56 protein-coding genes and 1 tRNA gene (1 of these 57 running past the window's edge) are annotated in these 57,671 nt (G+C 52.4%); 36 read left to right on the forward strand and 21 right to left on the reverse strand.

Annotation, left to right across the window (positions count from 1 at the left end; all coding sequences use genetic code 11):
* On the forward strand, positions 1-589 hold a 589-nt coding region (locus AAGJ81_11035; GenBank protein ID MEM0966672.1), incomplete at its 5' end, for an HAD family hydrolase.
* Here the strand turns inward: AAGJ81_11035 and AAGJ81_11040 are convergent.
* Entirely contained in the window at positions 586-1,137 is a 552-nt protein-coding gene (locus AAGJ81_11040; GenBank protein MEM0966673.1) for a thioesterase family protein, read from the reverse strand. The two genes, AAGJ81_11035 and AAGJ81_11040, sit on opposite strands and share 4 nt — an antisense overlap.
* Positions 1,138-1,196: 59 nt before the next feature.
* On the opposite strand from AAGJ81_11040, the gene AAGJ81_11045 reads away from it, so the two are divergent.
* From AAGJ81_11045 to AAGJ81_11055, 3 genes are read left to right on the forward strand one after another with little or no spacing between them, the layout of a single operon-like run.
* On the forward strand, positions 1,197-1,796 hold the full coding sequence (locus AAGJ81_11045; protein ID MEM0966674.1) for a crossover junction endodeoxyribonuclease RuvC: 600 nt from the start codon (positions 1,197-1,199) through the stop codon (positions 1,794-1,796).
* Positions 1,793-3,298, forward strand: a complete 1,506-nt coding sequence (gene crtI / locus AAGJ81_11050) for a phytoene desaturase family protein (protein ID MEM0966675.1) — start codon at positions 1,793-1,795, stop codon at positions 3,296-3,298. The genes AAGJ81_11045 and crtI overlap by 4 nt, the downstream gene beginning before the upstream one ends.
* On the forward strand, positions 3,295-4,320 hold the full coding sequence (locus AAGJ81_11055; GenBank protein MEM0966676.1) for a hypothetical protein: 1,026 nt from the start codon (positions 3,295-3,297) through the stop codon (positions 4,318-4,320). The genes crtI and AAGJ81_11055 overlap by 4 nt, the downstream gene beginning before the upstream one ends.
* A gap of 22 nt (positions 4,321-4,342) precedes the next feature.
* On the opposite strand, the gene AAGJ81_11060 is transcribed toward AAGJ81_11055, so the two are convergent.
* Complete coding sequence (locus AAGJ81_11060) at positions 4,343-5,530, reverse strand: KamA family radical SAM protein (protein MEM0966677.1); 1,188 nt, start codon at positions 5,528-5,530, stop codon at positions 4,343-4,345.
* Positions 5,531-5,745: 215 nt separating this feature from the next.
* On the opposite strand from AAGJ81_11060, the gene carA reads away from it, so the two are divergent.
* Positions 5,746-6,909: a glutamine-hydrolyzing carbamoyl-phosphate synthase small subunit gene (gene carA, locus AAGJ81_11065; GenBank protein ID MEM0966678.1), complete on the forward strand. Its 1,164-nt coding sequence runs from the start codon at positions 5,746-5,748 to the stop codon at positions 6,907-6,909.
* On the opposite strand, the gene AAGJ81_11070 is transcribed toward carA, so the two are convergent.
* Positions 6,903-7,172: a hypothetical protein gene (locus AAGJ81_11070; protein MEM0966679.1), complete on the reverse strand. Its 270-nt coding sequence runs from the start codon at positions 7,170-7,172 to the stop codon at positions 6,903-6,905. The genes carA and AAGJ81_11070 overlap by 7 nt on opposite strands.
* Before the next feature lie 261 nt (positions 7,173-7,433).
* Between AAGJ81_11070 and AAGJ81_11075 the strand changes: the two genes are divergently transcribed.
* Positions 7,434-7,934, forward strand: coding sequence for a ferritin (locus AAGJ81_11075; GenBank protein ID MEM0966680.1), 501 nt, complete (start codon positions 7,434-7,436; stop codon positions 7,932-7,934).
* A gap of 110 nt (positions 7,935-8,044) precedes the next feature.
* Here the strand turns inward: AAGJ81_11075 and AAGJ81_11080 are convergent, their stop codons facing one another.
* From AAGJ81_11080 to AAGJ81_11150, 15 genes are all read right to left on the reverse strand, one after another.
* Positions 8,045-8,488 (reverse strand): flavodoxin domain-containing protein, encoded by a 444-nt coding sequence (locus AAGJ81_11080; GenBank protein MEM0966681.1) that lies wholly within the window; start codon positions 8,486-8,488, stop codon positions 8,045-8,047.
* Positions 8,485-9,495 carry an FTR1 family protein gene (locus tag AAGJ81_11085; GenBank protein MEM0966682.1) on the reverse strand — a complete coding sequence of 337 codons (1,011 nt, stop codon included), beginning with the start codon at positions 9,493-9,495 and terminating at the stop codon, positions 8,485-8,487. Before AAGJ81_11085 ends, AAGJ81_11080 begins: the two co-directional genes overlap by 4 nt.
* Positions 9,496-9,676: 181 nt before the next feature.
* Positions 9,677-10,036 (reverse strand): monovalent cation/H(+) antiporter subunit G, encoded by a 360-nt coding sequence (mnhG, locus tag AAGJ81_11090; protein ID MEM0966683.1) that lies wholly within the window; start codon positions 10,034-10,036, stop codon positions 9,677-9,679.
* Complete coding sequence (locus AAGJ81_11095; protein MEM0966684.1) at positions 10,033-10,323, reverse strand: cation:proton antiporter; 291 nt, start codon at positions 10,321-10,323, stop codon at positions 10,033-10,035. The genes mnhG and AAGJ81_11095 overlap by 4 nt, the downstream gene beginning before the upstream one ends.
* Positions 10,313-10,639 carry a Na+/H+ antiporter subunit E gene (locus tag AAGJ81_11100; GenBank protein ID MEM0966685.1) on the reverse strand — a complete coding sequence of 109 codons (327 nt, stop codon included), beginning with the start codon at positions 10,637-10,639 and terminating at the stop codon, positions 10,313-10,315. Before AAGJ81_11100 ends, AAGJ81_11095 begins: the two co-directional genes overlap by 11 nt.
* Positions 10,636-12,153, reverse strand: a complete 1,518-nt coding sequence (locus tag AAGJ81_11105) for a Na+/H+ antiporter subunit D (GenBank protein ID MEM0966686.1) — start codon at positions 12,151-12,153, stop codon at positions 10,636-10,638. The genes AAGJ81_11100 and AAGJ81_11105 overlap by 4 nt, the downstream gene beginning before the upstream one ends.
* Entirely contained in the window at positions 12,150-12,497 is a 348-nt protein-coding gene (locus AAGJ81_11110) for a Na+/H+ antiporter subunit C (GenBank protein MEM0966687.1), read from the reverse strand. The genes AAGJ81_11105 and AAGJ81_11110 overlap by 4 nt, the downstream gene beginning before the upstream one ends.
* Positions 12,493-12,939, reverse strand: a complete 447-nt coding sequence (locus tag AAGJ81_11115; protein ID MEM0966688.1) for an MnhB domain-containing protein — start codon at positions 12,937-12,939, stop codon at positions 12,493-12,495. Before AAGJ81_11115 ends, AAGJ81_11110 begins: the two co-directional genes overlap by 5 nt.
* Entirely contained in the window at positions 12,936-15,260 is a 2,325-nt protein-coding gene (gene mbhE / locus AAGJ81_11120) for a hydrogen gas-evolving membrane-bound hydrogenase subunit E (GenBank protein ID MEM0966689.1), read from the reverse strand. Before mbhE ends, AAGJ81_11115 begins: the two co-directional genes overlap by 4 nt.
* 262 nt (positions 15,261-15,522) lie before the next feature.
* Entirely contained in the window at positions 15,523-17,169 is a 1,647-nt protein-coding gene (gene groL, locus AAGJ81_11125; GenBank protein ID MEM0966690.1) for a chaperonin GroEL, read from the reverse strand.
* 35 nt (positions 17,170-17,204) lie between these two features.
* Positions 17,205-17,498: a co-chaperone GroES gene (gene groES, locus AAGJ81_11130; GenBank protein MEM0966691.1), complete on the reverse strand. Its 294-nt coding sequence runs from the start codon at positions 17,496-17,498 to the stop codon at positions 17,205-17,207.
* A 107-nt stretch (positions 17,499-17,605) separates the two neighbouring features.
* Positions 17,606-19,552 carry a molecular chaperone DnaK gene (gene dnaK, locus AAGJ81_11135; protein MEM0966692.1) on the reverse strand — a complete coding sequence of 649 codons (1,947 nt, stop codon included), beginning with the start codon at positions 19,550-19,552 and terminating at the stop codon, positions 17,606-17,608.
* Positions 19,553-19,821: 269 nt separating this feature from the next.
* Positions 19,822-21,156, reverse strand: coding sequence for a hypothetical protein (locus AAGJ81_11140; GenBank protein ID MEM0966693.1), 1,335 nt, complete (start codon positions 21,154-21,156; stop codon positions 19,822-19,824).
* A gap of 239 nt (positions 21,157-21,395) precedes the next feature.
* Positions 21,396-22,745, reverse strand: a complete 1,350-nt coding sequence (locus tag AAGJ81_11145; protein ID MEM0966694.1) for a hypothetical protein — start codon at positions 22,743-22,745, stop codon at positions 21,396-21,398.
* A gap of 86 nt (positions 22,746-22,831) precedes the next feature.
* On the reverse strand, positions 22,832-23,569 hold the full coding sequence (locus tag AAGJ81_11150; GenBank protein MEM0966695.1) for a Sir2 family NAD-dependent protein deacetylase: 738 nt from the start codon (positions 23,567-23,569) through the stop codon (positions 22,832-22,834).
* A 90-nt stretch (positions 23,570-23,659) separates the two neighbouring features.
* Here AAGJ81_11150 and AAGJ81_11155 point away from each other — a divergent pair, with 90 nt between their 5' ends.
* From AAGJ81_11155 to ccsA, 9 genes are all read left to right on the forward strand, one after another.
* Positions 23,660-24,406, forward strand: a complete 747-nt coding sequence (locus tag AAGJ81_11155) for a sulfite exporter TauE/SafE family protein (GenBank protein ID MEM0966696.1) — start codon at positions 23,660-23,662, stop codon at positions 24,404-24,406.
* A 62-nt stretch (positions 24,407-24,468) separates the two neighbouring features.
* On the forward strand, positions 24,469-24,921 hold the full coding sequence (locus tag AAGJ81_11160; protein MEM0966697.1) for an iron-sulfur cluster assembly scaffold protein: 453 nt from the start codon (positions 24,469-24,471) through the stop codon (positions 24,919-24,921).
* Positions 24,918-26,861 carry a cation-translocating P-type ATPase gene (locus tag AAGJ81_11165; protein MEM0966698.1) on the forward strand — a complete coding sequence of 648 codons (1,944 nt, stop codon included), beginning with the start codon at positions 24,918-24,920 and terminating at the stop codon, positions 26,859-26,861. Before AAGJ81_11160 ends, AAGJ81_11165 begins: the two co-directional genes overlap by 4 nt.
* On the forward strand, positions 26,858-28,009 hold the full coding sequence (locus AAGJ81_11170; protein ID MEM0966699.1) for a glycosyltransferase family 1 protein: 1,152 nt from the start codon (positions 26,858-26,860) through the stop codon (positions 28,007-28,009). The genes AAGJ81_11165 and AAGJ81_11170 overlap by 4 nt, the downstream gene beginning before the upstream one ends.
* Positions 28,010-28,019: 10 nt before the next feature.
* The gene (locus AAGJ81_11175; protein ID MEM0966700.1) at positions 28,020-28,388 is read left to right on the forward strand and encodes a hypothetical protein; all 369 of its coding nucleotides are present in this window, start codon (positions 28,020-28,022) and stop codon (positions 28,386-28,388) included.
* A 119-nt stretch (positions 28,389-28,507) separates the two neighbouring features.
* On the forward strand, positions 28,508-29,593 hold the full coding sequence (locus AAGJ81_11180; GenBank protein ID MEM0966701.1) for a 3-deoxy-7-phosphoheptulonate synthase: 1,086 nt from the start codon (positions 28,508-28,510) through the stop codon (positions 29,591-29,593).
* Positions 29,594-29,652: 59 nt separating this feature from the next.
* A complete protein-coding gene (locus AAGJ81_11185) occupies positions 29,653-30,318 on the forward strand; it encodes a hypothetical protein (protein MEM0966702.1) in 666 nt (221 codons plus the stop codon).
* Between the two features lie 4 nt (positions 30,319-30,322).
* A complete protein-coding gene (locus tag AAGJ81_11190) occupies positions 30,323-31,528 on the forward strand; it encodes a cytochrome c biogenesis protein ResB (protein MEM0966703.1) in 1,206 nt (401 codons plus the stop codon).
* Positions 31,525-33,480, forward strand: a complete 1,956-nt coding sequence (ccsA, locus tag AAGJ81_11195; GenBank protein ID MEM0966704.1) for a cytochrome c biogenesis protein CcsA — start codon at positions 31,525-31,527, stop codon at positions 33,478-33,480. Before AAGJ81_11190 ends, ccsA begins: the two co-directional genes overlap by 4 nt.
* Before the next feature lie 256 nt (positions 33,481-33,736).
* Here ccsA and AAGJ81_11200 read toward each other — a convergent pair whose 3' ends face one another.
* A complete protein-coding gene (locus AAGJ81_11200) occupies positions 33,737-35,305 on the reverse strand; it encodes an MFS transporter (GenBank protein ID MEM0966705.1) in 1,569 nt (522 codons plus the stop codon).
* Positions 35,306-35,465: 160 nt separating this feature from the next.
* Here AAGJ81_11200 and AAGJ81_11205 point away from each other — a divergent pair, with 160 nt between their 5' ends.
* Entirely contained in the window at positions 35,466-35,945 is a 480-nt protein-coding gene (locus AAGJ81_11205) for an MEKHLA domain-containing protein (GenBank protein MEM0966706.1), read from the forward strand.
* Positions 35,946-36,124: 179 nt separating this feature from the next.
* Positions 36,125-38,569: an alpha-amylase family glycosyl hydrolase gene (locus tag AAGJ81_11210; GenBank protein MEM0966707.1), complete on the forward strand. Its 2,445-nt coding sequence runs from the start codon at positions 36,125-36,127 to the stop codon at positions 38,567-38,569.
* A 208-nt stretch (positions 38,570-38,777) separates the two neighbouring features.
* Here AAGJ81_11210 and AAGJ81_11215 read toward each other — a convergent pair whose 3' ends face one another.
* Positions 38,778-40,262, reverse strand: coding sequence for a DEAD/DEAH box helicase (locus AAGJ81_11215; protein MEM0966708.1), 1,485 nt, complete (start codon positions 40,260-40,262; stop codon positions 38,778-38,780).
* Positions 40,263-40,397: 135 nt separating this feature from the next.
* Here AAGJ81_11215 and AAGJ81_11220 point away from each other — a divergent pair, with 135 nt between their 5' ends.
* The 14 genes from AAGJ81_11220 (at position 40,398) to AAGJ81_11285 (ending at position 53,477) form a co-directional block, all read left to right on the forward strand.
* Positions 40,398-42,140, forward strand: a complete 1,743-nt coding sequence (locus tag AAGJ81_11220; GenBank protein MEM0966709.1) for an ABC transporter ATP-binding protein — start codon at positions 40,398-40,400, stop codon at positions 42,138-42,140.
* Between the two features lie 217 nt (positions 42,141-42,357).
* A complete protein-coding gene (gene gap, locus AAGJ81_11225; GenBank protein MEM0966710.1) occupies positions 42,358-43,383 on the forward strand; it encodes a type I glyceraldehyde-3-phosphate dehydrogenase in 1,026 nt (341 codons plus the stop codon).
* 152 nt (positions 43,384-43,535) lie between these two features.
* Positions 43,536-44,735, forward strand: coding sequence for a phosphoglycerate kinase (locus tag AAGJ81_11230; protein ID MEM0966711.1), 1,200 nt, complete (start codon positions 43,536-43,538; stop codon positions 44,733-44,735).
* 23 nt (positions 44,736-44,758) lie between these two features.
* Positions 44,759-45,538 carry a triose-phosphate isomerase gene (tpiA, locus tag AAGJ81_11235; GenBank protein MEM0966712.1) on the forward strand — a complete coding sequence of 260 codons (780 nt, stop codon included), beginning with the start codon at positions 44,759-44,761 and terminating at the stop codon, positions 45,536-45,538.
* On the forward strand, positions 45,535-46,278 hold the full coding sequence (locus tag AAGJ81_11240) for an alpha/beta fold hydrolase (GenBank protein ID MEM0966713.1): 744 nt from the start codon (positions 45,535-45,537) through the stop codon (positions 46,276-46,278). Before tpiA ends, AAGJ81_11240 begins: the two co-directional genes overlap by 4 nt.
* A gap of 87 nt (positions 46,279-46,365) precedes the next feature.
* Entirely contained in the window at positions 46,366-46,998 is a 633-nt protein-coding gene (locus tag AAGJ81_11245; GenBank protein ID MEM0966714.1) for a YIP1 family protein, read from the forward strand.
* 140 nt (positions 46,999-47,138) lie between these two features.
* Entirely contained in the window at positions 47,139-47,741 is a 603-nt protein-coding gene (locus AAGJ81_11250; protein MEM0966715.1) for a LemA family protein, read from the forward strand.
* Positions 47,742-47,774: 33 nt separating this feature from the next.
* Entirely contained in the window at positions 47,775-49,712 is a 1,938-nt protein-coding gene (locus AAGJ81_11255) for a M48 family metallopeptidase (protein MEM0966716.1), read from the forward strand.
* A gap of 65 nt (positions 49,713-49,777) precedes the next feature.
* Entirely contained in the window at positions 49,778-50,386 is a 609-nt protein-coding gene (gene pnuC, locus AAGJ81_11260; GenBank protein ID MEM0966717.1) for a nicotinamide riboside transporter PnuC, read from the forward strand.
* Positions 50,383-50,910 (forward strand): ATP-binding protein, encoded by a 528-nt coding sequence (locus tag AAGJ81_11265; GenBank protein MEM0966718.1) that lies wholly within the window; start codon positions 50,383-50,385, stop codon positions 50,908-50,910. Before pnuC ends, AAGJ81_11265 begins: the two co-directional genes overlap by 4 nt.
* 104 nt (positions 50,911-51,014) lie before the next feature.
* The gene (locus AAGJ81_11270) at positions 51,015-51,833 is read left to right on the forward strand and encodes a hypothetical protein (protein ID MEM0966719.1); all 819 of its coding nucleotides are present in this window, start codon (positions 51,015-51,017) and stop codon (positions 51,831-51,833) included.
* Between the two features lie 86 nt (positions 51,834-51,919).
* Positions 51,920-52,006: transfer RNA gene (locus tag AAGJ81_11275), tRNA-Tyr, on the forward strand.
* Between the two features lie 68 nt (positions 52,007-52,074).
* Positions 52,075-52,842, forward strand: a complete 768-nt coding sequence (cobA, locus tag AAGJ81_11280) for a uroporphyrinogen-III C-methyltransferase (protein MEM0966720.1) — start codon at positions 52,075-52,077, stop codon at positions 52,840-52,842.
* A 29-nt stretch (positions 52,843-52,871) separates the two neighbouring features.
* Positions 52,872-53,477 (forward strand): hypothetical protein, encoded by a 606-nt coding sequence (locus tag AAGJ81_11285; GenBank protein MEM0966721.1) that lies wholly within the window; start codon positions 52,872-52,874, stop codon positions 53,475-53,477.
* Here the strand turns inward: AAGJ81_11285 and AAGJ81_11290 are convergent.
* Positions 53,464-53,853, reverse strand: coding sequence for a DUF423 domain-containing protein (locus AAGJ81_11290; GenBank protein ID MEM0966722.1), 390 nt, complete (start codon positions 53,851-53,853; stop codon positions 53,464-53,466). The genes AAGJ81_11285 and AAGJ81_11290 overlap by 14 nt on opposite strands.
* A 122-nt stretch (positions 53,854-53,975) precedes the next feature.
* Here AAGJ81_11290 and AAGJ81_11295 point away from each other — a divergent pair, with 122 nt between their 5' ends.
* The 5 genes from AAGJ81_11295 to AAGJ81_11315 form a co-directional block, all read left to right on the forward strand.
* Entirely contained in the window at positions 53,976-55,133 is a 1,158-nt protein-coding gene (locus AAGJ81_11295; protein MEM0966723.1) for a glycosyltransferase family 4 protein, read from the forward strand.
* A 121-nt stretch (positions 55,134-55,254) separates the two neighbouring features.
* Positions 55,255-55,941, forward strand: coding sequence for a TorF family putative porin (locus tag AAGJ81_11300; protein MEM0966724.1), 687 nt, complete (start codon positions 55,255-55,257; stop codon positions 55,939-55,941).
* Positions 55,942-56,124: 183 nt separating this feature from the next.
* A complete protein-coding gene (gene rplM, locus AAGJ81_11305) occupies positions 56,125-56,553 on the forward strand; it encodes a 50S ribosomal protein L13 (GenBank protein ID MEM0966725.1) in 429 nt (142 codons plus the stop codon).
* A 13-nt stretch (positions 56,554-56,566) separates the two neighbouring features.
* The gene (gene rpsI / locus AAGJ81_11310) at positions 56,567-56,962 is read left to right on the forward strand and encodes a 30S ribosomal protein S9 (GenBank protein MEM0966726.1); all 396 of its coding nucleotides are present in this window, start codon (positions 56,567-56,569) and stop codon (positions 56,960-56,962) included.
* Positions 56,963-57,002: 40 nt separating this feature from the next.
* Positions 57,003-57,671: the 5' portion of a LysM peptidoglycan-binding domain-containing protein gene (locus tag AAGJ81_11315; GenBank protein MEM0966727.1), read on the forward strand. It continues 87 nt past the right edge of the window; the window shows 669 of its 756 coding nt (coding positions 1-669); its start codon is at positions 57,003-57,005; its stop codon lies beyond the right edge, outside the window.

A 57,671-nucleotide genomic window follows, 5' to 3' on the forward strand; every position in this document is an offset into this window, starting at 1 on the left:
GACGACCAGTGAATTCGAAGAAATCGCACGAGAGTGGATTCAAACGGCGAGAAATCCTGAAACCGGGCTTTTGTTTACCGAAATGGTTTACCAGCCCATGCTCGAACTACTCGACTACCTGAGAGAAAACGATTTCGAGACGTGGATCGTATCCGGTGGCGGAATTGATTTCCTGAGACCGTGGTCGGCGGAAATTTACGGTATCCCTCCGCAGCAGGTAATCGGTAGTTCCGTGAGAACTTCTTTTGCAGAAGAAGACGGAGAACCGATTCTGTTAAGGGAGGCCGAAATTGATTTCGTGAATGACAAAGAAGGGAAACCGGTCGGCATTCAGCGACACATTGGAAAAAAACCGATCTTCGCTTCCGGTAATTCGGATGGGGACTTTCAGATGCTCCAGTATACAACATCCGGTGACAGCCCGAGCTTCGGAATTCTCCTTCACCACACAGACGCTGAGCGAGAATGGGCCTACGATCGGAACTCAGAGGTCGGAAAGCTCGACCGAGGCTTGGATGAAGCAGGCGAACGCGGATGGATGGTTATAGATATGGCAGAGGACTGGAATACTGTCTTCCCAAGAGATTAATCGACCCACTCGGCTAAAGTCTTTTGGAAATCCTCAGGAATGGCGAGCGCCTCCATCTCGTGAACTGCTTCGCCCGTTCTACGGACAACGTGAACCGTAGTCATTCTTCCACGGGCAATCTTTTTCCCTCTCAGACCGTCCTCAACACGGTAAAGTGCAAACGCAAATTCAATTGCCCGCACCTTCACCTCACTTACGAACAAAACAATTTCAACTTCTTCTCCGAAGCTAATCGGCGCTTTAAAGTCGCACGAAGCACGCACTCGAGGCCAACCGTGAACCTCTCCTTCTTCCCTGCGGATTAGGCTTTGACCATGTTCACGGAAAAAGGCGTCCTCGGCGATTTCCATGTACCTAAAGTAATTCGAGAAATGGACGATACCTGCCATATCCGTTTCCGAGAAGGCAACCCGATGGCGAACGACAAACTCTTTTTTCATAGAAACTCCAAACCAGTAAACGTAAACAGACCCCTCGACAGCGGCACTCTCAACAGAATCGTAAACACCCCGACACGAAAGGTTGAGACATTCTTTCAGAAGATCCACTCCGATCCGTAGTTTCTTCGGATTTGCAGAGTGATCTTCGGTTCGATTACCTCTCTATCGTGGCAAGAAAAACGAACCAGTCGCTTTGGGGCGAATTTGTAAGAAACGGGGGCGTAGCCAATAAAACCTCAAAAGACATTCGAGCACGAGTCGACCGCACGCCGGTAGAAGGGTTAATTCTCGGGGTTGATCCCAGTCTACGAGGAACAGGCATTGCCGTCATCGAAGCGACTCGAAAGAGAGCCACGCTTCTACACTCCGAAGTTTTTCGATTTCCTTCCTCGTGGAAAACTGAGGGTTGTATCGGGGAGATTTCGCGAAGAATTGACCGCACCGTTCAAGACTACCCAATCCGGGCTGCTGCAGTCGAAGAGGCTATTTACGTCCAAAACTTTCGAACTGCGCTCACGCTTGGCGCGGCCAGAGGTTCCGCTATCGCCGCTCTGGTTCTGCGGGGAGTCGCTATCCACGAATACCCTCCACTTCGCATTAAACAGGCTCTGGTAGGCTACGGGCGTGCAAGCAAAGAGCAGGTACGCAGCACGCTAGCGCAGATGGTTGCAGGAGCAACCGACGAACTGACTCTGGATGAGTCTGACGCAGCCGCTACTGCGATATGCCACTGGCTCACCTTCCGAAAACCGATTGCAGGCGAGTGAACCGGAACAGTAAGACCTCCCGGGACTGTATCGTCATTGGGGGCGGAATTGGAGGTCTCGCGGCCGCCATCCGCCTTGCTTCCGAAGGAAAGAAGGTGACCATTATAGAAAAAAACGCTCACCTTGGTGGTAAGTGCGACTACCTTGTTCGTGATGGCTTCCATTTTGACCTCGGACCGTCAGTACTCACTCTCCCCTTCCTTCTCGACGAGCTTTTTGCAGCCGCAGGTCGCCTCCGTGAAGACTATCTGGCAATCGAGCCGGTAGAACCAGGATGCAGCTACTTCTTCGCTGACGGAACGCGTTTCGATGCTCCTGGAACTATGGACGACTTCCAAAAGGCAATTGCGGAAGCCTTCCCTTCCGAGATCGACGGCTTTCGTAAATTTAGAGAACATCTCCAGCGTCTTTGGGAAGTAAGTGGCCCCGCCTATCTCTTTAACCCTCTCGGAATAAAGACCCTTCAATCGATTCCATTGAGAAAAGCGATCCGCGCTCTGCCCGACCTGATTCCTGCAAAGATGGAGAACCGGTTGCAAAAGTTCTTTAAGGATCCCCGTCTCATCCAACTCTTTTCCCGCTTTGCCACCTACAACGGTTCTGATCCGAAACGAACCCCTGCTACTTTTAACGTTGTTGCTCACGCGGAGCTCGCATTTGGCTCATGGCGCTGTGCGGGAGGCATGTACGCGCTCATCCGTGCACTGACGAAGCTGGCTAAAGAGTTAGGGGTTGAGGTAATGACGAATACCGAAGTTGATCGGATCGACTTTAGGCCCGATGGAAGCCTAGATGGAGTACTCACTAGGGAAGGATCTAAGATCAAGAGTCCCTTTGTCGTGTGTAATCAAGACGCAGCCACTGCTTGGTCAGGATCTCTTCTTTCTCAAAGTCGGTTCTCCCCAAGAAAGAGCCACAGAGCGGCAAAGATTGAATCTTCCAGCAGCGGCTTTGTGTTTCTGGCTGCACTCAACCGAAAACACGAAGAACTCGCCTGTCACAACGTATTCTTCTCCTCCGACTACGACCGTGAATTTCGCGACCTTTTCGGACCGGGACAGCCCCTGCAGAATCCAACCATCTACGTTTCCCGACCTTCCTGCAAAGACCCATCACTTGCTCCCGAGGGTAAGGAAGGCTGGTTTGTCTTGATAAACGCACCTAGCTTACAAGCCTTCGAACATTGGGATGAACGGGAGTATGCGAAAGCAGTGACGTCTCAGTTGGTAGAGAGGTGTGGACTTGCGGAAGAAGAGATTGAGTGGATCCATTTTCACGGTCCTCGATTTTACCACGAACAATACTCGGCGTGGAATGGATCACTCTACGGCCCGAGTTCAAACACCATGCGCCAGGGATTTTTGAGATTCCCCAACTCATCGCGAAGAATCGACGGCCTCGCTTTTTGTGGGGGTTCGGCTCACCCGGGCGGTGGCATACCATTGGTCCTCCTCAGCGGAAAGTTCGCTGCAACCGCTTGCTCCTCCTATCTAGAAGGATGACGAGAGCCTGGGTTTTCCTTTGCCTATTAGCTCATGCCAACGGGCTTCTCATTGCCCAGATCACACCACGAGTTACCAGCCGAGCACCTGAGCAGGGTAACGTAACCGATGAAACAGAATACGCTATACTTCGGGGCTCCTCCTACAACTTTCTCGATAGTGCGAAGAACTACGTCTACCTCTTTTTCAATGAAAACCTCCAGATAATTGATAGCGAGCTTTCCGACGGCGAAGAGATTCAAGACAACACCTTCGCGAACAGAATGCGTTTCAGCCCCTACGCGATCTATCAACCGAACTCTTCCAGTAAATTTAGTCTCGATCTCGATTACTCAGCATCCATTCGTTTACCGAGACTGGAAAAACGTTTGAGGCTCATAATTGACACAGGTGACATAGCGCCCCTTCCAGCCACCCAACCAGACGAAGAGGAAAACGAACCATTGGTCGGCCTTCAGCGGAATATTCGCAGGTACGGATCGGCCCGCCTCGGAGTAAAACTAGGTCTCCCGGTAGTTGGTTATGCAATCGCGTCATGGCAGCGCAACTACCGGGCCGACGCCTGGCATATCCGCCCCAGTGGTGACGTTTTCTACCAGACCGATGACGAAGGATTCGGAACGGGAACAAACCTCCTCTTCGGTCGATGGTGGGGTAGATTCACAGGAAAGAGTTCTTCGGGGATCAGGATTACTGAGGCAACAGAAGGATTTGAGTGGGCATCGGCGATCGATTTTATGCACGCAGCGCGCCTGATCGAGCCATCGGATGACCCACCTCTCATCTCTTCATCCGCGCTGAACCGCGGACTTGCCCTAACTTATAGGATCTCGGGTCATATCAGTGGTAGCAAGACGATCGACGAGCATCGGGTATCGCTCACTTATCGTTACCCTCTCCGCAAAAACTGGATGTTTCTTGTTATCAGCCCTGAGATCCGATGGGAGCGCGACAACGACTGGGGACCTGATGAACGAATTCGGGTCGGGATCGATATGCTATTCTGGGGAATTACCCGTTAGAGCAGAGCACACCACCCTCCTCTTACACCAATACCGTCGACTCTTCGACCGGCTCTTCTACGATAGTTTGAGTCAGACTCGGCTTTAGTGGATAACGGAAAATCCGCCCTTCGTAATTTCGCAAAACGATTTCTTCAGCGGTTACTTTCTCCACGTAATCAGGATTGATTGGAATCTTTCCGCCCCCGCCGGGCGCGTCGATGACAAACTGAGGGATCGCATACCCCGTAGTAGAGCCTCGAAGCGATCGAATAATTTCAACACCCTTTTCAACACTAGTCCGAAAATGAGCGCTGCCGGTGATCAGGTCACACTGATACAAGTAGTAGGGTCTCACCCTCATCATCAACAGGCGGTGGATCAAAGAACGGTAGGTGTCGGGATCATCATTCACTCCTCGCAAGAGAACTGATTGGTTGCCAATTGGAGTCCCTGAAAAGGATAGTCTTTCGCAAGCCTGAAACAATTCTTCCGTGCACTCTTTCGGGTGGTTCACATGAATACTTATCCAGACCGGACCATGCCTACGAAGGACCTCGCAGAACTTGTCGTTAATTCTTTGCGGCAGGAAAACGGGGATTCTGCTTCCAATCCGAATGAACTCGACATGAGGAATTGCCCGCAGCCGACCGAGGAGATAGTCGAGCTTTGTATCGTTCAGAAGCAATGGGTCTCCACCACTCAGAAGAACGTCGCGCACTTCTGAATGTTGCTCGATGTAGGACAGTCCTTCTTCAAAGCTCGGGTGGAAATTATAGTCCTGGGCGTTCGAAACCAAACGACTCCTGGTGCAGTAACGGCAGTAGGACGCACACTGGTCAGTTACAAGAAACAGGACTCGATCAGGGTAGCGATGGACCAGACCTTTGACCGGCATAGTAGACTCTTCGCCAACAGGATCCAGTAGTTCTTCCGGGGCTCTCTGTGTCTCTCCGGCCCGTGGAATCATCTGCAGCCGCACCGGGCACCGAGGATCTTTCGGATCGATCAGGTTAAAAAAGTAGGGAGTGATCGCGAGAGAAAGTTTGAATTCCGCAAACTTAGTTCCTGCCTTTTCTTCAGGAGTGAGGTCGATGTACCTCTCAAGCTGCTCGACGGTCGAAATGCGATTCTGCATCTGCCATCGCCAACTTTTCCATTTTTGTTCGGGAACATCGGACCAGTAGCCCTGGCCCTTGAACCAATCCTCACGACGGTCGTCGGGATACATACGATCTTTCTACGTTGTCCAAAATTACTTCAGAAACCGCCGAAAATAGCCACAGATATTCAGAATGTCAAAGAGAGGCACACTCTTGCGGTTTAAGTATTTGTCGACATTTCCAGGTCACCAAGAGGAAAGATCCTGAGTATCCCCTTTCTATTCGCCTCGTAACTAAAGATTTTCTTTGCGCCAACCCTCTGCAACCTCAAGAACAGGATGCCATGGAAAACAGGCCGGCGGTTTTTGCTCTCGAAGATGGAAGTTGTTTTTTCGGATCAGTCTTTGGTGCGGTGAGAACCGTTGTTGGCGAAGCCGTTTTCAATACCAGCATGACCGGGTATCAGGAAATACTGACGGACCCATCGTACTTTGGGCAGATCGTTACGATGACCACTCCCCAAATCGGCAATTACGGAGTCAATTTCTCCGACCCCGAATCTGCAAAACCACAGGTGAGTGGATTCGTCGTCAGAGAGATCAGCCCTGTCGCAAGTAATTGGCGCTCCCGGATGGCTCTTCCCGAATATCTGAAAGAGAACGGCATTCCTGGTATCAGCGGTGTCGATACTAGAGCGATTACAAAGAAAACCCGAACGGCTGGAGCAATGAAGAGTTGCCTTTCCACTGAAGGTATCTCTGGGGAAGAAGCCGTGAAACGGGCGCGTGAATGGACTGGGTTGGACGGAGTGGACTTCGTAAAGGAAGTCTCACGCAAAACCTCTGAATCGTTCAACGGAAGCACCGCAGACTGCCTTCCATTTACTGTCCCAGGAACCCAACTTAAGCAAAAACGGGATAGGCGAAAACGCTTCAAGATAGCCGCGATCGATTTTGGTGCGAAAGACTCTATTCTCAAACGGTTGAGCGAGCACAGCTTTGACGTCACCGTGTTCCCAGCCAACGTTTCGGCGGAAGAAATTAACAAATTTGATCCCGATGGTGTATTTTTATCCAACGGTCCGGGAGATCCGAGTGCTGTCACCTACGCCCATAAAACCGTATCGAATCTAATTGATCGCTACCCGACTTTCGGCATTTGCTTTGGACACCAAGTGATCACCCATGCGGTTGGTGGTAGCACTTTCAAATTGAAGTTTGGTCATCGAGGAGGCAATCAACCGGTGAAGGATCTTGAAACAGGCCAAGTGATGATCACCGCGCAAAACCATGGTTTCGCCTCTGACCCAGACTCGTTGACCAACAAAGCGACCGTCACGGAGATCAACCTAAACGATAAGACCGTCGCCGGAATCCGTCTGAAGAATAGACCGGTGTTTTCCGTTCAATACCACCCGGAGGCGGGTCCGGGTCCGAACGACGGGACTGCTAATTTCGAGAAGTTCTACGATATGATCGCAAACTTCCAGAAAGACCGGGTTCAGTAATCCTGAAGGGTGATGAGACCCCACAAGAGGGTGACCGAATCGCCGCTGTAGTTATCACGAGCAGTCACCTCATTTACACTCACTGCCGAAGTGGTCCTACCAGCCTCCTTGAAAGATCCTTTCTGAGAGTTTACGATGCCGAAAAAGTTGTAGTTATTGTTGGGCTTCAGCATGTTCTCACGCTGAGCAGTCGTTGGACCCGTATTGCATCCAGAAAGAGCAAGAAGGCAGAAAGCGGATAAGAGCAGGGCAAATTTCTTCATCAACACAAAAGTCGTTGAGATTCTTTGGCTTTGCAACGCAAATTTTAATCCAAAGAAAAGACCAACCCGAGCTCTTTGGTCTTGTCATTGAGACCGTGAATCAAATTCTTGATCCGTCCTCGAACGTTCCTACAGTCTACTTCTCAAGGCCAATCTTTCGCAGCTACACTTCACCGACTTCTGCAGCTACGCCAGAGCGCCCATTCTACTTTCTACTCAACCAATCTCCGACAATCTAAAGAACCGCGAACAATTATTACCATGTTGACCGACGAAACCGTAATCAAGCTGCTCAATGAGCAAATCATCAACGAGTTTGAATCCTCTCAAATCTACTTGGCAATGTCCGGATGGTTTGAAACAACTCCCTACAAAGGTTTTGCCGCGAAATACCGGGCGGCCGGGTTAGAAGAACATGGCCATGGGATGAAGTTTTTCGACTTCCTCTGCGACCGCGATGGTCCGATCTCAATTCAGGCAGTTCCGACCCCCCCGGGCGAATACGACTCCGTTCTGGCAGCCGCAAAGAACGCTTTGGCCCAGGAGCGAAAAGTCTCCGGACAAATCCGGCGGATCTACGAAGCAGCTGAAGAAGCAGAGGATTACGAGACCAAAGAGTTTCTCCACTTTTTCCTCGCTGAGCAAGTGCAGGAGGAGAAGGAAGCGAAGGACTTTATGGAATACGTGGAAAGCGCAGAAGGGGATCCAAGTGCTCTCCTTACCCTAGATGAGCAAGCTGGCTCTGAATCATCTTCGGCGTAAGCGAAGGCAGCCGTTTACTCCGGCGAGGCTTTAACGGCTGCAGTCTAGGACTCCCAGGTAGAAAACCAGCTGGTAGCAGATTCAGGAAATTCTCCTGCAACAGATCTCTGTCAGTGGGTGGGAAGATGGGCACTAATCGCCTCTGCCCACGCCGGTAGGCGCTCTGCTTGGTCTAGGTTGCACTCTTCTACCTCCATCAGCTGGTTCGCGCCAGCTTCGCTCAAAAGGTAGTCGCAGGAATTACCGAATCCACAGAAAATTGTGTAGTCGATGTCGCCCAAGGCGAAGACGGCATACTGAAGATGTGTAAGCGAATCCTTGGGCAAACCCTCAAGACTTTGGTGAAACTCTTCTGCGTCATCCGGAGGATCACCCTCTCCATAGGTGCTGACCACAAACACGGCAAACTCTTCAGACTTTAGGTCTTCAGCGGTGACATCAACCAGATTCCTTAACCGGACTGGGTGATTTCTCCCTTCAAGGTCTTTCTGTAGCCATTCTGCACACGCCTCAGCGTTTCCCGTTTGTGTCGCGAAGAAGATCGTCGTCATCATTCAGGCTTCATCGGGGGTGCCGCGACTTTTTGCTTCTCAGTCCGTTTCTTTGCCACAAGGAAAGATCCTATGACAAGAGCCGCGGCTATCAACTGCGAGATGAGAATTGCCCAGTCTGGGAAAATCGAGAACCAGAGTCCCAACCATGCCGGAAGCCAGCTTAACCATGAAATCGGCATCGCTGGAATCCAGCCGGCCTGCTGCATTTCCTGCGTTTGCTCACCGACCATCACCAGAAGAACCACACCTAACAAAATCCCTGTAAGCTCCAGCATTTTCCGATAGGGAAGCTTGTGGTGGGCGACAAATGTAAGCGCCGCTACTATTCCGGCAAAAAAGACTCCCAACAATGCTCCCATGTAAACGATGTGAGAACCCAATGTCATGTTGTAACTCTGGAGGAAAAGAACCACCTCAAATCCCTCACGGTAGAAGGAGGCAAACCCGAGCAAGCCAAACCCATAAAAAAGTTTGGCGGACGTGATCTCGTCCCGCTTCTCGCTAGTCAGAAGCTCTTTCTCCTTCTTCTTATGCATCGAGATCCATCCACCCCAATACAGCTTGTGGAAAAACCAGTTCATCACGATGAGAAGAACCACGATCGCAAGAAGACCAGTCCATGCCTGTACTTGAAGAGCGTTTGCGCTCGTCGTGAGGTCGTCAACGATTCGGATGGCAATAAACCAAGTAATGATCGTTGCGATAGCGCCTACACCGGCGCCCCAGAAAACAGCTTTTCGATGGCGCATGTTCTTGCCCATCATACTCGCTGTTATCGCTGAGAGAACGAGGATGCACTCGAGCCCTTCGCGAAAGACTAGTATAGCCGTATCAACGATAGCCGCCGGACCACCCGTGCCTCGCGTGGTGGGGTCTGGGTTACCCTCCGAAGTAAGAAAGGTCCACGCAACGGCCGTAACGACCGCCAAACTGCCAATCATTAAAACCGCCTTCGCGATCGGTGAAAGTGACTTTTGGGTAACTTCTGTGCTCTCGGATTTTTCCATAAAAATAGGTCCTACCGGCCGGTTGTAGTTGGTTTCAGATTCAGTGCCTTACACGTCCCAAACCTCCCGGAATCCCGGAAGGAGGGATGACTTGTTTCCATTGCCGATACATAAGAATTACTGAGACGGAGTTTCAACAGTATTTTTTAACCAGCTGCTCTCGAGAGTTCAACTCGCGACGTCACTCATCAAAAATTTCTTCCGAATGAGTCTTATCTACAGTCACCTCTTTGCGGAGCTGATCCACCCTACTCTCCTTCCACAAAGGCACCCCTCTTCGATAGGCCGCCAATCCAAAAACCTGTGCCGCGATTGGTGCGGTCAGATAGAAGAAAACGATAATAAGCACAGCCATAATGCTTGCCCTCAGAGTGCCAAAATGAAGTGCAGCAGCCAAAGCCATTAAGGAACCTCCAAAAGCGCCGGCTTTCGTCGCTGCGTGCATGCGCATGTAAAGATCCGGCATGCGGTAGACTCCAACCGCTGCTACGAGGCAGAACAAGGCGCCAAGAACCATGAGAACGACCACTACTACGATCACTGTTCGCCTCCTCTCTCGAGAAAGCGCGCCAAAGCCACTGTCCCAAGGAATCCAACCAGCGCGATCACAAAAGCCACCTCAAGAAAGACGGGCTCATCAAATCGAATTGAAAGAGCGACAATGATCCCAAGACAAATACCCGCAAAAAGATCGAGAGCTACTATCCGATCAAAGATTGTCGGCCCCCTCACAATACGGAAAACCACTGGTATAGCAGCAGCCAGGAAAATGATCGCACAGATCCACCAACCGATTTCGGTCACTAAGCTGTCTCCTTCAGAAAACACTCTTCACTCTCCTCCCGTAATCTCTTTCCAAAGACTGGACCAACTCCTCGGTCGTCCTGTCAATATACATGGCATGGATGTAGAACTCTTTCCGATCCTCGCTAACGGCCAAACCTAAGGTGCCCGGAGTCATCGTTATCAGGTTCGCCATAAAGAACAGCTGGCGATCCGTCAGATCCTCGACATTCAAGCGGACGATTCCTGGCTTCATTCGGTGCCGCGGGGTAACTACATCATGCGCCACCCTCAAGTTGGAAAGGACGACCTCCTTCAAGTAAAAGAAGAAAAGGTTTATGATCGAAATCAGCCGTTTCATGGTTGATCCATCTGCACTTTGGCAGGCAACACCGTAGAAATGTACTCCTTGTTGTTGTGGAGTTGTTCTGCCGCCCTTTCCGAGAAGGCGAAAAGACTGTTTCCGAACAAGCCTATCATAAGAGTCGTCAGTGCCAAAAGCACGACCGGAACCACCCTCCAAGATGAGGCCGGATTGTTCGTTGCAGCAAACTCGTCCTCGCCGACCGGCTGCTCTTTCCAAAACGCCTCAGCCCAGATCTTCGTCATTGAGAAAAGCGTGAGCACCCCCACCGCTAGAGCTGCGGCGACCGCGATCCAGGCTCCCACTTCGAGTCCACCTTTTACTACGGCAAACTTTGCCCAAAATCCGGAGAGAGGTGGGATCCCGCCCAGAGAAAAAGCAGGGATAAAAAAGAGGAGCGCTAACCATGGCGCCGATTTGTACAACCCACCAATCTTCGCGAGATCAGCAGACCCCTTCTTCTCCACAACAATACCACTTACCAGGAAAAGGTTCGTCTTCACTATGATATGGTGGACCACATAGAAGATCGCAGCTGCGAGAGCCAAAGGAGTCATGAGTGCAAGAGCCAAAATCATGTAGCCGATCTGGCTCACGATATGAAAGGAAAGGATACGCCGCATCTCAAAGTGCCTCGCTGCCCCCAGCACTCCGGTAATCATTGTCAGCACCGCTAGGATTATCAGAAGGGTCTGAACCTCATCAAACAGAGGACGAAAAACCAGCGTCTGAGAACGGATGAGCGCGTAGACACCGACCTTGGTGAGCAAGCCGGCGAAAATCGCGGAAACTGCTACCGGAGGAGTATGATAAGACGCTGGAAGCCAGAAGAAGAAAGGGAAGAGCGCTGCCTTGATACTAAAGGCGACCAGCAACAGTAGTGAGGTTGCCAGGATCAAATCGACTTTTTCGAAGCCTTCCAACTTTACGGCCAGATCGGCCATGTTCAGCGTGCCTACCTCTCCGTAAAGGATCCCTACAGCAGTTAGAAAGAGTGCTGAGGAAAACAAGTTGAGGGAAACATACTTGATCGCACCTTCCAGCTCATCCTTCTTTCCTCCGAGAGCAATCAACACGAACGAAGCAATGAGCATTACCTCAAACCACACATACAAGTTGAAGAGATCCCCGGTCAAAAACGCCCCGTTGACCCCGAAAAGAAGAACAAAAAAGACCGGAAAAAACTTCTTACGGGCACGGTCCTCATCGATGTCTGCAATGGCAAAAATACCGACGGAGAATCCCATGAAAGCCGACACGCAAACCATAATCGCGCTAAGTCGATCGGCAACCAGAGTAATTCCGAAAGGAGCCTCCCATTTTCCTACCTGAAGAGCGACTACTCCCTCAGCATCGACAACAGCGACCAACCAAATCGAAGCTCCGAAAAGTACTGCAGAGATGAACAGAGTTCCCGCCCGCTGGAACAAAATCGACTTCGCACCAGCGAGAAGGAGGATCGCTCCAATCAAGGGAACCAAGAGTGGAAGAACGAGAACCAGACCACTCATGTATCCGTCTGGTCAAAGGCGTTGATATCATCGGCCCCCACCGCTTCATGAGCGCGGTGAACAAGCGATACGAAAAAGGCCACCAGACCGAACCCGATGACAATTGCGGTCAGAACCATCGCCTGCGGAAGCGGATCGGCAATGGGTCCATCCGGGACTACCGCCCCTTCCGGAACAAGAGGTGGGCTTCCAGCCAAGAGACCACCTGCCGTAAACACCAGGAGATTCGCACCCTGACTCAAAAGGATCAAACCGAACACCAGTTTTACAATGCTCCGTCTCAGCAGGCAGTAGAGACCACACCCGAAGAGCAGGCCGATAAAAAGTGCGAGCAGGATCTCAATCATCTGTCTCCTCCCCTCTGGGCTCTGCCAACGCAGATAGACTGAAAACAGACTGCAAGGTGAATCCAATCACCACGAAATACACTCCAACGTCGAAGAGAACGGGAGTTCCCAGATGAACTTTGCCGACTAGAGGAAGAGAGAATTCCGGAAGCCAGAGGCCCACCATGAAACTCTCACCCGCGACAAATCCCAGAATTCCACTAAACACGGATATGCTCAGACCGACTATGAGCAAAGTGACCGGAGAGAATTTTAGTCGCCTGGCCGCCGCTTCCATAGATTCCCCAAGTGCGAAAAGAATGAAGGCACAGGCTGCGAGAAGACCTCCAATAAACCCTCCTCCCGGAAGATTGTGGCCGCGATAGAGTTCGATCAACGAGAGGACCAGAAGAGCCGGAAACAGGATATGCCCGGCTTGCTTAAGAATGAACGAGTTCATCGTTCCGCCTCCTTCTTACGGAAAACCCTTCGCCCAATCATCGCGGCCACTCCCAATGCCGCTATCGAAAGCACGGTAATTTCGCCCAAGGTGTCCAAGGCACGGAAATCGACCAAGATTACGTTCACAATGTCTCTTCCATGGGCCTCCGAATAACTCATTTCCACCAGTTCATCGGAGATTGGAGGTTCGACCTGGACGACACTGGCGGTTAACACCAGACCAGCAATCAAAACCCCGAAGACTGTAGCCAAAACAGCGTCCCGGCTCCTCGTCTTTTTGGACGCCATATGACGCATCGCGGGTAGCCGATAGATGGCAAGCATCAGGAGAACCACTGTTAGTGTTTCGACCATCAACTGGGTAATCGCCAGATCCGGCGCCCCAAAGTAAACATAGAGAAGCGCGATTCCGAATCCAACCACACCCAGGTTCACTAGAGCCGTAATCCGATTGGTCGTGAGCACAGCAACGACTGCTGAGATCATCATGAGGATAACAAGGCCTGCGAAGAGTATGTCAGGGAAAGTCAGGTCGAGTGAGAAGGTTGGTCGGGCCCCAAACGAACTGTATCCCCACAAAAGAAAACCAACCGTCGCTAAAGCAATTATGAAAACGTACCGATGAAGATACCCCGACTGCAGTGCTTTGGTCTGATACTTGGAGAACCGAATCACGCCATTGAACACAACATCATAGACAGCCTCCGCACCACGTGGGCGAAGAAACCCGTTCACTGCCTCGTGCCGACTCCAGAAAAATCCTCTCGCCGCGTAAAGAAGCAGGCCGGAAACCAGAGTTACCGCGCTGATCGCGAGAGCCGGATTAAAACCATGCCATAGATCGACGTGGACTTCGACCGTTTCTCCCACGATTGAAGAGACTGCTGGCGAGACCAATCCATGCGCAATCAGCGAGGGAAAAACTCCCAGAACCAGCCCCAGAACCGCCAGTAGGACAGGACCTATCCACATGGGAGTGGGTGCCTCGTGCGGATGCTTGGGCAACCGGTCGGAGGGTTCTCCAAAAAACGGCGACACACCCGCTTTGAAAGCGAGGGCCATCATGATAAAGTTTCCGACGAAGGCGACCAGCAACGTGGCCAACGGAATGCCAGTCAACTCCAAGCCAGCCGTGTAGACATACTCTTTCCCAATGAACCCAAGGAAGGGAGGAAATCCGGACATAGACAACACCGCCAAAAAAGCCGCAAGGGCAGTGATCGGCATCGCTTTGCGCAGTCCCCGCAAAATCGTTACGTCACGCGTCCCGGTCTCGTGATCGACGGCACCCGCAGTCATGAAGAGACAGGCTTTGTAAAGGGCATGAGCGAGGAGAAATAGAATCATCGCCTCGAAAGCTTTTTCGGTTCCCAACCCGATCAGCATCGTGAGCAGACCGAGGACGCCAAGGGTCGTGTAGGCGAGAATCTTTTTGAGATCGGTCTGAAAGAGCCCCAGCGCAACTGCCAACAAGAAGGTAGCTCCACCAAAGCATGTCAGAAGCGACATCCACAAAGTGGTATCTCCCAGCGAAGGGTTCAGCCGCGCCATGAGAAAAACCCCTGCTTTTACCATAGTTGCCGAATGCAAGTAAGCACTGACAGGGGTCGGAGCCGCCATTGCATTCGGAAGCCAAAAATGAAAGGGAGTCTGCGCGCTCTTGGTAAACGCTCCCAACAACACTAAGATGACGATTCCCGTGTAATAGGGAGAATCGGCCAAGAGACCAGAAAGTCCTCCGAGTTCAGAAATCCTCATTGTTCCGGACTGCCATCCAATGAGAATAAAACCGGCGAGCATCGCCATCGCACCGGCTCCCGTGACAAGAAGAGCTTGCAGTGCTTTCTTTCGGGAGGACTCCTCCTCATGATTGAATCCAATCAGAAGGTAGGAGGTTATGCTCGTTAGCTCCCAAAACACAAAAAGCAGAATCAGGTGATCGGAGAGAACCAAACCGAGCATCGACCCCATAAATAGGAGCAGGAAAAGACCGAATCGCCCAAACTGCGGATGGCCTTTCATGTATCCGGTCGCATAGAGACATACGAGGGCTCCGATGCCAGTTACCAGCAATGCCATCAACGCAGCCAAGCCGTCCAGTCGTAGATCTAATGCGACGCCCAATGCAGGAAACCAATCCCATGAGAAAGAAATGGGACCTCCCTGAGCTTTCCCAAACCACAACCAAGCTAGAAGTAAAAACGAAATCAATGGTGGTGCGGCCAAAAGTAGGCTCCAACCCTTCTTACCTCCCCGTCCAAAAATAGGAGCCAACAAGGCACCAAGAAAAATTACGAGGATACTAAAGAAAAGAATCATTCAGTCTGCGAATGCTGCCCATAAGAGTCGGTTCTTCCTTCCGCATCAAGAAAACCTTTCGGGAATCATGGTTTCCTACCAAAAACCATGGGACAGACAGGCTTCGAACCGTTCGCCGGATTCTCTCCCAAAACCGAAATGATCGAAGGGCGAATCCTCTACCTTTGGAAAACGTTCGAATCGTGGATCATGAAAAAAGGCCGCTCCTCGAAAGGAGCGGCCTTGAAATTAAACGCTTTACTAGGTTCTTGAGCGCCAGGGCTTACATCATGCCGCCCATGCCACCCATGCCACCCATGCCGCCCATGTCACCGCCGGCTGGAGCTGGAGCTTCCTTTTCGGGAATATCGGTGATCATGCACTCAGTGGTCAGGAGTAGACCAGCGACCGAACCTGCATTTTGCAGAGCGGTCCGGGTTACCTTGGCCGGATCGACAACTCCCGCCTTGAGGAGGTCTTCGTATTCGCCGGTAGCCACATTGTAGCCCTTGGTGCTGCTACTCTTGAGCACCTGTTGGACCACGATCGACCCTTCAACGCCTGCGTTGGCACAAAGCTGGCGGAGCGGGTACTCAATCGCCTTGCGGACGATGGTGGCTCCGATCGCTTCGTCGCCTTCGAGTTCGAGCGATTCAATGCCCTTGGCTGCGTTGAGAAGAGCAACACCACCACCGGGAAGGATACCTTCCTCGACAGCCGCGCGAGTTGCGTGCAGAGCGTCTTCAACTCGTGCTTTCTTCTCCTTCATCTCTGGCTCCGTTGCGGCACCCACGTTGATGACTGCAACACCACCAGCGAGTTTAGCTAGGCGCTCCTGAAGCTTCTCACGATCGTAGTCCGAGGAGGTTTCCTCGATCTGACGACGGATTTGCTTTACGCGGCCTTGGATGTCAGAAGCTTTTCCACCACCCTCGACGATCGTTGTGTTTTCCTTGTCGATCGTCACGCGTTTCGCACGACCGAGGTCACTCACCTGAACGTTCTCGAGCTTGATGCCGAGATCTTCCGTGATGCAACGACCTCCAGTGAGAACAGCGATGTCTTCGAGCATTGCCTTGCGACGATCACCGAAGCCAGGTGCCTTGACTGCACAGACATTAAGAGTTCCACGAAGTTTGTTGACTACGAGAGCAGCCAGTGCTTCGCCCTCCACGTCTTCTGCAATGAGAAGGAACGGCTTGCCCTGTTTGGCCACGTTCTGCAGAAGCGGCAGGATGTCGTTCAGGTTCGAGATCTTCTTCTCGTGGATCAGGATGTATGCGTCTTCAAGAACGCTCTCCATTGTCTCTTGATCGGTTGTGAAGTAAGGGCTTAGGTAACCCTTATCGAACTGCATACCTTCCACCACATCGAGGGTGGTTTCGATGGACTTCGCCTCTTCAACGGTAATCGTTCCGTCCTTGCCGACCTTGTCCATCGCATCGGCAATAATATCACCGATTTCGAGGTCCCAGTTTGCAGAGACGGTAGCGACCTGACGAACCTCGTCACGGCTGCTTACCTTTTTGGATGCTTTCGCAAACTCTTCCACCGACGCAGCAACCGCCTTATCGATTCCTCGCTTCAGATACACTGGATTGGCCCCGGCCGCGACGTTCTTCAAACCTTCGCGGTAGACCGCCTCTGCGAGAACAGTTGCTGTCGTTGTTCCGTCACCAGCTGCGTCGGAGGTTTTGGAAGCAACTTCCTTCACCATCTGCGCACCCATGTTCTCGTAGGCATCTTCCAGCTCGATTTCTTTAGCAACGGTGACGCCATCCTTGGTCACTGTTGGAGAACCGAACTTTTTGTCGATGATCACATTGCGTCCCTTGGGCCCGAGAGTGACCTTAACAGCTTTGGAGAGAGTCTCCACGCCGCGCAGGATTTTTTTCCGGCCCGCTTCGTCAAACAGTAGTTGTTTGGCCATTTCTTATTCCTATTCTTCTATGGTTAGCGGTTGAGTTATCCAATGACGCCGAGGATGTCATCTTCACGCATCAGCGTGTAGGTGTCTCCATCGAGCTTCACTTCAGTTCCCCCGTATTTACTTACGAGGACGCGGTCGCCGACCTTGACTTCAAACGAGCTTTTCTTGCCCGAGTCGTCGGTCTTACCGGTTCCGAGTGCAATGACCTCAGCTTCCTGCGGCTTTTCCTTTGCCGAATCAGGAATGATGATGCCACCGCGAACTTGTTCATCTTCTTCGACGTGTTTTACGAGAACACGATCTCCGAGCGGTTTGATCTTCACTTTCATGTAGGTGGTTTTGGTTATGGGTTATAGATTTGACCCTCGCTGGCGTTACCATTGCTCCTGAGGGTTAAAGAGGGGGTTTAGTGCAAGATGGTTAGCGGGAAATCGATTTACTTCTCTTTCTTGTCTTCTTCTTCGACCACTTCGAAATCTGCGTCGACCACATCTTCCTTTCCGTCGGAGGAAGGTTGACCTTCAGGTGTCGGTTGACCCTCTGGCGGAGGCGCTCCCTCCGCGCCTGCTGCCTGGCTGTAGATATCCTGTCCGACCTGAGCAAGAATACCGGTAATTTTCTCCTTAGCTGATCCTAGCTCCTCTACGGAAGCGGCTTGGTTTTCGAGCACCTTCCGGCCTTCTGCAACAGCGAGTTCAATTGCACTCTTTTTGTCTTCCGGGAGCTTGTCTCCCAGCTCGGATACCTGCTTTTCGGCCTGGTAGCAGAGGTTGTCCAGCTCATTGCGAGTCTCCACAGCCTCTTTCCGCTGCTTGTCTTCATCCGCATGAAGCTCAGCCTCCTTTTTGAGGCGTTCTATCTCGTCTTTGTCCAAGCCGGAGGATCCGGAGATTGTGATCTTTTGGTCTTTGCCGGTTCCCTGGTCTTTAGCAGTGACATGCAAAATTCCGTTCGCATCGATGTCGAAGATCACCTCAATCTGAGGAACTCCCCTAGGCGCTGTTGGGATACCTTCCAGTCGGAAATTTCCCAGCATCTTGTTGTCGTTTGCCATCGGGCGTTCTCCCTGCAGCACCTTAACATCCACAGCCGTCTGATTGTCGGCGTATGTCGAGAAAACCTGGCTCTTCTTGGTCGGAATGGTCGTATTCCGCTCGATCATTGCAGTAGAAACGCCGCCAGCTGTTTCGATTCCCAAGGTAAGCGGAGTCACGTCCAACAGAAGAACGTCCCGCATGTCTCCCTGAAGAACGGCTCCTTGGATAGCTGCGCCAATCGCAACTACTTCATCGGGATTGACCCCCTTATGAGGTTCCTTCCCTGCAAGTTCCCGAGCGATCTCGATCACCTTAGGGTTACGAGTCATTCCACCCACCAAAACGAGGTCATTGACTTCGGAAGAACTCAAGCCCGCATCCTTCATGCACGACTCAAAAGGACCCTTGATTCTCTGAAACAAAGAATCCGTAATCTGCTCCAGCTTGGAGCGACTGAGAGTAACATTCAAATGCTTCGGACCCGAAGCGTCTGCAGTGATAAAAGGTAGGTTGATGTCGGTCGATTGCGTTGAGGAGAGGGCGATTTTCGCCTTTTCAGCCTCTTCCTTCAGACGCTGCTTGGCCATTGGATCGCCAAGGAGGTCGATACCGTTTTCCTTTTTAAACTCGTCAGCCAACCACTCGATTAACGCAGTGTCCCAGTTGTCACCACCAAGATGAGTGTCGCCGTTTGTGGCCTTTACCTCGAAGACGCCGTCACCAATCTCAAGGGCAGAGACATCAAACGTTCCACCTCCGAGGTCAAAAACAGAGATCGTGTGGTCATTCTTTTTATCGAGCCCGTAGGCAAGCGAGGCTGCCGTCGGCTCGTTGATGATCCGCTCAACCTCAAGGCCAGCAATCGTACCTGCGTCTTTGGTAGCCTGCCGCTGGGCATCGTTGAAGTAAGCTGGGACAGTCACAACTGCCTTTGTGACAGTCTCCCCGAGGTAAGCTTCTGCATCTGCCTTCAGCTTCGCCAGGATCATCGCGGAGATCTGCTCCGGGGAGAAATCCTCTTCCTTGTCCCCTACCTTGCAGCGGATGTAGGCATCGCCATTCTTTCCCTCGACCACTGTGTAAGGGAGGCTTTTCGACTCTTCCTCGACCTCAGTAAACTTTCGCCCAATAAGTCTTTTAGCGGAGAAAATGGTGTTTTGGGGATTGGTGATTGCCTGTCTTTTCGCTGCCTGACCCACCAAACGTTCGCCTGTCTTGGAGAAAGCCACTACCGATGGTGTAGTGCGGGCACCCTCAGCGTTTTCAATCACTTTGGGCTCGCCGCCTTCCATGATCGCTACGCAGGAATTGGTGGTTCCCAAGTCAATACCGATAATTTTGCTCATGCACCCAGGTTTGCTAGAATGGTGCCAACCGAAAAGATTTATCTTAAGTTACTTTCTTTCAATAGCTTACAGTATATTTCAATGAATCTTTCAGCCCTTTAAGGCCGGATTTAGAGTCACAATATCCCACCTGTGTCACACTTGAGTGGCAGTTGTGACACAAGTCTTAGTGCCACTAGGCAATCTTGATTCGCCTTTCCCCGCTAAGACTTGCGACTGAGTTCATTCGAATCAGCGCATTCCCGGTCAAAAACTTCTGCAGGCGGGTATTACTGCATGGCCTCGGAATCAATTGCTCCCAAGCCCTTCAGAATCCGATACTCTCCGTTGAAATAATCCACGAAATCGTCGGCGGCTCTGTCTTCGTCTCTCGTCCAATCTTCGTCTGCACCTTTAAATACAATGGCGTTCAAGACCGGACGCTCATCAGAGTTTTGGTCATATTCGAGACGCAATAGAGTCTCGAACACCTGATCAATTTCCCTCTCGGAATATTCAGAAAATACATGATAGTCGATCCGTCGTATCAGGGGAACGAAGTCATCGTCATCTTTCTCAAGCTGTTCCTCAATGTCTTTCCTCAGTTGGTCACTTTCCCCCCAGGTGTAAATGCGTGGCGGTAAACCGTTTACTCGGCGCTGTTCCGTCTCGTTCCTTTTGAAATCATCGATTTTTCGCTGAATTTTCGGCTCATATGGATTTCGTTTTGCGGTGTATTCAGCCTCTGAGTCAAAACCCGCTCTTTTCAGCGCATTCCTGAACTGTTCCTCTGTATTTTCGAGGTCCTCCGGGCTACGGTAGGTTGATTTTTCCATCCCCGGTAAGTTGTCGGTGAATAGGTACACCGCATCAGGTCTCTGTTCTAGAATACCCATTACCGCCAGATAGACATCGTTTTGTGTCATCCACGGTGTCTCTACAAGATTCTGCCCAAATTCTGAGTTCCATGATTTCGGGATGAAGTTTTTGTTTCGCACTCCGATTTGGTTCGGTCCGCTATTTACGCCCTTTAGCCACCTGGCGGAGGACTCCTTGTTGGATGTGCTAGCTGCGACCAAAGAGGGCCTCCAAAGTTCAAGTTGTCCTCTTTGGAACAACATGATGTTGAAAAGCACCCCCGAGGGCAGATCCTCAATCAAGTTGGTGAGATCCTCTTTAATCACGTTGTAGGTTAGGAGCCCACCTTTGGAATCTTGCATCAGGTTCCGATAGACATCGATTACGAAGAGAAATTTCTCTCCCTTTGCCCGAATGTCGAAGAGACTGACAGACACCTCACCAAGGCCTAAACCACCCCCCATATCCCCGAGCCGTTCATCGCCAAACCGGCCGATTCCTCTGTTGGTGCTGATGTCCGGGACCTGAATGTCAACGTCGGGAACATCCATTTGGCTGATCTGACGTACCTGAAGTCTCTGCTTGGGTCGCTCAGACTGTTTCTGCTTTTCCTGCATACGAACCTTGAACTCCAGTTGGACCCTTTCGATTTTTTCTACTGGAGGTGGCTCGTCAAAAGATGGGTCATCCGGCAAAATCGCTTCGTAGACAGTCATCCCGCCGAAGATAAGAAGCGCAACCAAGTGGACCGCCAGAATTCCTGCCATAATCGACCAAAGGGCTTTGTTCGGACGTTTTTTCTTGGGGTGGTACATCGTCTAGCGTCTCACATTTCGATAGCGAGAAAACGGGTTTAATCAAGCTTCAGTTCGACCCAACAAGTCTATCTTAAGACAGATATCCTCTGAATCAAAGCCCAATCCCAAAGGCCTCGCGAGAGCCATTTGGAAAACTCCCAGCGGACTACTAAACCAATGAGCGGAGTGGGACGAACGGGCCCCTTATTTTACCGGACCGCGTCGGAGTCGATTGCTCCCAAACCCTTTAGGATTCGATAATTCCCGCCAAAAGTATCCACAAAGTCATCGATCACGTTTTCTTCCTCTTTCGTCACCTCTTCGTCCTTACCACGGAAAATGATCGCGTTGAACTGGGGTCTCTCGTCTCCTGACTGGTCGAATTGGAGTCGCTGGTTCTGCTCTATCCAGTCTTCAATCTCTCTTGCAGGGATCGGCTGATACTCTTGCAGACCGCGGACGTGTGGCACATATCCCTCCAATTCATCTTCGACCTCTTCCTCCATCTGTCGCCGAAGCTGAAAAAGCTCTGACATTGAATACACACGCGGAGGCACTCCCTTTCTCGCCCTTTGCTGGTTTTCCCTCTGCTGGAAAGCTCTAACCTTCTCATCTCTTTTCCCGATCACTACACTTCGAGCCCGTTGGTATTCTTCGATACTCTCCAAATCAGTAGCATCTTCGATGCGATCCAAGTATTCTTCCCGGGCCTTTTTCAAACCCTCGGAATCATGGGTGATTCGTTCCTCGACATTCTCAAAATCGGTAAGATGGTCAGAAAGATAAAAGATAGCATCCGGCTTCTGCTCAAATCCAGCAACTGCGCTCAGGAGCCAGACATTTCGCAACCCCGCACTCTGGTTCGTGCGGGATAGGAGACGCTGCGCAACAGGCTGTTGAAACGCCTGCGGCCGGAAGTTCGAGCGCCGGATTCCAGTGCTGTTAGCGTTTAGATTTACCGGTGCCAGCCAGTTTGCGAAAAGTTTCTTATTTTCTGCGCTAGCGGGAACGAGGTTGGGTCGGAACGTCTCCATGCGTTCTCGGTCGAATAAAATCATGTTGAACAAGACTCCAGACGGTAGTTCGTTTACGAGTCTGGTGATGTCCTCCTTGATTACGTTGTAGGTGGGAATACCGCCTTTAGCGTCCTGGAGAAGCTCTGAACGCACGTCCACCACGAAGAGGAACTTTTCGCCCTTTGCCCGAATATCAAAAAGATCCACAGAAACGTCTCCCAGTCCAAGACCACCCCCCATTCCTCCAAAGTTTCCGTCTCCAAACCGTCCAATGCCTCGGCCATTGTTGATGTCCGGGACTTGAATGTCCACGTCCGGAACTTCCATCTGGCTTATTTGCTGAACTTGTAGCTTCTGCTTGGGTCTTTGAGACTGCTTCTGCTTTTCCTGCATACGCACCTTGAACTCAAGCTGCACACGCTCGATCTTCTCTAACGGAGGTGGATCGTCAAAAGAAGCGTCATCCGGCATGAAAGCATCGTAAACCGTAAAACCCCCAAAGATAAGAAGGGCGACAATATGAATTGCCAAAATCCCAGACATGATGGACCAAAGGATTTTGTTGGGAGACTTTTTCTTGGGGTGGTACATACTGGTTTTGTCCAGATAAGATGACCAAAAAAGCACTTTCAATCAAGTTTCTCTTCTGCAAGGAGATCGCTCACCAAATCCGGGATCCCTATCGCGGCCGTCTTCAGCACTTTCTCGAAACCCAGCGGTAAGACGTCTGCACTCTCCTTCGGGCTGATCCAGACTTTCCTCGCCGCAGATTCCGCAAAGTCTATCAAAGAGGCAGCAGGATAAACTAGCAAAGAAGTGCCAACGACCATCAATACGTCGGCACCCCGAACGATAGGTTCCGCTACTTCCATCGCCGGAACCGATTCCCCAAACCAAACGACATGTGGACGAAGTTGAGAACCCTTGTCACAGACATCACCCAGCCTGATTTCTTTACCGTGAAGCCGATAGAGAAGTCGATCGTCAACGGTGCTTCGCGCCACATCCAACTCCCCGTGAAGATGTAGGACAGATGATGACCCTGCCCGTTCATGGAGATCATCAACATTTTGAGTGATGACCGACACTTCGTAACCTTCTTCCAAACGCGCAAGAGCCAGATGCCCGTCGTTTGGCTCAGCCCTCATTAATTGTCGCCTCCTCTCGTTGTAAAAACGCAGAACCGCCTCGGGATTCCGTTGCCATGCTTCGGGCGTGGCTACGTCTTCGACTTTATGACCTTCCCACAACCCATCCGAGTCACGAAACGTCTTGAGTCCGCTTTCGGCACTCATTCCAGCACCAGACAAGACAACGACTGACTTGCGATCATCCACTGTGGACACCATGAACCCTGCGGTAGACATGGCAAATCCATCTACAAACCGTGCACGCCTTTCTCAAAGTTCTCCGGAAAGGTCATTGCACTCGATTCCCACTGTCATTTGCTAGCCCTGATGGAAGTGTCGTTTTGGCAGTGGGTAGCCATATGCGCTGCAGCCTTTGGGACGGGTATGGGGAAAGGTGGACTTCCTGGCTTGGGTAATTTTGCGATAGCCGTTTACGCATTTTCGTTCCCCGCGAAACTATCCGTCGGCATCCTTCTGCCCGTTCTAATCGCAGCAGACCTAGTTGCCGTGATTGTTTATCGGCGTCACGCTGATTGGAGAATCATAGCGAAACTACTTCCCTGGACTTTGCTCGGTGTTTTCGTAGGTGCACTCGTCTTTCATCGGATCGACGACCGAACGGTCGAGATTCTCATCGGAGCTATTCTCCTGATCATGACCTTGCTCCACTTCGTTCGTTCAGCACTGAACAAGGCAGCGCAAAGCATTCCGGAAGGACGCACGGCAGCTTCACTACAAATCAGCACTGGACTCATCGGAGGTTTTGCGACGTTTCTTGCAAACGCTGCCGGGCCCGTCGCAGCTCTGTATCTAATTTTCCTACGTCTACCCAAAATGGTTTTCGTGGGAACGCTGGCATGGTTTTTCATGATCGTAAATTGGGCAAAGCTCCCCGTGATGATCGGAATCGGAAACGTGACTGTTACGTCCCTACAGATCTCACTTCTTCCGATGGCTTTTGCGATGATAGGGGTGCTTGCAGCCCGGGCGGTCATCGGCTTCATCCCACAGAGGCTATTCGAGCTGCTGATTTGGCTCTTGATAACGGCAGCGGCGTTACAACTTCTTTTCTAATACCGAATTCAGGACTCGGATGAGAGTTGCCCATTTCCTCCAATCGACAAATCTTCCAGCCAGTGCCTGAACAAGAACACAGCCGGGAAGAAGTCGATAAAATCTATCGGAGTAAACTTCTAGAGCTATTTCGCAGTCCTCTGGGTTGCGAAGTTCCCCCTGAATCCGCTTCAAAAGGATGGGCGAGGAATCGAACTTGCGGCGATGAAGTCACCTTTTTTTCAGAGGTTTCGAATGGAGTTATTCTGGGAACCTGGCAGCGAACGGAGGGCTGTGCAATCGCGACTGCCACAGCATCGCTTTTGGTCAAGGAGTTGGCCGGGAAAAACATCCATTCTGCAAAATCTCTAATGCAAAAAATTCGCCACACTGTATACAATGGAGCCCCCCCCGACGAAGAGGCTGAGTGGAAGGTACTCGCTGCAGTTCATTCTTTGCCCGCTCGACACGAATGCGTAGGAGTTGCGCTGGATGCGGCAGAAAAATCCCTTGAAATTACAAAGGGCGAAAAATGACCTCCGGCTGCTGCGCATGCGACCCTTCGGATAGCTTCGACGCGACCGAAGATCCCGGTTTTTGGATTCGATTCGGGATCGCTGCAGTCCTCGCCGGGCAGGGGATGGTCTTCGGCCTCGCAATCAATCTTTACAGCCCATCGTTTGGATCTGCCACCTACTGGGTACTTCATGGTGCACTGATGGCATCCGCGCTTGCAGCAATCGCTTTGCTCGGTCCAAAGTTGATTCAGGAAACGGTGAAGGCCCTACGGGAAACAAAAGTAACCGTTGAAGCTCTTTTTCTCCTTACTTGCGCAGGTGCGTTGGTCGGCTCGCTTCTAGCAACCTTCACCGGGGTTGGATCCGTCTATTACGAAGTGGTAGCAATCGTTCTCGCAATCTACTCCATAGGAAAACGGACGAGCGCGATCTCGAAAGAAAAAGTCCTCCAAGAGATCAAGACCTACCGAGAAACGTTTGATACTGCGAGACAGGTGTATCCAAACGGTGAAGAGAGGGTGTCCAGAGCTAGCTTGATAGAACCCGGCAGCAGGGTCCGCGTTGCACCAGGCGAAGCAGTTCCGGTCGATGGAACGCTAGTCGCCGGTGAGGGGTTCATCGAACAGTCTCAACTCACTGGTGAACCAGTGCCCACGAGTGTCCGTCTGGGAGGGAACGTGTTCGCAGGATCTTGGTCTGTAGATGGAACCCTTCTCATCGAAGTCACGAAGCGCTACGGAAACCGAAGAATCGATCAAATCCTTACCTGGGTTGAGGACGCCCGGGGGAAGCCCTCTGAACTACAAAGCTGGGCGGACAAAACGATTCGTTGGTTTTTACCGGTGGTAGCAGTGGTATCTTTCGGAACCTTCCTATTTTGGTTCTGGCAATCCGGGCTATGGAACGAAGCACTTTTCAACGCGATGGCCGTCCTGTTGGTCGCCTGTCCATGCGCACTCGGTCTGGCGACCCCAATCGCGGTTTGGAAAGGACTCTTCCGATTGACGGAGCGGGGGCTTCTCTGCCGGCATGGTGACGTCCTCGATACGCTCGCGAAAACACAGCGCATCTTTTTTGACAAAACCGGGACCCTCAGCTCTGCCAGTCTAACCATTGTGTCTTTTGAAGAAACGCCTGAGAACCCGGTTTCAAAGGAAAAGTTGCAGGAATGGATTGCCGCTGCAGAGACTGGGCAGGAGCATCCCGTAGCCAAGGCGCTCTCGAAGCTCTTTGAAGATCCTAAGTCTCAAGTTACCCAAAGAACCATTCTTCCAGGCCGCGGACTCGAGTCAGTCGTGCAGGAAAATGATCTGGAGTATCACCTTCTGATCAGTCCGGCGGCGGCTGATCCTCGTGAAAGCAAAAGTAGAGATGGAAAGGTAATCCACGTTCTGGTCGATGGTATCCTCTCCGCGAAGATTCAGGTTGAAGAAAGCCTCCGCGACGAGACCTCTTCTGCGCTCGCAATGATCAAAAACAAAGACATCGCGGTTGAGATTCTCTCCGGCGACCCGGACCCTGCGTGGACAAAAATCGAAGGGACCGAAGTAGTCGGCTCATTGTCAGCAGAGGAAAAAAAGAAGAGAGTAGAGGCGTCCAGAGAGTCCGGCGAACGGCCCGTCTTTGTTGGCGATGGAATAAACGACACGCCCGCAATGGCCGCTGCTTCAACCTCTATCGCTATCAACGAGGGAGCTTCTCTAGCACGCGGAACCTCCGACGCAGTCTTACTTGGAAACAACCTGAACCGTATTTCAGAAGGAATTGATCTATCCCGGAAAATTCACCGTGGAGTCCACAGCAACATTCGCTTTGCGATCATCTACAACGCAATCGGTATCCTGCTTGCTGCAACCGGTATCCTCCACCCGGTCGCGGCCGCCCTCCTCATGCTCGCTTCCAGCGCAACTGTCTCCATACGGGCACTACTGAGCGCGGAACCTAGGGAAAATTCGTGAGAATCACACTCGTCACCGAAACCTTTCCTCCCGAAATCAATGGGGTCGCTATGACTCTAGAAAAGCTTGCCCTTGGCCTGTCCTCCCTTGGCCACTCGGTAGATGTGATCCGTCCCCGCCAGGAAACTGAAGTCCCACTTAGAGACGAATTCACCCAGTTCGCAGTTCCAGGTGTTTCCTTACCCGGCTATTCGGAGTTGAATATGGGACTCCCCGTTTTGCGCAGCATCGATCAACGTTGGTCCAATACTCCCCCAGACGCGGTTTATCTGGCAACCGAAGGTCCCCTCGGGATAGCTGCTCTCTCGGCAGCACTGATCCGCGGCTTTTTAACCATATCCGGATTCCACACCAACTTCCACGAATACATGCGGCATTACCGGTTGGATTGGCTCGAACAGATTGCCGAGCAATACCTGAAAACCATCCATAACTCCACTTGGAGGACCTTTGGACCCTCCCGCGATCTCCTCGGCAAGTTGGAGCAAGCCGGTTTTCGCAACCTCCGTCTTTTAGAGCGGGGCGTCGACACGGATCTCTTTTCTCCTGAACGCCGTTCCAAAAAACTCCGCAGCTCTTGGGAAGCGACCGATCACACTCCCGTCTACCTCTACGTGGGTCGGGTCGCTTCCGAAAAAAACATGCAGCTCCTCTTCCGCGCATGGGAGCAGATCCGCAGTCACCAACAGGCAGCAAAGATGATCATCGTTGGTGATGGCCCAGAGAGACCTGCCCTGGAGGCTCAGTGGAAAGATGTGATCTTCACTGGAGCCAAACGATCGACCGACCTTGCAGAGCATTACGCATCCGCCGACTTTTTTATCTTTCCCAGTATTACCGAAACCTTCGGAAACGTGGTCACGGAGGCTCTCTCCAGTGGACTTGTCGTTCTGGCTTTCGATTACGCGGCCCCGAAAAAATTCATTCGAGACGCGCAAAACGGTTTTCTCGCCCCTTTCGCAGACGAGCCCGCTTTCCTGAATGCGGTGGATAGATTCATCACCGAGGAAATTGACTGGCAGTCGATTCGAAAGGCTGCCCGGGAAACGGGTTTACAACTTTCCTGGTCAAGTGTTCTCAATCGATTCGCGAAAGACATCGAAGAAGCAATCCGTCAACGCAAAGCCGAAGACACCCAACAAATCTAGGGCTTATTGTATGGTTGAGATCCTACTCATATTGGCAGTCGTTGGGGTCGCTTTACTCTTCCCATGGATTGGCGGGTGGGAACCAGAGCTTCTTCTGGCGGTCGTTACAGGAGTCATCAACCTGATCAACCTCGCAATGACCGCTGTCAACCTCATTCAAGCCCATCGCCAAGATCCGCGATTTATGAGAGCGGAAGTTCTTGGAAGCGTCCAAATACTGATCGGTGTTTCACTTTTAGGTGTTTTCATTCCGACTCTTGGAGAAAGAGCAGAAACCTGGCTCTGCGGAGTCCCCTTCTTGATCGGAGGGGTGATTGTGCTGGTTTACAAACAGTCTCGAACGCATGTAAAACGGCGCTCTGCAGCCAACGAAGGTTGAACCTTATGGTTGTAAAACCTCGAAAGAGAACGACTCTGGGCGTTGAGCCGGTGCGTGCAAATCGATCCGAACCGCCTTGACCCTCTGTTTCAGGTGAGCGATCCTGAAGGTTTTCCTTCATGCACACCCAGCCGCACCAGACATCTGACGTCAACGTCGCATCCTTTGGCTCGCTGCCATCTCCCTCGGATCTTCAAAAAGAGATACCAGCGAACGACGAAACTCAGGCATTCATCCAACAAAGCCGGTATACCATTCACCGAATCATCTTTGGAGACGACCCCCGTCATCTTGCGATCGTTGGTCCTTGTTCAATTCACGATACCGATGCGGGTTTGGAGTACGCGCATCGCCTCGCCGAGCTTGCAAAGGAGGTGAACGAGACGATCCACATTGTCATGCGAGTTTATTTCGAAAAGCCACGGACGACGGTTGGATGGAAAGGCCTTCTCATGGATCCGAGACTCGACGGATCCTGCGATCTTCCCGAAGGCCTCCGTAAGGCGAGGCAGTTTCTCACAAATGTTCTTTCCGTTGGACTCCCGACCGCCACGGAATTTCTCGATCCAATCACTCCGCAGTATATCGCCGACTTGATTAGCTGGGCGGCCATTGGGGCGCGCACCACCGAGTCGCAGACCCATCGTCAAATGGCTTCCGGTCTATCGATGCCCATTGGTTTCAAGAATACCACCTCTGGAGCAGTGCAGCCCGCGGTAAATGCCATCCGGGCTGCGAGCGAGCGTCAGACTTTTCTGGGTATCGATCCCAACGGAGATGCCTGTGCGGTGACCACCAAGGGAAATCCAAATTGCCACGTCATCCTCCGCGGTGGATCCTCTGGACCCAATTTCGCCAAAGAGCATGTCACTTCTACCCGTTCTGCTCTGGACAAAGCCTCTCTGCTTCCGGCGATTTTAGTCGACTGCAGTCATGCCAACTCCAGCAAGGAACCGCAAAGGCAGCCAGAAGTTCTTGCGGACGTGATCCGCCAGCGGGTTTCCGGAGAGACCGCCATCATCGGCTCCATGCTCGAAAGCAATCTCGAGGCAGGAAATCAATCGTTTCCCAGACCTTTGGAAGAACTGAAGCGAGGGGTATCCATTACCGATGGCTGTATCGACTGGAAGACTACCGTGGATTGCATTCGCCGCAGTGCCGATCAACTTGCGGAAACGACTCCTTCGCCTGTGGCTGATTTTTAGTCTCACCAGTTTGAAAGCCAGGTCTTTGCCATTCCCTTAAAGTTTCGCACCCTCCAACCATGAGATTTCTATTCACCGGATTGTTCCTCTTGCCGCTCGGCCTTTTTCTTGGCTGCAGCGAGGGCGATCAGGATATCCGCGTGTATCAGCTGACCAAACCCTCCAACCAGCCGGAGCCGCCATCCGACCAAGCTCCAGTTTCACCACCAGTGAACGCACCCTTTGCTCCACCGGCGGCACGTGGCCCTTCGGTTAACCCGTCCAGTTCCATGAACGTTCTTCCTGGAATGGAGGAAGCAGCGGCAGCTTTCGAGACTCCCGATTGGCGCGTGCCGGTAGCTTGGGAAAGCCTCCCTCCCACTCAGATCCGTAAGGGTAATTTTCGAATAGTCAATGGGTCTGACACGGTCGAGGTAACCGTAACTGCTTTCCCCGGCGATGTCGGTGGCACTGAGGCCAACGTCAATCGCTGGCGACGACAGATCGGTCTCTCACCTCTGCCGCTCGGCATCCTCGAAGGTCAAATGGAAGAGATCAGGATCGACGGGGCACCGGCCATCCTCGTGAAGTTATCCGATCCCGGAGCACCCGCAGCGATGGGTATACTGGGTGCGATTATCCCTCGTGGCGAAAACACCTGGTTCGTCAAGATGGTGGGAAACAACCGTCTGGTGACCGCTCAAGAACTAAACCTCAGGAGTTTTCTCAATTCGATCAAGTTCTAGACCTGTGATCCGTGGCCTCCTTCTCTTCTTCACCTCTCTCCGGCTGACAGTTGTCCTGCTGGGGTTCTCGATGGCGCTCGTATTCTTCGGGACGCTCGACCAGGTGAACTATGGCATTCACGAAACCCAGAAGAGATACTTTGAGAGTTTCGTTGTCTTCTGGAATCCTCTCCCCCCCTACTCTGACTCAAATTGGGCAAGGCTAGCGCTTCCACTACCCGGAGGTTACCTGCTTGGCACTCTCCTCCTAATCAATCTCGTAGCCGCGCAAACCTACCGGTTCCGGTGGAGCTGGAAAAAGTCAGGGATTCTCCTCATCCACGTCGGTCTCGTTCTTCTCATTCTCAGTGAATTTGTAACTGATTTCTTTGCCGAAGAACGGCAAATGTGGATTGACGAAGGCGGCACCAAGAATTGGTCGGAGACTTATCTGGAAAACGAGATCGTCTTCATCGACCAGTCCGATCCAGAGGTAGACACCGTCTACGCCATCAATGCAGATCACCTTCGTGCCGGAGATTGGGTCGAGGACGAACGGCTCCCCTTCCGTTTCTTTGTCGAAGCCTACCTCCCAAATGCCACCATTCGTCCCACCGGACCTGAAGAGAACCTACCCCGGCAGGCAACCCAAGGTCTGGCTCAGGAAATGGGCCTTTTCGCTTCATGGGTTCCCGAGACCTTTGTCGACAACGAGATTAACGCAGATACTGCTGTGATCCGGATCTTTGACCAAGAGAGAGACCTTGGATCATGGATGGTCTCAAACCTCCTCGACGAAAGGTTTCCCCCGCAGCAGATTACGATTGCCGGACGGGAATTTGAATTGGCCCTTCGGTTCAAGCGGACCTACTACCCTTTCTCAGTTACTCTGGCAGACTTTACGCACAAAAAATATCCCGGGACGGAGATCCCCAAGGACTTCTCCAGCCGGGTCATCGTAACCGACCCGACCCAGAATATTGAGCGGGAGAGTCTTATCTACATGAACCATCCACTACGTTACGATGGGCATACCTTTTACCAGGCTTCGTTCGCGAACCAAGACACGTCCTCTATGCTCCAGGTGGTGAATAACCCGGGGTGGACTCTTCCTTATCTGAGCGTGTTTCTAGTCGGGCTTGGCCTCTGTGTGCAATTTGGAATCGGCCTCTCTCGGTCGCGATCCATGCGATCGACTCAGCGTGCAACACCAAAGGAAGCCCGCGCATGAAGGACTCACTTCTCAAATGGACACCGCGAGCGGTTTTCCTACTGGGGATCGTTTATGTTGCTGCAGGCTGGTTTCCCCGCCCACTCTCTCCAACCTATGACTACGAAGGCTTCGGCAATCTCCCGGTTCAGGTAGGCGGTCGAATCAAGCCGCTTGATTCGGTGGCTCGTAACTCTCTCTTGATTCTCAGTGAAAAACAAAAAGCCGAGATTCCTCGAGCGGCGCTGGACGGATCGGACGAAAAGGTCCCCGCAATCATCTGGTTAGCGGAAATGGCTACCCGCCCCGAAGTGGCCGACACGACGCGCGTCTTTCGTCTGTTGCACCCTCAGCTACGCAACTCTCTAGGCATTCCCGACAATGCCGGAAAGGTGTTTTCCTACAACGATCTTCAACCGCATTTGGGAGAGATCTCCAGACTCTTTGAACAGATCAATCCAGAGACCAGACAACGGGACAGTTTTGAAAAAGCGGTGGCCCGCATCCACAACAACCTCACTCGCTACCACCAACTGCTCCACAGCTTCCACCCGCTCGGCAACCTCGACCAAATTCCCGCTGAATACGCTGCCTACCAAACCATCATTGCGCCCGGCCTGATCCAGCTCAATCAGCAGCAAGCGGGTGAAGAATTTGATCAGGCAGTTCTCAACAACTTCATGGCGTTTGCAGACCGCTACCTGAAACTCTCCCAACAGGCCATGCTCCGCATTATCCCTCCCGAAGGCGATGCGCCTGCCGACAGCGACTGGGAAAACGTGGGCGACAGTCTTCTCCGATCGATTCAGACCGGGACGATCGACCCTACTGTTGAAAAATACGCAGTGCTCACCGAAGCCTACCGAAATGGCGACATCCTTGGGTTCAACAATGCTGTCGAGGAAATGCGCTCAAGCTTCCAGGTGAATTATCCAGACGAGAAATTTCGGGTAAGTTTCGAATACCTCTTCAATGCTGCTGCTCCATTTATTCGCGCCAGTGCCCTCTATGTGATCGTTCTCGTGTTGGTGCTGATCTCCTGGCTCCGCTGGAGTCCAACCCTCAACTCCTCTGCTCTCGCCTTACTCCTCGCGGCCTTTATCGTCCACACTGTGGGCTTGATTGCCCGGATGTATATCCAAGGCCGACCTCCAGTTACGAACCTTTACTCCTCAGCAGTCTTTGTCGGCTGGGGTGCAGTCTTCTTAGGGATTATCTTCGAACGCTTCTTTCGCAACGGATTTGGAAGTGCGACCGCTGCCTTAATCGGGTTCTCCACGCTCATCATCGCGCATCACCTGAGCCTCACTGGAGACACGCTCGAGATGATGCGGGCGGTGCTCGATTCCAACTTCTGGTTGGCTACCCATGTCATCGTCATCACCATCGGGTATTCGGCGGTTTTCCTCGCGGGCGGTCTCGCCATATTTGGAATCATTCGCGGTGTTCTGACGACCGGTTTAAATCGGCAAACCGAAAAGTCCCTTGGAACGATGATCTACGGCATCACCTGTTTCGCCATCCTCTTTTCTTTTGTCGGAACCATGCTCGGAGGTATCTGGGCGGATCAGAGTTGGGGTCGGTTCTGGGGCTGGGATCCCAAAGAAAACGGCGCTCTCCTGATTGTCATCTGGACGGCAATTATGCTGCACGCGCGTTGGGGGGCCCTAGTAAAGACGAGGGGAATGATGGTCCTAGCTGTCTTCGGCAACATCGTCACAGCCTGGTCGTGGTTTGGCACCAATATGCTCGGCGTTGGGCTCCACTCCTACGGATTCATGGACGCAGCTTTCTTCTGGCTCTGCCTTTTCGTAGGGAGCCAGCTCGCGATCATGGGGTTGGCCGCTATACCTGTTGAATACTGGCGAAGCGCTCCGTTGCTGGTCCGAGAAAGCACCCGAAAAACCCGCCGTCTCGCGAAACCCCCTTCGACTGCAATCGTAGCAAAGACCAAGAGCCCGCAAAGATCCTAGACCAATGAAACCGTGGGATGGCTCCCCAGACCTTTGTCTAAACTCTGACTAGGTACAACGCTTTACGACCCAAAATCTACCCATTTTGACAGCATTTATTTTTAATGCTCTGATGCTGTCGTGAGAGTTACCGTCACATTAGATTCAGATGTAGAGCAATTTATTCGCGAGGCCGGTCATAAGCGGAAGACCAGCTTTGAGAAGGTAGTCAACGAGGCTTTGGGAGCCTCACTCAAGCCCGAGACAGGCACTACTCCTACTTTACTTGAACCTCGTTCGATGGGTCGGACTCCTCCGGTTTTTCTTCGACCGGAAGCTTTCTAGGAATGAAAGCGGCTATCAATACCAAGACAATAGCGGACACTGCCGCTAAAAACCACAGGACCCAACGAAGCCCATTCGAGTAGGCACCCTGCATCATCCCGACAAGCTCTGGAAGTTTATCGAGAGTCTTTTCCGGGATCTGCTTTACGTTCTCTGCCCCAGACAAAATCCCGGTCACAATCTGCTGCTCGCTCGCGGTAAGAGTCTGATTCTTCGCACTCAAAGCGGCATCCATCGAAAACCCACTAATCACGTAAAAGAGGGCCGTTCCAATCGCCATCAACAAAGCTGCACCAGCTAACTGAACCAAAAAAACGATTCCCGAAGCCAGACTCGCCTGCTCGACCCCAGCGGTCTGCACAGCGCGCGAAGTTCCCGCAGGGAGAGATGTGCCAACACCGATTCCGAGAAATATCAATCCGAGGTTTAACGGCACCAGCGATGCCCCCGCACCAACCCAGCCAAGGAAAACGGATGCTCCCACGCAAAAAATGAATCCAAAGAACATCAGTCTTCTTGCCCCGATCTTCGGATAAACCAACCCGGTGATGTAGGCAGCTGTTCCATAACTAATCATGAACAGGACCACTCTTCCTCCCGCTACCGTTGGAGAATCACCCACAAACTTCATCCCGTATTGGGTAAAGTAGAGTAGAACGATGAGGAACAATCCACATATCGTGAGCGAACTGACACAAATGGTTAAAATCTCCCGGCTGTAAAGTAGGGACTGGGGAACCAGCGGCTCTGGCACACGCTTTTCCACAAACGGAAAGAAGAAAATGAGAAGAATCCCGAAAATCCCGAGTCCAAGGGTTTTCCCTGTCACCCAGCCCCAGTTGTCTCCCTGATAGACCGCGATCATCAACGAGACCAAACCCGTGGTCAGGCAGAGAATGCCGGCGTAGTCGTTTCGAGGTTTGGTAGCTCCCTTATCCGGTCGATCATCTTCGACAAAAAACCACGTGACCGCAAAGGTGAGCAAGGCCATGGGGACGTTGATCCAAAGCACCCAACGCCACGAAAAGTACTCGGTAAGAGCACCTCCAACAACAGGCCCGGCCGCATTTCCAATAGACGCAGTTGCCATTACGATCCCCAAAACCTGGGCACTCTTCACTGGCCCAACAGCGCCACAACCCATCCCAAGCATTGCGGGCCACATGACCGCCGCTCCAATACCTTGGATCACTCGTAAAGCAATCAGCACCTCACCCGACGGACTTAGCCCCCCGGCCAAAGAGGCCCCTCCAAAAACGGTCAACCCAATCAGAAAAAAGCGCCTTCTCCCATAAGCATCCGCCAAACGCCCCCCTGTCACCATGAGTACGGCAAAAGCGATCATGTAACCGTTGATCACCCATTGGATTGCTTCCAAATCAAACCCGAAAGCCCGTTCGAGAGCGGGAAGTGCAAGGTCGATCGAGGCGAAATCAATCGAGACCGCTAACGTCCCTACGACTAGAGTTAAGTAGATGGGACCAAGTTTCGATCTCGCCACGCGAACCGTGATAGGGACCCGACACCTCCGAGTCAATCGGCTAGATTGCGAGGGATTGACAATCGATTCTGCGGCGACTCGGGAGGGAAAGGATTCACTCGTCGGGCGACTCCTTGTCTCTGATCCTTGACACCCACTGCCCAGAAGAAAGTATGCCGTCATGGCTTCGTCATCCCCCCAAACCACTGCGCAAAGACGACAAGCCAAACTGATTCTCGAAAGCTACGAAAGGATCCTTGGGAAACCTCTTATCCCTGAAGCTGGCTCTCAGGAAGAGGCCATTAACCTGATGTGGACCTCCCCATTCGTCATTCTGTCCAGTGCGCCTGACGCGGAAACCACTCTGAACTACGGCAATCTCACTGCTCTAAGGCTATGGGAGATGGACTGGAACACCCTCTGCAGGACCTCCTCGAGACATACAGCGGAACCGGAGCATCGCGACGAACGGGAGCGATACATGAAACAGGTCAGGGAGATCGGCTACATCAAAGACTACTCCGGCATTCGCATCTCCCGCACTGGCAAACGCTTTCGAATCGAGAAAGCGACTGTCTGGAACCTGACCGACAACGAACGCAAGCATCTTGGTCAAGCAGCTACATTTTCGCGCTGGATACCGCTGAAAGACAATTCCTAGGAGTGTAAACGACCCTGTATAATCATACTCGTTATCACGATCGGCCCGCATCGATTATGATGAGCCCTAGAAGAAAGACTACGGTCCGGTGATCAAGTTGGTAAGGAAGGACCTATGGGCTGTCAGGATCGGGACATCACCGATTGACATCCCTCCATCACCCCGATTGCACTTACACGGTGAGCACCGCGGAAAAGATCCTCCAAGCCTACTGGGAATCGCACCGGAGCGGCTTGGTAGTGCTTTCCCGCGATTGGGTGAGCCAAAAGGAAAAACCCCCACTCTTTTTCGGCCCTCCGATGCGTCCCTTCGACACACTCACCCGTTCGTCTCCGCTGGTCTACGGTCAGCTGGCTGGATATCTTCGTTTTCGAGGCAAACTACTTTTCACCTACGAATTTCCTGAACGCGGCCAGACTGAGCTATCCACCAACGGCGTGTTCGTAGCGGGTGAATTCAATCATTGGAAACCACTGGAGGATCCTAGCCAGTGGCGTTTGCAGCGCACTCGGCTGCACGGAATCGAATTTGCCGTCCTTCGGATACCCGATGACCGAATCGACGTTACCCAACCCTTCAAGTTCAAGTTCCAGTCAGGCGATGGGGCATGGCTCGAAGTATCTCCAAGCTCGCCGAATGCTACGTTCGACGAAAACGGTGCCTGCAATCACGAGTTTCATCCAGAACGCACCGGCCTACACCTATTTGAGTTTGAAGTTCCCGAGAACTATGAAACCGACGGGCAAGAACAAGTGATTTGGTCGTCCAAGGGTGTCGAAGATGTCCGTCACCTTCCTCCCACAGAGTCTTTTCTTGAGCTTCATTCCGAAGCGCAGTTAGGAGCCATTCCGGAGGCAGGAAAGACCACATTCCGCATCTTTGCACCACGGGCATCTTCTGTAGTAGTAGAATATCAGAGGGAACCCGAGATGGACCAGCCCTATCGCCTGACCATGCAAGGTCCAACCGAAGGAGTTTGGGAAGGCACTGCAAACCAAAATCTGGAGTCATGGTTTTACCACTACAAAGTTACCGGGACCAACCGCGATTCTTCCACCCAATTCGATCCTGACTTTCCGATTCTCGATCCTTACGCAAAAGCCTCCTTCTTTCGAGCGGGTCCGGGAATCATACTTGGAGAGGCCTCCTTCCCAAAGCGGGGAATCGACCCCGGCTTTACTCCTCCGCGTTGGGATGACCTGGTGATATGTGAAACCCACGTGCGCGACCTTCTTGGGAGAGTTCCACCGCCCTTTCGAGATGAAGACAAGCTGGGGTTTTCGGGGTTAGCCAAATGGATTCGGTCCGGCGACTCTTACCTTCACGAACTTGGCATCAATGCGGTCGAGCTCCAGCCTGTGCAGGAGTTCGATAGCCAATCGAAGGAAGAGTACCACTGGGGCTACATGCCGGTAAACTACTTCTCCCCCGAAAGCACCTACGCACGCCATCCTGAAAAGGCCAGTCAAGTCGAGGAATTCCGCGACCTCGTCCGCGCGATGCACGAGCAGGAGTTCACGGTCATTCTGGACGTTGTCTACAACCATGTCGGAGAACCGAACAACCTGCTTTTCCTCGATAAATATTATTATTTCCATCTAAACACTCACCACTACCTCATGAACTACAGTGGTTGTGGAAACGATCTGCGAACCGACGCACCCATGGTCCGTCGCCTGATCATCGAGAGCTTGATTCACTTGGTCGAACAGTATGGCGTCGACGGGTTCCGCTTTGACCTGGCAGATCTCGTAGGCAAGCCGACACTCGTCGAGATTGAAAAGAAGCTGAAGGAACGCTTCCCTCATCTGATTTTAATTGCCGAGCCGTGGAGCTTCCGCGGGCACATCGCAGATGACCTAAAAGATACCGGATGGGCCTCATGGAACGACGGCTATCGCGATTTCTTGGCCGAATATGTTCGGGGCGGAAACAACCGCGATGCCGCGCAGTATTTTCTAGCGGGCTCCCCGCACAGCCGAACGGAATGGCCCGCTCAAACCGTCAATTACTCGGAATCTCACGATGACTATTGCTGGCTGGACCGCATCACCGAGAATCCGAAACATCAAGGGTGGAACCCGACAACTGCGGACCGCCGCCGCACCCACCTGATGGTTGCTTTTCTCTTTTCATCCCTTGGTATCCCAATGGTTTCGGCGGGACAGGACGGACTTCGAACGAAACAGGGTGTCCACAACACCTACCAGCGTGGGGATCTAAACGCAATCGATTACGAACGCCGCGTCTACTATTCCATGACTGCACAGTATTTCGAGCAGTGGATTCGCCTCCGCCTCTCTTCGGTAGGAAGACTCTTGCGCCCGGGCGTTCACCGCAACGGTTATTTATCTTTCTCCGGCCCCGATGGCTCCTCGGGCCTCGCTTGTCTGTACAACGCAGACGGGTTGTCGGAAGGAGGCCACTTGCTCTTTGCGATTAACCCTCACACCGAGCCGCAGTGCATTCCGTGGCCAGAGTCTTCGCCGCATGAAGACTGGATCCAGATCGCGGACCAGGAAAGAGTCTCCCGGGGCGGCCTAGAAACAGCCCTCCATCGTTTGGGAGACGAAGGAATCTACCTTCCGGGTCTCTCCTGCGGGTTGTGGAAGCATGGCAGGTAAGGAGAAGGCGAGAGATGGCGAACGCTAAACTTTTAACTTCCAACACCAAACGTCGAAGGAAGACAAAGTTAGACGTTCAATGTTTAGAGTTTAACGTTCGTTTTCTGAAAAACGAGCGCGCATTTAATCTCAAAGAGGAGCGGCTGCTTCAGCTGTCGAACTCAAGTGCGATAAGGACCTCCGCTTTCGGCGACTGAAGTCGCCGTTCCTAGCGCTTCCTTTTCTTCTTCGGAAAGTCTCCAGGATAGCTCTCTTTCATTTTATTCCCCTTCCTTTTGTAGTTCGGCTTCCCCTTTCCCTTCCCCCGCTTCCAGGGAGAAGGGCCCTTTTTCTTGCGCGGGCCTCGATCCTTTTTCGGACTTGATTCTTCGATGATGGGAATTTCCTCTCCGGGGGCCTTGGGATTTTCCATCTCACGCAGGTGCATCAGTGCAGAAATAATTTCCGTCGGCGGGTAGCCTTGGTCGAGGAGGCGGTCCGTAATGTGATCATATCGCTTGTAGGAGTTTTCCTCGAGAGTCGAGCGAAGGGTATCCAGAAAGACATTCGCCCGGCGCTCTTCGACCTGTTCCAAAGTCGGAACCCGCTCGCGGTGAATCTTCCCTTTGGTGAAGCGCATAATATTCTGCAGCTTATACACCTCACGGCCTCCAACAAAGGTGATCGCCTTGCCCTTGCTTCCCGCCCGACCGGTTCGTCCGATTCGGTGAACATAATCTTCACCGTCATTCGGTAGATCGAAGTTAAAAACAACTTCGATATCCTTTACGTCAAGACCACGTGCGGCGACATCCGTCGCCACGAGAAACTCAATGGTGCGGCGACGAAACCGATTCATCACTCTTTCCCGCATCACCTGGGTCATATCCCCGTGCAATTTGTCGGCCAGATAGCCTCGGGCAATGAGGTTCTCGACAAGCTGATCAACCATGATCTTGGTCGCGCAGAAGATGATCGCAAACCGGACATCCTCCAAATCAATCAAGCGACAGAGGACTTCCACTTTTGTGCGCCCATGCACTTCGTACCAAACTTGATCAATCTCAGGGACGGTTAGTGATTCGGCCTTAATCGTAATCCAAACCGGATCCTCGGTAAACGTCTTGATCAAACTTGCGACCGGCTTGGGGACCGTAGCTGAAAAGAGAACCGTCTGGCGCGATTCCGGTGTCTCCGCGAGAATCGTCTTAATGTCGTCGAGGAAACCCATGTCGAGCATACGGTCAGCTTCGTCCATGACGATGCTCTTGATGTTCTGAAGCGTAAGGGTTCCCTTTTTGATGTGATCGAGAATTCGCCCCGGTGTCCCGATCACGATGTGAGCGCCCTTTTTCAGCCCCCGAAACTGTCGATCATAGGATTGCCCTCCGTAGATCGGCAATTCCCGCACACCTTTCTTGAAAGAGGCCAATTTGGCCGTCTCTTCCGCGACCTGCACCGCCAACTCCCGTGTCGGGCAGAGAATCAGAACCTGGGTTTCCGAAAGCGCAGGGTCAACGGCCTCGATCGCGGGAATAGCAAAGGCGGCCGTCTTCCCCGAGCCCGTTTGAGACTGCCCAACGACATCAACTCCTGAGAGGAGAGGAGGAATTGCCCCCGTTTGTATCGGCGATGCTTCCTCGAATCCCATCGCGGCAACCGCCCTGAGGGTTTCCGCCGACAGCCCCAGTTCATTGAACAATCTCTTTTCCATTGGTGATTCAAATCAGGAATGTTGACCCACCGCACTCCTTAATCTCGTCAGTTTGCGCTGCGCGCTCCGCAGTCAAAGTTCTCGGAGAGAGAATAGAATTGATGCCTCAAGCGAAGCTCTTCGTTCTAGTGGCCTTTGTATCGGACTCCGACATACCTAAAAGAACTGATTGCCCCCCATCGTGGAAAGATCGCTCTGGCTCTGGGACTCAGCGCGATGACCGGTGTCGTGGTGGCATTCCAGAACATTGTCCCAAAATACATAGTGGACGATGCTCTCCTCAAACCGGATCTGGATCTGGCCGAAAGGAAGAAGCGCCTTTTGCTATTCGCCGGGCTCTACATCGTGTTGGGCATCTTCTTTCGGGCATTGGTCTGGAACTTATCGCTTCGGATTTTTGGAAGGGTTCGTGAGGAGGTTCTCTTTGGGATCCGGTCCTTGTTTTTCCGACACATTAACCGCCTTTGCCTGAATTTCCGAGCCCGACACCACAGTGGAGAACTGTTCAGTTACCTGTTGGGCTCGCCATTACAACAAATTCAGCAATACGCCCACCAAATGGCCCTGATGGTGCCTTCCCAGGCAGTCGCTCTGATCATCACTCTGACGTTTCTCGGGGCTTGGGACCTTCCACTAAGTGCGCTTCTATTGGTGTTTCTGCTCGTCTACTTTTACGTCCTGCAACGAGCAAAACTGAGGATCAAGGACGTTCACCTTGACTATCAAAATACCGAGAGTCAGGTCAGTGGAAAGGTTGCCGATTTATTGCGCGGCCATCGTGCTGTAAAGATGCACGCCTTTGAGGATAACGCTGCCCTCGACTTCGAGGAGCGGGCCAAGCTGATCCGCAATAAATCCTATTGGCGGGATGTCACTACCCACATGCAACACGTCAAACAGGAAAGCGTGCTTTACATCGGTTATGGCGCGCTTTGCATCGCTGCAGGGCTCCGCTTTCTCCAAGGCGATCTAACCGAAGGGCAGCTGACTGCGTACCTCACCTCTTTCATCGCCCTCCAAGGTCCGCTCAACGCCTTCTTTCAGGTCGGGTTGCTACGAGGGAGTGCGCAAGCCAGCCTGAACCGGATCGACGAGGTCATTCGCACCAGCAGCACAACCCCGGATCCCATCGACGAAATTGCGATTCCTCCTGACGCGGACATTTCATTCCGCGACGTCTCTTTTTCCTACGATAGTCTCCAACCAGCCCTAAAGAAGATCAATCTAACCATTCTCCGCGGTCAAAATCTAGCTCTCGTCGGAAGCTCTGGTGCGGGCAAGAGTACACTAGTCCAGTTGATCCTCCGACTCTATGATCCGGATGAAGGGTCCGTGAATCTTGGCGGGGTGGATCTACGCAAGGTTCTCGGAAAGGAACTACGACGGCAATTCGGGGTCGTCCCGCAAGATCCCTACTTTTTTACCGCGAGCATCCGGGAAAATCTCCGCGTCGCTGCACCCGCGGTAGAGGATTCAGCTCTGGTCGAAGCCTGCCGGGAAGCCAACGCGTGGGACTTTATTGAAAACATGCCCGAGCAACTCGACGCTCTCATCGGGGAAGGAGGCGCCACCCTTTCCGGTGGGCAAAAACAACGCTTGGCAATTGCCCGCGCGCTCTTGGCCCAACCCAGATTTTTCATCTTCGATGAAGCGACCAGTGCACTCGATACCGTAAGCGAGCGCCTCATTCGTGACGCTGTAGCGCGCATCACCAAAGGGAAGACCTCCATCTTCATCGCTCACCGATTGGTTTCCGTCACCCACTGTGAGCGCATTCTGGTCCTCGAGGATGGTAGTATCGTGCAAGACGGGAGCTATGAAGAACTCGCCCAAGTCAATGGGCCGTTCCAACGCCTACTCGACACGCAAAGGGCTTAGAGTAGAGCATAAGAAGAGATAGAGATCCGCCGGCTGGAATACCGGTTTTTTCGGCAACAACGCAAACTAAGACTCTAGCGAAAAACCCTTGTAACAAAGGGAATCTGACCGTTTTCCGCTTGCCATGGCCTAACAGGAGGATTTCATCGAACTTTCCTTTACTGATAGAAGGCTAAAAACACTATTAATTTCTCTAATCCATAAACTAGGAAACAACATGCCGACAAAAATCGGAATCAACGGCTTCGGCCGGATCGGAAGGCTCGTATTCCGGGCCATCGCAGACAAGGGCTTGCTAGGTAGCGAAGTGGAAGTGGTTGCAATCAACGACCTCGTTCCCGCAGACAACCTGGCTTACTTGTTGAAGTATGACTCCATTCAGGGTCGTTTTGACGGGACGGTTGAGGCTCCTGACGAAGACACTCTCGTCGTCAACGGGATGACCATCAAGTCTCTCTCGGAACGCGCTGGACCCAGCGCCTTGCCTTGGGGTGACATGGGGGTCGACATCGTGATCGAGTCCACAGGGCTGTTCACCTCAGACACCGCCGCCCAAGGCCACATCGATGCGGGTGCGAAAAAAGTGATCATTTCTGCTCCTGGTAAGGGGGACGGAGTAAAAACCGTCGTCCTCGGGGTCAACGACGACACCCTCGACGCCTCTCACAACATCATTTCGAACGCCAGCTGCACAACCAATTGCTTGGCTCCGATTACTAAGGTCGTGCTCGACAACTACGGAATCGTCGAAGGCTTGATGACGACAGTCCACAGCTACACTGCAACCCAGAAGACCGTTGACGGTCCCAGCAAGAAAGACTGGAAGGGTGGACGGAGTGCTGCGATCAACATCATTCCATCGACCACCGGGGCTGCCAAGGCCGTTGGTCTGGTCCTTCCCGAGGTGCAGGGCAAGCTCACTGGGATGGCCTTCCGCGTCCCCACGCCGACCGTATCCGTCGTTGATCTCACGGTCCGCACAGAGAAGGCCGCTGGTTACGAAGCGATTTGCGAAAAAATGAAGGAAGCCTCCGAAGGCTCGCTCAAGGGTATCCTCGGATACACCGAAGACGAGGTCGTCAGCTCGGACTTTATTCACGACCCGCTCAGCTCGATCTTCGATGCCGGCTCTGGAATCGGCCTAAACGATAACTTCGTTAAGCTCGTTTCGTGGTACGACAACGAGTGGGGCTACAGCAACCGCTGCGTTGAGCTCGTAGAAAAAGTAAAGGGAATGCTGTAAGCCCTCGCGCTGAAGTTTCTCTACTGAAGAGCCTCTTTCCTACGCCGCCGCGGAGAATCCTCTTTTCCGTGGCGGCTTTTTTCTTTCAATCATAGCCCACCGGAGCTCTCCGGTTCTTTCCTTTTCTGACCAACCGCTTTACTTTAACTGTCATGTCAAAAGCCAAAACCATCGACTCTGTAGACCTCTCCAGGAAACGGGTCTTCGTCCGGGTAGACTTCAATGTGCCGCTCGATAGTAACGGGACGATTTCCGATGACAGCCGGATCGTCGCCGCTTTGCCGACAATCAAAAACCTGATTGAGCAGGGAGCGAAAGTCATTCTTGGAAGTCACTTGGGTCGTCCCAAAGGCAAAGTGGTTCCCGAAATGAGTCTTGCTCCAATCGCCAAAGACCTAAGCGCAAAACTCGGACAACCGGTCGCCTTTGTCGGAGATTGCATCGGACCCGACGTAAAAGCTGCCGTTGACGCACTTGAGCCGGGATCGGTCCTTCTTCTCGAGAATTTGCGATTCCACGAGGGTGAAGAGAAAAACGATCCTGCTTTTACTCAGGATTTGGCATCCGTTGCCGAAGCCTTCGTCAACGATGCGTTTGGGACTGCCCATCGCGCCCACGCTTCAACTGCCGGGGTCTGTGAGTTTCTTCACCCAAAAGTGGCAGGCTACCTGATCGAGAAGGAGCTGGCCTACCTTGGCGAAAAAACCAATAACCCCGAAAAACCTTTCGTAGTCATACTCGGTGGAGCCAAGGTGAGCGACAAAATCGCAGTGATCGACTCGCTTCTCGATAAGGCAGACACGATGCTGATTGGTGGTGCCATGGCCTACACATTCGCTCTCGCAAACGGAAAGACAGTCGGTGACAGTCTCTGCGAAACCGACAAGGTCGACACCGCCAAAGCCGCTCTTAAGAAAGCAGAAGAAAAGGGCGTCCAGTTTCTTCTCCCCTCCGACAATCTCATTGCAAAAGGCCTCGACTTTAAGGCCAAGGCAGTCGCTGAGACTGAAACTGTCTCTGGCAACATACCCGACGGCTGGGAAGGAGTGGATATCGGCCCGGAAACGATCGAGACCTTCTCCAAGGCTATTGCAGGTGCGAGAACAATTCTTTGGAACGGCCCAATGGGCATCTTTGAAATCGAAGAGTGCAGCAAAGGCACTTTCGCCATCGCCGATGCTGTCGCCTCCAGCGAGGGGACCTCAATCATTGGCGGTGGAGACTCAGTCAAAGCCATCAAAAAGAGCGGCTTCTCAGACCGGGTCACCTTCATGAGCACCGGAGGAGGAGCCAGCCTCGAATTCCTGGAAGGAAAGACCCTTCCTGGAGTAGCAGCCCTCGACCAACAATAGTTTCACCACTTTATCACACCATCATGAGTCAGACCTCTCGCAAATACCTGCTCGCCGGTAACTGGAAGATGAACAAGAACGCCAGCGAAGGCGTTGAACTGACCGAGGACATCGTCTCAGAAATTGGGGATGAGAACTCGGTAGGAGTCGCGATTTGCCCACCGTTTACTGCACTGGAAAGCGTTGGTAAGACCCTCTCGGAAACCACTCTGCATCTGGGTGCGCAGAATATGAGTGAAGAAGCTGCGGGTGCATTCACCGGAGAAGTATCCGCAGAAATGCTACGAAGCCTTTTTGCGACATTTGTCATCCTTGGACACAGTGAGCGCCGCTCGCTGTACCACGAAGATGACGCGCTAGTGAACAAGAAGGTTCTTGCCGCACTTGCCAGCAGTTTGAAGCCGATCCTCTGTGTTGGTGAATCCCTTGAAGAACGAGAAGCTGACGAGACGATCAAGATCGTTTCCAATCAGGTGCAGAAAGGTCTCCAAGGAGTCGCACCGGAACAAGCGGAAAACGTGGTGATCGCTTACGAGCCTGTCTGGGCGATCGGCACCGGAAAAACGGCCACTCCGGCAATGGCCCAAGAGGTCCACAAGGAAATCCGCTCGGTTTTAGCTGAACTTTTCGGAACCGAAAAAGCGGACAAAATCCGCATTCTCTATGGAGGATCGATGAAGCCTGAAAATGCGGAAGAGTTGCTGGCTCAGCCCGATATTGATGGAGGCCTAATTGGCGGTGCTTCGCTCGTCGCCCGCTCATTTGTCGGGATCGTAAAGGCTGCAGTGAAGCTGTCAGCTTGATTCCCCGCAGAGAACACTCACTGCGATTTCTCGCCCTTCACGGCTTCACCGGGGAAGGCGCCGATTTCGCTGAACTCTCGGCCCTAGTCGGGGGGCGATGGTCATTCCCTGACCTCCCCGGACATGGCATCAATAAGGACGCGACCGAAGAAGAGTTCTCTCTGGATGCATTGGCGGAGCACCTATGTGAGGGAGACAACGGAGAGACGATCGGAATCGGCTACTCCATGGGCGGACGGCTTCTTCTCAACGTTGCCGCTCGAAGACCCGGTTTTTTCCGAGGTCTCATTCTAATCGGAGCCAGCCCCGGCCTTGCCCAAGAACCCGAACGGGCGCAACGCCGAAAGACCGACGCGGAGTGGATTCAAAAACTCTCGGGAGACGACATTGAAGAGTTTTTTCGCCAGTGGTGGCGCCAACCCGTCCTTTCCGATATCGAAACTCTTGTCCCGAAAGAGCGTCGGCTAAAAAACAATCCCGCCGGTTTAGCCCGCTCCCTCCGTTTCCACGGAAATGGCACTCTGCCCTCACTATGGACCGAACTCCCTAAGATAACGCTCCCTACTCTGATTTGCGTGGGGGAGAAAGACGAAAAGTTTCTGGAGATTGGCGACCGGATGACCGAACTTCTTCCGAAAGGCGATGTAGTTGCAATACCTGGCTGCCATCATGCACCTCACTGGGAAGATCCAAAATTGACAGCCAAAGCATTTCAAGAGTTTGCAGAAAAGCTGCCGTGAGGGCTTGGGCGACTCCAAAAGAAAAGTCAAAAAGCGGTCGAATCAATGACTTGAAATTCCACAAAACGCGCTAAAGCCTTTCGTGGAATGGAGAACAGCCGCAAACCTCTCAATCCATGGGTGTCGATGTGGACCAAACCGCGGGCCACCATGCAGCAGATCATCGACGAAAACCCTGATCGTCTTGTGATCCTTCTCGCGGTCGTTGCCGGGTTTTCTCAAGCTCTGGATCAGGCATCGGTGGACAACCGAGGGGATCATATGGAGGTACCGGTGATATTCATTATGTCTCTAGTTTTTGGCCCTGTCGGCGGATTGATCGGACTCTACCTCGGTGGCTTCCTGCTGTCTTGGACTGGCAATTGGATTGGTGGGGTTGCTTCGGCACGGTTCATCCGATCCGCGATCGCTTGGTCAAACGTCCCAATAATCTGGGCGATGCTTCTCTGGATTCCTGAGCTTCTTCTTTTTGGAGAAGAGCTATTCACAAGTGCTACTCCTTCCCTCGAAGCAAATCCGATTCTTGCAACTGCAATGTTAGGGTTTGGGCTGATTCAGGTAACCGTCGGAGTATGGACTCTGGTAGTTTTCTTCAAATGTCTCGGGCAGGTCCAAGGATTCTCAGCATGGAAGGCAGTCGGGAATTCGTTACTTGCAGGACTTGTAATCATAATCCCTGTTTTCGTCGTAGCCTTTGCCATAGGGTTGGTGACAGGATGATCTGACTTCAAGGAGCGGATCAACAAAATACCCGAAGCCTTCTTGAAAGCCTGTTCCGGCTTTTCAAGTTCCCGGAAACGATGTTCATCCCTCCGCATTAACCTTGCCTCAGAAGCTCCCTTAAACCATCCATTCAAACCATGGGTGGCCTCACGATTACTCTTCTCGTTATCCTTGGTGTCATTGTCCTGCTGGTGCTCGTTGTCATCAGCATTTACAACAAGCTTGTTCGGCTAAGGAACCGCTTCAAAAACGCCTTCGCCCAGATCGATGTTCAACTCAAGAGGCGGTATGATCTCATTCCGAATCTTGTGGAAACTGCAAAGGGCTACCTCCAGCACGAAAGGGAAACCCTCGAAGCCGTAATCCAAGCAAGGAATACTGCCTCGAACGCAAACGATAAGGCGGCTAAAGACCCCGGCAGCGTTTCTGCGATCAAGGGCCTCCTCGGGGCAGAGGCTGCGCTCACTGGAGCGATGGGTAAGTTCTTTGCCTTGGCAGAGGCCTACCCTGACCTCAAGGCGAACCAAAACATGATGCAGCTGACCGAGGAGCTGACCTCTACGGAGAACAAAATCGCCTTCGCCCGCCAGGCCTACAACGACTCGGTCATGACCTACAATACCGCCCGCGAAACCTTTCCAACCGTCGTAATCGCCGGACCCTTCGGATTCACCGAGGCCCAACTCTTCGAAATCGAGAATCAGGAAGAGCGGGAAGCGGTCAAAGTCCAGTTTTCCTGATAGGGTCACACCAGCCTGAACCTCCCGGCATCCGTGGATTTCTTCGGCTCGCAGGATCAGGCACGCGGCAAGACCAAGCAACTGGTCGTTCTCTACCTGGTGGCGATCATTGCTATCATTTGCTGCATCTACGTCGTGGCCGTATTCGCGGGTTTTGGCACCCAGGCTTACCTCGACTCTCAAAGTTCAACCTCTTCTTACGGAACCGGCGCGAGTAGGCAGATCAATCTCCTCCAGCCAAAGCTCTTTCTCACCGTGGCCGGAGCCGTCATTCTGGTGATCGGCTGTGCGTCCCTCTATAAAATCAAGTCTTTAGGCGCGGGCGGAGCGGAAGTCGCCCGTTCGGTGGGTGGCAGAGAGGTCGATCTATCCACTCGGGATCCCGATGAGCGTAAACTCCTCAACATAGTGGAGGAAATGTCGATTGCCTCAGGGGTTCCCATGCCAGATGTCTTCATCCTCGATCAGGAAGCGGGTATCAATGCCTTTGCGGCTGGCTATTCGTTCGAGGATGCGGCGGTGGCTGTTACCAAAGGTGCCATCCAGCAGCTATCCCGGGATGAACTCCAAGGAGTCATGGCCCACGAGTTTAGTCACATTCTTTCTGGAGACATGAGGCTGAATATTCGCCTGATCGGTCCTTTGTTCGGCCTGCTGGTCATCGCTTTTATCGGACGGATGCTCCTCTACTCCAGTAACGGGAGGAGCCGGAGTAAGGAAGCAGGAGCTATTGTGTTCTTTGGTCTTGCGATCATGGTAATCGGCTACGTGGGCATGCTGTTTGGTCGATTGATTCAAGCGGCCATTTCACGGCAGCGGGAATACCTGGCCGACGCAGCCGCCGTCCAATTTACCCGAAACCCTGCAGGAATCTCCGGTGCGCTCCGTCGCCTTGGATTTGGTGCCCATGGATCCCGGGTGCACCACGCTCACGCAGAGGACACTGCCCATATGTTTTTCGCAAAGGCGCTAGGCTCCTCCTTTGCCACACACCCTCCATTGCCAAAACGCATCCGTGCGATCGATCCAGGCTGGGACGGCACCTACCTTCCGCCCCGTCCACCAAGAGAGCGAAAGGAAAAGCTCAGCGCGTCGGATCGCCTTTCTCAATTCCAGGAACGGGGAAGAAAAATGGTGACTGCGGCCACTGCCGTGGCCGCCGTGGGTGCCCTTTCGGAAAACGGGATTCGGAAAGCCATCGAACAGCGAATCCGAATTCGCCGCACCCTTGGCGACCTACCCATCGGAACCGTCGTCGGAGCGAAAACGGTCTTCGTCGCACTGATCCTTGATCCATCGCCCACAGAGACTCAAAAACAACTCGCGGAGATTTCTTCCCGGGAAGGGGATGATTTTGCACAAAGCGTGAACGAGGTCGCACAAAAGATGATGAACCTCTCTGCTGAAGAACGGTATGGATTGATGGAATTGTCCTTTCCAGGTCTGAGAAAGTTCTCGGAACGCGATGAAGAGGAGTTGACCGAACTCTTGGAAAAAATCGCCCATCGGGATGGAAGAATCACTCTTCGCGAGGCACTTGTCCTTTACTTTATTCACCGCAATTTCAATCCACGGCCTAAAAACGCAAGGGCTTCAAAGAGGCTAAGCAACCAAGTCGCACCACTGGCTGGGCCGATTGCTCGCCTTCTCTTCCTCGTCGCCTCCTTAGACAAAACGGATCCGTCCATCGCGACCCAGCGGTTTACCGATGCCGTCGGTGGACAACCCCTGCTGGCTCAGCACCTTTCACTACCGCCCTCAGACGTTCCCGTTTCGGCGATTACCGAAATTTTAGATCAAATAGAGTCTTCATCGTTTGCCATCCGGAAGGCGATCATTGGAGCGGCTGCGCAGATCATACTCGCTGACGATTCGGTCTCCGACCGGGAATGGACCTTCCTGAGGCTTGTTTCTCTGAGCCTTGAATCCCCTATGCCACCACTCGAAGGGATCCTGGAAACTGGCTCCTAGAGCAAAGCCTCTTCATTACAATTCTTTGCTGGATCGTCGGTCTCACTACAGCAAGGTTTCTCTTCGTGGAATTTTTCTCTGGAATTACGACGAATCGCTGGATCGAGATTATTGGGACCGTCCTTGCCATCACCTATGTCATCCTGATCGCACGCGGAAAACGAGCTGGATGGTGGTTCGGCATTTTTTCCTCCCTGCTCAGCATATGGCTGTTCATTCGGGTCAATCTCTTAGCGGAGTCTTTTCTCTACCTTTACTATGTAGTCGTGGGGTTTTATGGATACTACAGTTGGACAAAGGAAGCTGGAGCCGACGCGAGAAAAACCATTACAACACGCCCCGCCTCATTCCATATTGTCGGAGTTGCCTTGTGCTCTGCTCTGTCCGTTGGACTTGCCCAGATCCTTGACTTTCTCGGAAGCGCAATCATCTACGCAGACGCTGCAACCACCGTCTTTAGCTTTTTTGCTACGTGGATGGTCGCCAAACGGATCCTTGAGAACTGGATCTACTGGATCGTGATCGACCTCTTCTCGGTATGGCTCTACAACGAACGCGGCCTGCCTGTTTACGCAGGTCTAATGGCCCTCTACACGATCCTCGCCACGGCCGGCTTCTTTCTTTGGCTGAAGGAATATCGCAAATCACCAGCCCAATCGAATACCGCGGAATGACTCGCCGAATTTGTATCACGGGTCCGGAGTCGACTGGCAAAACCACTCTGTCCCAGTCACTAGCGAGAAAGTTCGGATGTCCATGGGTCCCTGAATACGCACGCTCGTTTCTCCAAGAATTACGTAGACCGTATGAGGAGGAGGACCTTCTCTTGATCCTTAAAGGACAGCTCAAATCAGAAGCAAAGCTCCTTGACCCAAACCGCCCCTTCTTGTTCGTCGATACCGGCCCCGAGGTCATTTGGGTTTGGAGTCGATACTGCTTCGGCCGAGTCGCTCCAGAGGTGGACAAAATTACCCGCAGCCACGTCTACGATTACACTCTACTCCTCAATATCGATCTGCCATGGAGCCCGGATCCGCTACGCGAGAATCCCAAAAAAGAGGACAGGACAAAACTCCTCTTTCTCTACCAAAACCTACTCGGGACATTGGACCATCCCTATTCTCTGGTTTCTGGTTCGGGAGGGGAGCGTGAGAAAACAGCTACCCGCATCCTGAGGGCATCTTTCCCATCCAGATAGAGTGCCTACACCGTTTGTCCTTCGCGCTTATTTCTGAAGTTCAGGGCGAATACACTTGTCCGAGTCGGTCTTGGCACTCATTCTCCCTCCCGACCAGAAACGAGATGAAAAGCGACAAGACCAAGCGTTTCTTCCGTAAGGCTGTGTTGGTGAGCCTACTGATCGGGTTTTGGACTTTTCCTCTTTCCGCACGCACCTTCACGGACAAGCAAGGTCGTGAAATGGAGGCCGAAATCGTCGAAATCTACGAGGATCGGGACGGAGTTTTGATGGTAGATCTCCAGCGTTCCGATCGCCGCCAGTTCACCGTCCAAGTGAGTATCTTTTCCCAACCAGACCAGCAGTTTATAAAAGACCAATGGGAGCAACAGAAAGACGCTCAGACCCTTCTCGGAGAAGACGACAGGATTGAAATCAATCTCAAGTTGAACCGAACGACCGATAACAATCGGTTCTCCGCCTATTACGGCTCCCGTTGGTCAGACAAAACCAGAGTTTACCGACCAGAGGCAGTCATCGCGAATCAAGAGCTTTCTCAAAGCTTCTTAGGGAACACCGTTCGAATCGTCATCATAGCACGAGACAAGGGATACTCCTCTCGCTATTTGGTCGCTTCAGCAACCAATGTTCCTATGGACTTCCCCGCCAAGCAGAGTGTTTCAGCCAATGGGGATGTTTTTGCACTTCGGGAAGAAGAATACCTGAGCTCAGCCAGCAACTATCGCTACGAGTATGGCTACGAAAAAGACGATTACGTAGTAATAATTTTCAACAGGGAGGGAGAGATCACTCATACCCGGGCTTCCTCGAACAAGTTCCTTGATAACCTCGATAACGTGCTTCGCTGCAAAGCGGGACAAGTGTATTCGGAAGGCCTAGAAGATAAGCTGAACGTACGTCCTAACAGCTACTATCTTCGGTAGCAGAACCCAGCTCTCTAGATCTCAGGCGGCCTCAAAAAAAGAACTTGGCAAGGCCGTTTTGGCGGTCCACTCTCCGTCTTTTTTTCGGTGGGGTATCCAAGTGGCTAAAGGATGCTGACTGTAAATCAGCCGGGTCTATCCCTTCACAGGTTCGAATCCTGTCCCCACCACCACCAAGCGAGTTCGTCCCAATGCCGTGGTAAGCGTTCAGACTGACGGCTTGATCCTTCAGAACGCCCTCATGAACGACAACGGAAAAGACGGTCCAACCGACCAAGAACGAGGTAAAGTGTTTCTTGTCGGCGCCGGACCTGGTGATCCTGATCTAATGACTAGGAAGGGTGAACGACTTGTACGCTCCTGCGAAGCGCTGGTGTTTGATTATCTGGTGTCGGACGAGGTGATTGATTGGGCTCCTCCTGAAGCTGAGAGAATCTGCGTGGGGAAAAGGGCCGGCTACCACTCTTACACTCAGGAACAGATTCAGGATGTTCTTGTTGAGCTAAGCAACCAGGGAAAGACTACGGTTCGGCTCAAAGGTGGAGATCCCTTCGTTTTTGGACGCGGAGGAGAAGAGGTAAATCGACTCCGTTCGGAGGGGATTCCCTTCGAAGTAATCCCAGCCGTCACGGCAGCGGTAGCCGCCGGGGCACGCGCCGAGATTCCCATCACCCACCGTGCTTTCAACTCTTCGGTTGTCTTTCTTACCGGTCATCACGATCCCACCAAACAAGGAGAAGGAGTCGACTGGGCACAATACGCACGGCTGAAAACGACTCTTTGCCTCTATATGGCGATGAGTCGCTTGGCCTCCATTCGCGACGCTCTTCTGGAGGGAGGAGCAGATCCGGAAACCCCCTGTGCGATCATCCAATGGGCGACTATGCCAGAGGAGAAAATTATCTACACGAATCTCCGGAATCTCGCTCTTGATTCAAAGAAGGAGGGTCTTTCGCCACCTTCGATCGTGATTATCGGTCCGAATGCCGGACTTCCTCTCTCAAGATAAAAGGAGCAACACACCGGGAAGGTTTCCAAATGGCTCCACCGGCAGAAGAAGACGAGGGACTTGTCCTTTCGGTTACCGAACAAGGGGAAAATTTTTGGCGGGTAGCGTTCCTCTCTCCCAAAAGCGGTTTTTACTACCTGCTTTTCCGTCGGTCGAAGCGCTCCGGTAGGCCCGATGTCTTTGACACCGCAACAATTATCAAAACCAAAGGGAAAAACGGATCCCTATACTTTGGTTCTGAATACCGATCCTCAAGACACCGAACTGGGCTCGCTCTCTCTTACGAACGCATCCGGATCGCGTCGCGTTTTGCCAATCTGATCAGCCGCAACGCGAAACTCCTTCCTGATCCTAGTTTTCTTTTTTCGCTGTCCGAACAATTTTTCGACTCAGTCAGTAATTCTCCTGCGCCAGAAACTGCCTATCTAAAGACCCTATACCTTCTCGCAAAAACCGAAGGACTTCCCATTCGGGAGGACTGGGTTGATCAAATGGACCCGGGACAGCGAATCCTCCTTCGAGATATTCTGCAAACCAGCTTGGCTGATCAAGGAGAAGAAAACTCTGCTGTAGCTCGATTCTGCGACTCACTGGAACGTTGGCTTGCGGCAGAAGCTCACTTTACCCTGCCCTGACGACTTGGAAAAAAAGTGCGGCCCAACCAAGCATGAGGATCAGTCCACCAACGGGAGTGACCGGACCGAGCCAGCTCGGTCCTCCCAACGCCAGCAGGAAGATCGAACCGGAAAACAAAAGAATGCCAGCTATAAAAAGTTGAACCGGGAGACGGAATCTTCCGAGGGACGCCGCAGCGAGATCTGCGCAGGCAAGAACCACCAAGACGTGGAAAAGAAGAAAATAAACTGCGGATCTCCATCCATTCCTCATTTCTTCATCCTCCAAAAATCCCTCGGGAGGATGCGCTCCAATTGCTCCGGCAATCACTCCGCCCAAGCCCAGCAAAACAGTCAGCCCTAACAATCCCCTACTCCGTTTACCAGATTCGACCATCGTTTCGGTTTGTCGGTGAATCCGACGGAGGTCAAGGGTGGCTCAAGCAAACGGTTCTTTCGCTCCAAAAGAAGTTTCGACCTTCTCCCTGTCGATCCCTTTTCTCGTTCACTGAAAACACTTTGCCAAAAAGTCCTCCAGTTTCACCACGTCTTACCTTCGTTACACACGAGTTCCATCCCAGAATAGGCGGAGCAGCGACGGTGGTCACCGAATTGGCCGCAGCTTGCAGCAAAATAGGTTGGGAAGTGACGGTTCTTGCCCCAGGAGAAACCTCAGCCGCAGATAGTGCCTACCCATTTAAGCTTGTCAGAATGGGCCATCGAGGAAAGCAAGACTGGCTAGCCCGTTTTGCTTTACTTCGGTTTATGCGGAGACGTGGAATTGGGGATTCCGAGCATTTGGTGATCGCCGAGCCTGCCGCTCTAAGGGCCCTCCTTTACGAACCTCTTTTTCGGATTCCAGGATTCTCAAGACCCACCGTAATCCTCCACGGAACTGAAATCCTAAGATTCTCTTTTCCTCCCTACCGAAAAGCTCTATTTCGACGTCTTCTCGATCGGTCGGAGAAAATCCATGTTCTCTCGTCTTACAACGCCAAACTTCTGGATGAAACCTTCCCCAATCTGTCCACTCCCGTCGTGGTCGCCCCAGGTGGTCCCAGTATAGCCCAACCTCCAGATCTTTCAGTCGGCATCAAAGGGAAAGACCATCCTGATAAAGTCATTATCCTCACTGTCGGAAGAATCCACCCCAGAAAGGGTCAGCTTGAGGCCCTCCTTGCTCTCAGTCGCCTGCCGACAGAGGACCAAAAACTGATTCATTATCGTATCGTCGGACCCAGTGTCCGCAGCAAATACCGCGAAAAGCTCCTCGACGTTGCCTCCCGCTGTCACTTCCCGGTGGAGTTCACGGGCCCTGTCTCCGAAGAGCAGATGGCAGCAGAGTATCAACAGGCAGACATTTTTGCTCTTACGAGCAAACAGTCTCGGAAGAGTATCGAGGGCTTTGGTTTAGTCTATCTTGATGCATCTGCGTCTTCTCTTCCTATCGTTGCGACTCGGTCTGGCGGCATACCAGAGGCAGTAGAGGACGAGGTAACCGGCCTTCTCGCCGCTGAAAACGATGTAGAGGGACTCACCGAGCGGTTTCGAAGGCTCATTCACTCACCTACACTGCGTCAGGAACTGGGGACAAACGGTAAACGAATGGCGTTCTCCCAATCGTGGACAAACTGTGCCCTAGCGATCTGGGGCGAATCGACTCGTTTCTCCGATTAAGGTGAAACGGTAATATGACATTCCAACTGGACAATTGGCATCAAAAGTGCACGCTCGTTGTTTCGAACAGGGGTCGATAGACCTGAATTCGAAACAAAACAACAAACACAAACCAACTGATATGAACAAACTCAGCAAAATCCTGCCGGCAGCAGCTGTCTTTGCGTGCGCTTCCCTCGTGACTGCGTCCGCTCAAGATGGGGATCTTCCCATCGACGGCAATATCGGCGTGACCAGCAACTACGTCTTCCGCGGTGTTTCCCAGACTGGAAACGATGCGGCTGTCCAAGGTGGACTCGACTTTGCCGATGAAAGCGGCATCTACATCGGCACCTGGGTGTCCAACATCAACTTCGCGGGTGGAACAGAACTCGACGTCTACGGCGGATTTGCCGGAGAAATCGGTGACGGAATCGGCTATGACGTCGGAGTAATTGGGTATATCTACCCTGCAGCAGATGAAGACGCGAACTTTGCCGAAGTCTACCTCGGCCTGTCGTGGGATTTCCTCTCGGCCGGTGTCGCCTATACATTCATCAGTGAAATCGACGATGGCTACTTCACAGATGGAGACGCCTTCTTCTACGTTGCAGGTGGATTTGATCTCGACGATAGCTGGTCTGTAGGCCTCACCGTCGGTTACTACCTGTTCGACTTCTCGAGCGACGGAGACTACGTCTACGGACAGCTTGACCTCGGCAAGAGCACGGATTTCGGTGATTTCACCTTTTCCGTCTCTCTCGCTGACGAATCCGACGTAGCAGCAGACGATCCTCTCTTCTTCGTCTCCTGGGGCATTGGATTCTGATCCTCGCCTAGGAACTCATTCTTTTATCAAAAGGCCGCGCGGTATTCGCGCGGCCTTTTTTTGCTCTCCAGCTACTCGGTACTCCGATTCGATCTCAGACATCCGTTCGAAAACGCTCGGGTTTTCCCGCATAATCTATTGACAACCCTCCTATCCACCGTTGTTCTCCTACGTTTTTCCACAATGAAAACCACTGTAGCTAAAACCGCCGAAATAGACCGCCGCTGGTATCTGGTCGATGCCTCTGGCGAAACTCTCGGTCGCCTCGCCGTCCGAATTGCAAACGTTCTTCGGGGCCGCCACAAACCTAGCTACACTCCGCACGTGGATACGGGCGACTACGTTGTCGTGATCAATACGGAAAAAGTTCAGCTTTCCGGAAAGAAAGAGGAGCAGAAGAAATATATGTTTTACACGGGCTACATGGGAAATGAACACTACCGCAGTGTAGCTGATTTCCGGGAAAAACGACCCGAATTTCTTGTCGAAAATGCGGTCAAAGGGATGCTTCCAAAGAATAAACTAGCCCGCGAAATGATCAAAAAGTTGAAAGTCTATTCAGGGGAAACTCACCCTCACGAAGCTCAACAACCCGCCCCCTTCACCTTTTAGCATTTGATAAGTTATGAGTGACGCTTCCACATTCCTCGCGACTGGCCGTCGCAAACGGGCATCAGCTCGGGTCCGGATCACAACCGGCAGTGGTAATCTCAAAATCAACGGCCGGGATTTGGCAGATTATTTTACCATTGAGCAGGATCAGAGAGCCGTAGTCGCGCCGCTAAAAGCTACCGAAAACGAAAGTTCTTTCGACATTACTGCCCGCGTGCAGGGAGGCGGCACTACCGGTCAGGCTGGTGCGGTCTCACTGGGTATTGCCAGAGCACTTCAGAAATTTGATAGCGAGCTCCGCGCTCCACTCAAGAAAGACGGTCACCTAAGTCGTGACCCGCGGGAGAAAGAACGTAAGAAAGCCGGACAACCGGGAGCCCGGAAAAAATTCCAATTCTCCAAACGCTAGTTCCTCGCCCTTCGTCGGGTCCGGTGCTAGTTTTCGGGAAATGTTTGCGTCTAGGGCGTTCATTTTCCTCATCTCGGCCTCAGCTGTTCTTTGTGGATTCATTTCGACGGGATGTGCTCCGTCCAACCGTCCCGTTTTCGAAGAGAGGGATGAACCCGACTACCAAAAGGGAAAGAGACTCCTCCGCCAGGGAGAAGATGAACAGGCACTCCTCTCATTTTTGAGGGTGATTGATAGCCGCACGGATTCTCCAGAATCTCATCTCGAAGCAGGTCTTCTATACCTGGAAGAAATGAACGAGCCAGTTCTCTCCATTTATCACTTTATCAAGTTTCTGGAACTTCGCCCCGAGGCGCGACAAGCTCCAGAAGTGGAGAATCTGATCGACACAGCGAAGAAGGAGTTTGCCCGCACTCTCCCGGGACGACCCTTCGAAGGAGGTCTTGGGCAGACTGACCTTCTCGAAGTTCTCGAGAGAGAAAGAGAAGACGCTGAGCGATCCAAGGCTAGAATCATTCGGCTCGAGCGAGAGAATCAGGATCTGAGGCGGCGAATCGATGCGTTGACGAACCGCGGAGCTTTTCCATCCACCGATAGTTCGCGGGAAGCGGAAAACAATGAGGGTAATTCACCAGCGGTCTATGTCGTTCAACCTGGAGACACGCTTTCGTCAATCGCCCGGTCGGTTTTCGGGAGTAGCGCGCGATGG

It is taken from the genome of Verrucomicrobiota bacterium, from assembly GCA_038744685.1.
GTDB lineage: Bacteria > Verrucomicrobiota > Verrucomicrobiia > Opitutales > Puniceicoccaceae > Puniceicoccus.

What these genes read in the sequence shown, in the direction of transcription:
- AAGJ81_11100 (MEM0966685.1), bottom strand. Translation starts at nt 10,639, where the DNA reads ATGAAACGGCTGATTTCGATCATAAACCTTTTCTTCTTTTACTTGAAG.
- groES (MEM0966691.1), bottom strand. Translation starts at nt 17,498, where the DNA reads ATGAAAGTGAAGATCAAACCGCTCGGAGATCGTGTTCTCGTAAAACAC.
- AAGJ81_11300 (MEM0966724.1), top strand. Translation starts at nt 55,255, where the DNA reads ATGAACAAACTCAGCAAAATCCTGCCGGCAGCAGCTGTCTTTGCGTGC.
- carA (MEM0966678.1), top strand. Translation starts at nt 5,746, where the DNA reads ATGGAAAACAGGCCGGCGGTTTTTGCTCTCGAAGATGGAAGTTGTTTT.
- AAGJ81_11150 (MEM0966695.1), bottom strand. Translation starts at nt 23,569, where the DNA reads ATGTCTACCGCAGGGTTCATGGTGTCCACAGTGGATGATCGCAAGTCA.
- AAGJ81_11165 (MEM0966698.1), top strand. Translation starts at nt 24,918, where the DNA reads ATGACCTCCGGCTGCTGCGCATGCGACCCTTCGGATAGCTTCGACGCG.
- AAGJ81_11270 (MEM0966719.1), top strand. Translation starts at nt 51,015, where the DNA reads ATGAAAAGCGACAAGACCAAGCGTTTCTTCCGTAAGGCTGTGTTGGTG.
- mbhE (MEM0966689.1), bottom strand. Translation starts at nt 15,260, where the DNA reads ATGATTCTTTTCTTTAGTATCCTCGTAATTTTTCTTGGTGCCTTGTTG.
- ccsA (MEM0966704.1), top strand. Translation starts at nt 31,525, where the DNA reads ATGAAGGACTCACTTCTCAAATGGACACCGCGAGCGGTTTTCCTACTG.
- AAGJ81_11080 (MEM0966681.1), bottom strand. Translation starts at nt 8,488, where the DNA reads ATGATGACGACGATCTTCTTCGCGACACAAACGGGAAACGCTGAGGCG.
- AAGJ81_11290 (MEM0966722.1), bottom strand. Translation starts at nt 53,853, where the DNA reads ATGGTCGAATCTGGTAAACGGAGTAGGGGATTGTTAGGGCTGACTGTT.
- AAGJ81_11250 (MEM0966715.1), top strand. Translation starts at nt 47,139, where the DNA reads ATGGGTGGCCTCACGATTACTCTTCTCGTTATCCTTGGTGTCATTGTC.
- AAGJ81_11285 (MEM0966721.1), top strand. Translation starts at nt 52,872, where the DNA reads ATGGCTCCACCGGCAGAAGAAGACGAGGGACTTGTCCTTTCGGTTACC.
- AAGJ81_11070 (MEM0966679.1), bottom strand. Translation starts at nt 7,172, where the DNA reads ATGAAGAAATTTGCCCTGCTCTTATCCGCTTTCTGCCTTCTTGCTCTT.
- AAGJ81_11075 (MEM0966680.1), top strand. Translation starts at nt 7,434, where the DNA reads ATGTTGACCGACGAAACCGTAATCAAGCTGCTCAATGAGCAAATCATC.
- AAGJ81_11060 (MEM0966677.1), bottom strand. Translation starts at nt 5,530, where the DNA reads ATGTATCCCGACGACCGTCGTGAGGATTGGTTCAAGGGCCAGGGCTAC.
- AAGJ81_11115 (MEM0966688.1), bottom strand. Translation starts at nt 12,939, where the DNA reads ATGAACTCGTTCATTCTTAAGCAAGCCGGGCATATCCTGTTTCCGGCT.
- tpiA (MEM0966712.1), top strand. Translation starts at nt 44,759, where the DNA reads ATGAGTCAGACCTCTCGCAAATACCTGCTCGCCGGTAACTGGAAGATG.
- gap (MEM0966710.1), top strand. Translation starts at nt 42,358, where the DNA reads ATGCCGACAAAAATCGGAATCAACGGCTTCGGCCGGATCGGAAGGCTC.
- cobA (MEM0966720.1), top strand. Translation starts at nt 52,075, where the DNA reads ATGAACGACAACGGAAAAGACGGTCCAACCGACCAAGAACGAGGTAAA.
- AAGJ81_11230 (MEM0966711.1), top strand. Translation starts at nt 43,536, where the DNA reads ATGTCAAAAGCCAAAACCATCGACTCTGTAGACCTCTCCAGGAAACGG.
- AAGJ81_11055 (MEM0966676.1), top strand. Translation starts at nt 3,295, where the DNA reads ATGACGAGAGCCTGGGTTTTCCTTTGCCTATTAGCTCATGCCAACGGG.
- AAGJ81_11180 (MEM0966701.1), top strand. Translation starts at nt 28,508, where the DNA reads ATGCACACCCAGCCGCACCAGACATCTGACGTCAACGTCGCATCCTTT.
- groL (MEM0966690.1), bottom strand. Translation starts at nt 17,169, where the DNA reads ATGGCCAAACAACTACTGTTTGACGAAGCGGGCCGGAAAAAAATCCTG.
- AAGJ81_11155 (MEM0966696.1), top strand. Translation starts at nt 23,660, where the DNA reads ATGGAAGTGTCGTTTTGGCAGTGGGTAGCCATATGCGCTGCAGCCTTT.
- AAGJ81_11185 (MEM0966702.1), top strand. Translation starts at nt 29,653, where the DNA reads ATGAGATTTCTATTCACCGGATTGTTCCTCTTGCCGCTCGGCCTTTTT.
- AAGJ81_11105 (MEM0966686.1), bottom strand. Translation starts at nt 12,153, where the DNA reads ATGAGTGGTCTGGTTCTCGTTCTTCCACTCTTGGTTCCCTTGATTGGA.
- AAGJ81_11140 (MEM0966693.1), bottom strand. Translation starts at nt 21,156, where the DNA reads ATGGCAGGAATTCTGGCGGTCCACTTGGTTGCGCTTCTTATCTTCGGC.
- AAGJ81_11175 (MEM0966700.1), top strand. Translation starts at nt 28,020, where the DNA reads ATGGTTGAGATCCTACTCATATTGGCAGTCGTTGGGGTCGCTTTACTC.
- AAGJ81_11205 (MEM0966706.1), top strand. Translation starts at nt 35,466, where the DNA reads ATGGCTTCGTCATCCCCCCAAACCACTGCGCAAAGACGACAAGCCAAA.
- rpsI (MEM0966726.1), top strand. Translation starts at nt 56,567, where the DNA reads ATGAGTGACGCTTCCACATTCCTCGCGACTGGCCGTCGCAAACGGGCA.
- AAGJ81_11265 (MEM0966718.1), top strand. Translation starts at nt 50,383, where the DNA reads ATGACTCGCCGAATTTGTATCACGGGTCCGGAGTCGACTGGCAAAACC.
- rplM (MEM0966725.1), top strand. Translation starts at nt 56,125, where the DNA reads ATGAAAACCACTGTAGCTAAAACCGCCGAAATAGACCGCCGCTGGTAT.
- AAGJ81_11085 (MEM0966682.1), bottom strand. Translation starts at nt 9,495, where the DNA reads ATGGAAAAATCCGAGAGCACAGAAGTTACCCAAAAGTCACTTTCACCG.
- AAGJ81_11145 (MEM0966694.1), bottom strand. Translation starts at nt 22,745, where the DNA reads ATGTCTGGGATTTTGGCAATTCATATTGTCGCCCTTCTTATCTTTGGG.
- AAGJ81_11245 (MEM0966714.1), top strand. Translation starts at nt 46,366, where the DNA reads ATGGAGAACAGCCGCAAACCTCTCAATCCATGGGTGTCGATGTGGACC.
- dnaK (MEM0966692.1), bottom strand. Translation starts at nt 19,552, where the DNA reads ATGAGCAAAATTATCGGTATTGACTTGGGAACCACCAATTCCTGCGTA.
- AAGJ81_11215 (MEM0966708.1), bottom strand. Translation starts at nt 40,262, where the DNA reads ATGGAAAAGAGATTGTTCAATGAACTGGGGCTGTCGGCGGAAACCCTC.